The 57,671-nt window shown below is 60.3% G+C and carries 47 protein-coding genes (2 of these 47 cut by a window edge); 12 read left to right on the plus strand and 35 right to left on the minus strand.

Features of this window, described 5'->3' with window-relative positions; translation table 11 throughout:
* The 3 genes in view from Q390_RS17865 to Q390_RS0107105 are tightly spaced (at most 15 nt apart) and all read left to right on the plus strand, a layout consistent with a single transcriptional unit that may run on beyond the window.
* A protein-coding gene (locus Q390_RS17865; RefSeq protein ID WP_425423939.1) for an efflux RND transporter periplasmic adaptor subunit crosses the window boundary here: on the plus strand, positions 1-84 show its 3' end. The gene continues 1,296 nt to the left of window position 1, outside the view; only the last 84 of its 1,380 coding nucleotides appear in the window; its start codon lies off the left edge, out of view; it ends in the stop codon at positions 82-84.
* Between the two features lie 15 nt (positions 85-99).
* Entirely contained in the window at positions 100-3,315 is a 3,216-nt protein-coding gene (locus tag Q390_RS17870) for an efflux RND transporter permease subunit (protein WP_084153812.1), read from the plus strand.
* Complete coding sequence (locus Q390_RS0107105) at positions 3,312-4,733, plus strand: efflux transporter outer membrane subunit (protein ID WP_051603102.1); 1,422 nt, start codon at positions 3,312-3,314, stop codon at positions 4,731-4,733. The genes Q390_RS17870 and Q390_RS0107105 overlap by 4 nt, the downstream gene beginning before the upstream one ends.
* 70 nt (positions 4,734-4,803) lie before the next feature.
* Here Q390_RS0107105 and Q390_RS0107110 read toward each other — a convergent pair whose 3' ends face one another.
* Positions 4,804-5,514, minus strand: coding sequence for a DUF3334 family protein (locus Q390_RS0107110; protein WP_027995430.1), 711 nt, complete (start codon positions 5,512-5,514; stop codon positions 4,804-4,806).
* Positions 5,515-5,716: 202 nt separating this feature from the next.
* Positions 5,717-7,534 (minus strand): ABCB family ABC transporter ATP-binding protein/permease, encoded by a 1,818-nt coding sequence (locus Q390_RS0107115; RefSeq protein ID WP_027995431.1) that lies wholly within the window; start codon positions 7,532-7,534, stop codon positions 5,717-5,719.
* A gap of 43 nt (positions 7,535-7,577) precedes the next feature.
* On the opposite strand from Q390_RS0107115, the gene Q390_RS0107120 reads away from it, so the two are divergent.
* A complete protein-coding gene (locus tag Q390_RS0107120; RefSeq protein ID WP_027995432.1) occupies positions 7,578-8,009 on the plus strand; it encodes an acyl-CoA thioesterase in 432 nt (143 codons plus the stop codon).
* 18 nt (positions 8,010-8,027) lie between these two features.
* On the opposite strand, the gene Q390_RS0107125 is transcribed toward Q390_RS0107120, so the two are convergent.
* The 15 genes from Q390_RS0107125 to Q390_RS0107195 all read right to left on the minus strand — a co-directional run bounded on the left by Q390_RS0107125 (position 8,028) and on the right by Q390_RS0107195 (position 26,799).
* Positions 8,028-8,597, minus strand: a complete 570-nt coding sequence (locus Q390_RS0107125; RefSeq protein ID WP_027995433.1) for a bactofilin family protein — start codon at positions 8,595-8,597, stop codon at positions 8,028-8,030.
* A 156-nt stretch (positions 8,598-8,753) separates the two neighbouring features.
* A complete protein-coding gene (locus Q390_RS0107130) occupies positions 8,754-9,236 on the minus strand; it encodes a thioesterase family protein (protein WP_027995434.1) in 483 nt (160 codons plus the stop codon).
* Positions 9,237-9,312: 76 nt separating this feature from the next.
* The gene (locus tag Q390_RS0107135; RefSeq protein ID WP_027995435.1) at positions 9,313-12,672 is read right to left on the minus strand and encodes an ABC transporter substrate-binding protein; all 3,360 of its coding nucleotides are present in this window, start codon (positions 12,670-12,672) and stop codon (positions 9,313-9,315) included.
* 405 nt (positions 12,673-13,077) lie between these two features.
* Positions 13,078-13,857, minus strand: coding sequence for an enoyl-CoA hydratase (locus Q390_RS0107140; RefSeq protein WP_027995436.1), 780 nt, complete (start codon positions 13,855-13,857; stop codon positions 13,078-13,080).
* 34 nt (positions 13,858-13,891) lie between these two features.
* Positions 13,892-15,088 carry an acetyl-CoA C-acyltransferase gene (locus tag Q390_RS0107145; protein WP_027995437.1) on the minus strand — a complete coding sequence of 399 codons (1,197 nt, stop codon included), beginning with the start codon at positions 15,086-15,088 and terminating at the stop codon, positions 13,892-13,894.
* A 41-nt stretch (positions 15,089-15,129) separates the two neighbouring features.
* Positions 15,130-17,562, minus strand: a complete 2,433-nt coding sequence (locus tag Q390_RS0107150; protein ID WP_037472471.1) for a 3-hydroxyacyl-CoA dehydrogenase/enoyl-CoA hydratase family protein — start codon at positions 17,560-17,562, stop codon at positions 15,130-15,132.
* A 59-nt stretch (positions 17,563-17,621) separates the two neighbouring features.
* Positions 17,622-18,029 carry a DUF2147 domain-containing protein gene (locus tag Q390_RS0107155; RefSeq protein ID WP_245606876.1) on the minus strand — a complete coding sequence of 136 codons (408 nt, stop codon included), beginning with the start codon at positions 18,027-18,029 and terminating at the stop codon, positions 17,622-17,624.
* Positions 18,030-18,092: 63 nt separating this feature from the next.
* Entirely contained in the window at positions 18,093-19,898 is a 1,806-nt protein-coding gene (locus Q390_RS0107160) for an acyl-CoA dehydrogenase C-terminal domain-containing protein (RefSeq protein WP_027995440.1), read from the minus strand.
* A 3-nt stretch (positions 19,899-19,901) separates the two neighbouring features.
* The gene (locus tag Q390_RS0107165) at positions 19,902-20,636 is read right to left on the minus strand and encodes a TetR/AcrR family transcriptional regulator (protein ID WP_027995441.1); all 735 of its coding nucleotides are present in this window, start codon (positions 20,634-20,636) and stop codon (positions 19,902-19,904) included.
* Between the two features lie 274 nt (positions 20,637-20,910).
* Complete coding sequence (gene slmA / locus Q390_RS0107170) at positions 20,911-21,588, minus strand: nucleoid occlusion factor SlmA (protein ID WP_027995442.1); 678 nt, start codon at positions 21,586-21,588, stop codon at positions 20,911-20,913.
* A gap of 57 nt (positions 21,589-21,645) precedes the next feature.
* On the minus strand, positions 21,646-23,142 hold the full coding sequence (locus tag Q390_RS0107175) for a sensor histidine kinase (protein WP_027995443.1): 1,497 nt from the start codon (positions 23,140-23,142) through the stop codon (positions 21,646-21,648).
* Positions 23,143-23,205: 63 nt separating this feature from the next.
* The gene (locus tag Q390_RS0107180; protein WP_027995444.1) at positions 23,206-23,910 is read right to left on the minus strand and encodes a response regulator transcription factor; all 705 of its coding nucleotides are present in this window, start codon (positions 23,908-23,910) and stop codon (positions 23,206-23,208) included.
* 15 nt (positions 23,911-23,925) lie between these two features.
* A complete protein-coding gene (argB, locus tag Q390_RS0107185) occupies positions 23,926-24,834 on the minus strand; it encodes an acetylglutamate kinase (RefSeq protein ID WP_027995445.1) in 909 nt (302 codons plus the stop codon).
* 70 nt (positions 24,835-24,904) lie between these two features.
* Positions 24,905-26,008, minus strand: coding sequence for an MraY family glycosyltransferase (locus Q390_RS0107190; RefSeq protein WP_027995446.1), 1,104 nt, complete (start codon positions 26,006-26,008; stop codon positions 24,905-24,907).
* Complete coding sequence (locus Q390_RS0107195) at positions 26,005-26,799, minus strand: glycosyltransferase (protein ID WP_027995447.1); 795 nt, start codon at positions 26,797-26,799, stop codon at positions 26,005-26,007. Before Q390_RS0107195 ends, Q390_RS0107190 begins: the two co-directional genes overlap by 4 nt.
* A 76-nt stretch (positions 26,800-26,875) precedes the next feature.
* Here Q390_RS0107195 and Q390_RS0107200 point away from each other — a divergent pair, with 76 nt between their 5' ends.
* Entirely contained in the window at positions 26,876-30,718 is a 3,843-nt protein-coding gene (locus Q390_RS0107200; protein WP_027995448.1) for a methyltransferase domain-containing protein, read from the plus strand.
* Positions 30,719-30,838: 120 nt separating this feature from the next.
* Here the strand turns inward: Q390_RS0107200 and Q390_RS0107205 are convergent, their stop codons facing one another.
* On the minus strand, positions 30,839-32,017 hold the full coding sequence (locus Q390_RS0107205) for an acyltransferase family protein (protein ID WP_342666089.1): 1,179 nt from the start codon (positions 32,015-32,017) through the stop codon (positions 30,839-30,841).
* Between the two features lie 251 nt (positions 32,018-32,268).
* On the opposite strand from Q390_RS0107205, the gene Q390_RS0107210 reads away from it, so the two are divergent.
* From Q390_RS0107210 to Q390_RS17880, 5 genes are all read left to right on the plus strand, one after another.
* The gene (locus Q390_RS0107210) at positions 32,269-33,786 is read left to right on the plus strand and encodes a hypothetical protein (protein ID WP_027995450.1); all 1,518 of its coding nucleotides are present in this window, start codon (positions 32,269-32,271) and stop codon (positions 33,784-33,786) included.
* Between the two features lie 206 nt (positions 33,787-33,992).
* Positions 33,993-34,961: a peptidylprolyl isomerase gene (locus tag Q390_RS17875; RefSeq protein ID WP_211250427.1), complete on the plus strand. Its 969-nt coding sequence runs from the start codon at positions 33,993-33,995 to the stop codon at positions 34,959-34,961.
* Positions 34,962-35,012: 51 nt separating this feature from the next.
* Complete coding sequence (locus tag Q390_RS0107220; protein WP_027995451.1) at positions 35,013-35,813, plus strand: ABC transporter permease; 801 nt, start codon at positions 35,013-35,015, stop codon at positions 35,811-35,813.
* A 118-nt stretch (positions 35,814-35,931) separates the two neighbouring features.
* Positions 35,932-37,176, plus strand: coding sequence for an ABC transporter ATP-binding protein (locus tag Q390_RS0107225; protein ID WP_037472412.1), 1,245 nt, complete (start codon positions 35,932-35,934; stop codon positions 37,174-37,176).
* A gap of 5 nt (positions 37,177-37,181) precedes the next feature.
* Complete coding sequence (locus Q390_RS17880) at positions 37,182-38,090, plus strand: lysophospholipid acyltransferase family protein (protein WP_037472477.1); 909 nt, start codon at positions 37,182-37,184, stop codon at positions 38,088-38,090.
* Positions 38,091-38,133: 43 nt separating this feature from the next.
* On the opposite strand, the gene Q390_RS0107235 is transcribed toward Q390_RS17880, so the two are convergent.
* The 12 genes from Q390_RS0107235 to gspE form a co-directional block, all read right to left on the minus strand.
* A complete protein-coding gene (locus Q390_RS0107235; RefSeq protein ID WP_027995453.1) occupies positions 38,134-38,562 on the minus strand; it encodes a hypothetical protein in 429 nt (142 codons plus the stop codon).
* A gap of 24 nt (positions 38,563-38,586) precedes the next feature.
* On the minus strand, positions 38,587-40,767 hold the full coding sequence (gene gspD, locus Q390_RS0107240) for a type II secretion system secretin GspD (RefSeq protein WP_245606877.1): 2,181 nt from the start codon (positions 40,765-40,767) through the stop codon (positions 38,587-38,589).
* A gap of 183 nt (positions 40,768-40,950) precedes the next feature.
* Positions 40,951-41,601, minus strand: a complete 651-nt coding sequence (locus Q390_RS17885) for a hypothetical protein (protein WP_211250428.1) — start codon at positions 41,599-41,601, stop codon at positions 40,951-40,953.
* Positions 41,598-42,149, minus strand: coding sequence for a type II secretion system protein GspM (gspM, locus tag Q390_RS0107250; RefSeq protein WP_027995455.1), 552 nt, complete (start codon positions 42,147-42,149; stop codon positions 41,598-41,600). The genes Q390_RS17885 and gspM overlap by 4 nt, the downstream gene beginning before the upstream one ends.
* A complete protein-coding gene (locus tag Q390_RS17890) occupies positions 42,146-43,411 on the minus strand; it encodes a PilN domain-containing protein (protein ID WP_084153814.1) in 1,266 nt (421 codons plus the stop codon). Before Q390_RS17890 ends, gspM begins: the two co-directional genes overlap by 4 nt.
* Positions 43,412-43,420: 9 nt before the next feature.
* The gene (locus Q390_RS17895) at positions 43,421-44,227 is read right to left on the minus strand and encodes a type II secretion system protein GspK (protein WP_245606881.1); all 807 of its coding nucleotides are present in this window, start codon (positions 44,225-44,227) and stop codon (positions 43,421-43,423) included.
* 62 nt (positions 44,228-44,289) lie between these two features.
* Positions 44,290-44,967 (minus strand): prepilin-type N-terminal cleavage/methylation domain-containing protein, encoded by a 678-nt coding sequence (locus tag Q390_RS0107270; RefSeq protein WP_051603105.1) that lies wholly within the window; start codon positions 44,965-44,967, stop codon positions 44,290-44,292.
* The gene (locus Q390_RS0107275; protein WP_027995458.1) at positions 44,964-45,383 is read right to left on the minus strand and encodes a type IV pilus modification PilV family protein; all 420 of its coding nucleotides are present in this window, start codon (positions 45,381-45,383) and stop codon (positions 44,964-44,966) included. Before Q390_RS0107275 ends, Q390_RS0107270 begins: the two co-directional genes overlap by 4 nt.
* Positions 45,380-45,829: a pilus assembly FimT family protein gene (locus Q390_RS0107280; RefSeq protein WP_027995459.1), complete on the minus strand. Its 450-nt coding sequence runs from the start codon at positions 45,827-45,829 to the stop codon at positions 45,380-45,382. Before Q390_RS0107280 ends, Q390_RS0107275 begins: the two co-directional genes overlap by 4 nt.
* 26 nt (positions 45,830-45,855) lie before the next feature.
* Positions 45,856-46,311 (minus strand): type II secretion system major pseudopilin GspG, encoded by a 456-nt coding sequence (gspG, locus tag Q390_RS0107285; protein WP_027995460.1) that lies wholly within the window; start codon positions 46,309-46,311, stop codon positions 45,856-45,858.
* A gap of 28 nt (positions 46,312-46,339) precedes the next feature.
* Positions 46,340-47,596 carry a type II secretion system F family protein gene (locus Q390_RS0107290; protein ID WP_027995461.1) on the minus strand — a complete coding sequence of 419 codons (1,257 nt, stop codon included), beginning with the start codon at positions 47,594-47,596 and terminating at the stop codon, positions 46,340-46,342.
* Positions 47,589-49,331, minus strand: coding sequence for a type II secretion system ATPase GspE (gene gspE, locus Q390_RS0107295; RefSeq protein ID WP_037472417.1), 1,743 nt, complete (start codon positions 49,329-49,331; stop codon positions 47,589-47,591). The genes Q390_RS0107290 and gspE overlap by 8 nt, the downstream gene beginning before the upstream one ends.
* A gap of 241 nt (positions 49,332-49,572) precedes the next feature.
* On the opposite strand from gspE, the gene Q390_RS0107300 reads away from it, so the two are divergent.
* Positions 49,573-51,462 (plus strand): hypothetical protein, encoded by a 1,890-nt coding sequence (locus Q390_RS0107300; protein WP_051603106.1) that lies wholly within the window; start codon positions 49,573-49,575, stop codon positions 51,460-51,462.
* Between the two features lie 4 nt (positions 51,463-51,466).
* Here the strand turns inward: Q390_RS0107300 and rfbC are convergent, their stop codons facing one another.
* The 5 genes from rfbC to Q390_RS0107325 form a co-directional block, all read right to left on the minus strand.
* Positions 51,467-52,012 carry a dTDP-4-dehydrorhamnose 3,5-epimerase gene (gene rfbC / locus Q390_RS0107305; RefSeq protein ID WP_027995464.1) on the minus strand — a complete coding sequence of 182 codons (546 nt, stop codon included), beginning with the start codon at positions 52,010-52,012 and terminating at the stop codon, positions 51,467-51,469.
* A 20-nt stretch (positions 52,013-52,032) separates the two neighbouring features.
* Complete coding sequence (rfbA, locus tag Q390_RS0107310) at positions 52,033-52,929, minus strand: glucose-1-phosphate thymidylyltransferase RfbA (RefSeq protein ID WP_027995465.1); 897 nt, start codon at positions 52,927-52,929, stop codon at positions 52,033-52,035.
* 26 nt (positions 52,930-52,955) lie between these two features.
* Positions 52,956-53,846 carry a dTDP-4-dehydrorhamnose reductase gene (gene rfbD, locus Q390_RS0107315; protein WP_027995466.1) on the minus strand — a complete coding sequence of 297 codons (891 nt, stop codon included), beginning with the start codon at positions 53,844-53,846 and terminating at the stop codon, positions 52,956-52,958.
* Positions 53,843-54,922 carry a dTDP-glucose 4,6-dehydratase gene (rfbB, locus tag Q390_RS0107320; protein ID WP_027995467.1) on the minus strand — a complete coding sequence of 360 codons (1,080 nt, stop codon included), beginning with the start codon at positions 54,920-54,922 and terminating at the stop codon, positions 53,843-53,845. The genes rfbD and rfbB overlap by 4 nt, the downstream gene beginning before the upstream one ends.
* Before the next feature lie 110 nt (positions 54,923-55,032).
* Positions 55,033-57,018, minus strand: coding sequence for an SDR family oxidoreductase (locus Q390_RS0107325; RefSeq protein ID WP_027995468.1), 1,986 nt, complete (start codon positions 57,016-57,018; stop codon positions 55,033-55,035).
* Between the two features lie 215 nt (positions 57,019-57,233).
* On the opposite strand from Q390_RS0107325, the gene Q390_RS0107330 reads away from it, so the two are divergent.
* Positions 57,234-57,671, plus strand: the 5' portion of a protein-coding gene (locus tag Q390_RS0107330) for a phasin family protein (RefSeq protein ID WP_027995469.1). The gene runs 183 nt beyond the window's last position; only the first 438 of its 621 coding nucleotides appear in the window; the start codon lies at positions 57,234-57,236; its stop codon lies beyond the right edge, outside the window.

Raw genomic sequence — 57,671 nt, forward strand, 5'->3', positions numbered from 1 at the left:
CCTGCGCTTACACCAGTCGTCACGATCGCCGCAGCGCCCGTCTCGCCGCCCTCGTTCCCCTTTCCCACCAACGCAACGCGCTGAGAACAGCGCCCCTCCATGGCACAGTTTTTCATCAACCGGCCCATCTTTGCGTGGGTACTGGCCATCGTCATCATGCTGGCCGGCGGGCTATCGATCTTCACACTGCCGCTGGAGCAATATCCCGACATCGCACCGCCGCGCGTCAGCATCAGCGCCATCTACACCGGCGCCTCGGCCGAAACGGTAGAGAACTCGGTCACGCAGGTGATCGAGCAGCAGCTCAAGGGCATCGACAATCTGCTCTACATGGGTTCGAGCAGCGACGCCTCGGGCAGCTCGCGCACCACGCTCACCTTCCGCCCCGGCACCAACATCGACGTAGCCCAGGTGCAGGTGCAAAACAAGCTGCAGGCGGCCATGAGCCGCCTGCCCGATGCCGTGCAAAGCCGGGGTGTATTTGTCACCAAGGGCGGCAATGACTACTTGACCACCTATAGCTTCACTTCGCCCGACCCCAATGTCAGCCAAGTGGACATTGGCGACTACCTGTCCAGCAACCTGGTCGATGTGATTGGCCGCATTGACGGCGTCGGCGACGTGACGGTGTTTGGCACCGGCTACGCCATGCGGATCTGGATGAACCCAGCCCTGCTGGAGAAATTTGCGCTGATGCCGTCCGACATCGTGGCCGCCCTGAATGCACAAAACGCCCAGGTCTCGGCCGGACAACTGGGCGCACTGCCAGCCACTGCCGGCCAGCAGATCAACGCCAGCATCACTGCGCGCACCAAACTCAAGACAGTAGGAGAATTTAAAAACATCCTGCTCAAGGTGGCGCCCGACGGCGCAGCGGTGCTGCTGAAAGACGTGGCGCGCGTCGAGTTGGGCGCCGACAACCTGGGCATCACCTTGCGCCTGAACGGCAAGCCCGGCGCCGGCATGGGCATCGTGCTGGCCGACGGTGCCAACGCCACCGCCGTGTCGGACGCCGTGAATGCCAAGCTGGCCGAGATGCAACCGTTTTTCCCGAACGACCTCAAGCCCTTCATCAGTTCCGACTCGACACCGTTTGTCCGCGCCTCGATCAAGGAAGTGCTGTACGCACTGGCCGAAGCCATCTTGCTGGTGGTGCTGGTGATGTTTTTGTTTCTACAAAACTTCCGCGCCACGCTGATCCCGGCCATTGCCGTACCGGTCGTGCTGCTGGGCACCATGGGCGTGTTGTCGATAGCCGGCTATTCGATCAACACCCTGACCATGTTCGCCCTGGTGCTGGCGATTGGCCTGCTGGTGGACGACGCCATTGTGGTGGTGGAAAACGTCGAACGCGTCATGTCCGAGCAAGGCCTGTCGCCCAAAGAAGCCACGCGCAAATCGATGGCCGAAATCACCCCAGCGCTGATTGGTATTGCCCTGACCTTGTCGGCCGTGTTCATTCCGATGGCTTTTTTTGGTGGCTCGACCGGCGTCATTTACCGCCAGTTCTCCATCACCATCGTCTCGGCCATGGCTTTGTCGGTATTTATTGCGCTGACCCTGACGCCGGCACTGTGCGCCACCCTGCTCAAGCCGATTGCCAAAGGGGCCGGCCACCACAGCGCTACGCCCCGGCGCGGCATTTTCGGGGTTTCAGACCGCTTCTTCATCTGGTTCAACCACCATTTCGAGCGCAACGCCACACGCTACCAGAGCACCGTAGGCCGGCTGCTGCACGGCAGTAAACGCATGTTGCTGGTGTTCCTGCTGATTTGCGTGGGCACAGCGCTGATGTTCAACAAACTGCCGACCTCGTTCCTGCCGGTGGAAGACCAGGGCTACATGCAGATCCAGATCAGCCTGCCCCCCGGCGGCACCAATGCCCGACTGCAAGCGGTGATGAAAGAAGTGCAGGCCTACTTTGTCCAGCAGCCGGACATCGTCAGCTTCAACGCCATCACCGGCCTGAGTGGTGACCAGGCCTCGGCGCGGGGCTTTCTGCGCCTGAAAGACTGGAGCCAGCGCCCGCACCCCGAACAAGACGCCGCCGCCATTGCCCGCAAGGCCACGCAAGACTTGGCGGTGCTGCGCGATGCACGCATCTTCGTCATGCTGCCGCCCGCCGTGCGCGGACTGGGCTCGAACGCCGGCTTCAACTTCCAGCTGAAAGACTTGAACGGCCAGGGCCACGACGCCTTGGTGGCTGCACGCGACCGCGTACTCGAATTGGCCAAAGGCCATCCGATGCTGCGCAGCCTGCGCAGCACCAACCTGGACGACACCTCGGAACTGGGCGTGACCATTGACGACCGCAAAGCATCGGCGCTGGGCCTGTCCACCGCCAACATCAACAGCGTGCTTTCCAGCGCCATGGGCGGCAGTTATGTGAACGACTTTTTGAACAACGGCCGCGTCAAGCGCGTGTATGTGCAGGGCGACGCACCGTACCGCATGTTGCCGCAAGACATTGGCCAGTGGACGGTGCGTAACGACAAGGGCGAGATGGTGCCGTTCAGCGCGTTCTCCAGCACCCACTGGACCTATGGCTCGCCGCAGTTGCAACGCTACAACGGCAGCCCCAGCTACGAGTTTGTCGGCGATGCCGCGCCCGGGGTCAGTTCGGGCGCGGCCATGGACGCCATCGAAGCCATCCTGCGCCAGATGCCGCCCGGCATTGGCTACGAATGGACTGGCGCCTCGTTCCAGGAGCGCCTGTCGGGCGCGCAGGCGCCGCTGCTGTATGCCGTGTCGATCCTGTTCGTCTTCCTGTGTCTGGCCGCCCTGTACGAGAGCTGGACGGTGCCGATGGCCGTGATTCTGGCGGTGCCGCTGGGCGTGGTCGGGGCACTGGCCTTCACCGGCTTGCGCGGCCTGTCCAACGACGTTTACTTTCAGGTCGGCCTGCTGACCACCGTCGGGCTGGCGTCGAAAAACGCCATCCTGATCGTCGAATTTGCCACCCAATTGCAAGAGCAAGGGCGCAATGTGATGGATGCCACCTTAGAGGCGGTGCGCCTGCGCCTGCGGCCGATTTTGATGACCTCGCTGGCCTTTGGCTTTGGCGTGCTGCCGCTGGCGCTGGGCACCGGTGCCGGTGCCGGCGGACGCCACGCCATTGGCACGGCCGTGCTCGGCGGCGTGGTGTTCTCGACCACGCTGGGCATTTTCTTTGTGCCGATTTTCTTCCTGGTGGTACGCAGCTGGTTTGCCAGCCGCTCACGCAGCGACAGCCACGACAACGAGAACGCGGGAGCCACCACCGCTCCCGCCTTCCCTGACGACCCCGCAGCCCTGGCACCGAAAGGCTCTGCTTGAAACACCCTGCCCTTCCTTATCTCACCGCCCTGACCGCCAGCCTGGCGCTGGCCGGCTGCGTGAACCTGGCACCGACCTACACCACGCCGGTCGCACCAATTCCGGCCACCGTCGGCGCCGACGCGCCGGCAGACCCGGTACAGGCCACAGCGCCAGCACTGGAGCAAGCCCAGTCCCTCACCTGGGTGCAGACACCGGCGCTGCAACAGGTGCTGGCGCTGGCCCTGAGCCACAACCGCGACCTGAAAATCGCTTGGGCCAACATCGAAAAAGCCCGTGCGCAATACGGCGTGCAACGCGCCGACCTGCTGCCCACCATCACCGCCAGCGGCCAAGGCAGCCGCAACCGCACCAGTGCCGACCTGACCACCTCGGGCCGCGCCGCTACCACCAGCCAATTCAGCGCCCAAATCGGCTTTACCAGCTACGAACTGGACCTGTGGGGCCGGGTGCGCAACCTGAACGAAGTAGCGCTGGAGCAGTTCTGGCAAACCGCCGTGAACCAGCGCAGCGTCGAAATCACCCTGCTGGCTGATGTCGCCAACGCCTGGCTGACGCTGGCTGCCGACCAGGCGCGCCTGCAACTGGCGCAAGACACGCTGACGTCGCGGCGCAAGGCGTTTGAGCTGACGCAGCGCATACACGCGCTGGGCGCTACCTCCGGTCTGGTGCTGGCACAAAACCAGACCACGGTGGACAGCGCACGCGCCGACGTGGCCAGCTTTGCCAGCCAAGTGGAGCGGGACCGCAATGCGCTGCAACTGCTGGTCGGCGGTCCGCTGCCTGCGGCGCTGCTGCCGCAGGCACTGGACGGCACCCTGCCGCCCACCGCCGCCTTGCTGGATCTGCCTACGCCGCTGCCATCCAGTCTGCTGCTGGTACGCCCCGACATCGTGGCCGCCGAACACAGCCTGCGCGGCGCCACCGCTAACATCGGTGCCGCCCGCGCCGCGCTGTTCCCCAGCATCAGCCTGACGGCATCGGCGGGCAGCGCCAGCAGCGCCTTGTCGGGTTTGTTTGAGGGCGGCAATGGCACCTGGAGCTTTCTACCGCAGGTGCGCCTGCCGATTTTTGACGGTGGCCGCAACCAGGCCAACGTGCGCGTGGCCGAGGCCAACCAGCAACTGGCACTGGCGCAATACGAAAAAACCGTGCAAATCGCCTTCCGCGAAGTGGCTGATGCGCTGGCCGAGCGTGCCCACTGGGCCGAACGCCTGGACGCGCAAAGTTCACTGGTCGAAGCGACACAAAAAGCGTTGATGCTGTCGGAAGCGCGCTTTAAATCCGGCGTGGACAACTACCTCTCGGTGCTGGACGCCCAGCGCAGCCTCTATGCCGCGCAGCAAACCCAGATCTCCCTGTACCTGGCCGAGCAAGCCAACCGCATCACGCTATACAAGGTGCTGGGCGGCGGATAAAGAAAAAGCTGAACGGCTGCATGGCAACCGCGCAGGTCGGGTTAGCGCAGCGCAACCCGCCATCGCCCACTCACATCCCCAGCGACCGCAGCAAATCGTCGGTGTCGCTGTCTCCTGACAACGCAGGAGCTGGCGCAGGCGCAGGCGCAGCAGCGACAGCGGCGGCATCGCTGTGCGCCTGGGCGATCAGGGCGTCCGGGTCAGGCACTTCCTGCGGCTCAAAGTCGTACAGCTTGATGAACTCGGTGTGATCGACCGCCAACTCCAGATAAAAAATGTGGTTTGAGCCGGTATAGAAAGTCACGCGCCGGGCCTCGGGCTGATCGAGGTTGGCGTCCACGTTCAACATCACTTCCTTGTTCAGCACCAGCATCTTGGGCTGGTTTTGCGTGATGTGCGTTTGCAGTTCGCGCCGTACCTTGCCGGTGAAGTCACCCACCACCTGGTTCATCAGCTCCCCCATCACGTTGCCGACTTCGTCCGAGGTGTAGGAATTGGCCAAGTCGCTTTGCGCCATGCCCATGTTCAGCATGTAACTCTGGTACAGCTCCATGGCGGCAGCAGCAGAAAAATTGATGATGACTAAGCCAGAAAAGCCGCCATCAAACAGCACAAAACAGCCGATGTCGGGCTTCAGGCAGGTTTTGCTGATGCGCTGCACCATGCCCGAATAATGGATCTGGCTGGCCGTGGCCACGGTCAACACCCGGGTCACCGAGTTGCACAGGCTGACCAGCAGGTCTTCGGTACCGTAAACGACAGGGGGTTCTGATTTGCTCATAACGGGTGGTTGGGGGGATGGTTTCAGGATGTTAAAAATGCCGTTCTATATAACACAGCGCCCCTGCCTGCCGGCTTACACCATTTTCAGAAAAATTTATTTGATAGCTACTAGCGCACGTATTCATTGAATTTCAGATATAAAACATCCTGAAACCCAATAAACACCAGCGCTTACAGCTATTTTTTTTAACAGCGCCGCTTCACTCCGCTTCCCCGCTTTGCTGCAGCGCCCACATACTGGCGTAGCGCCCGCCGCGCGCCAGCAGCTCGGGGTGCGTACCGCGCTCGACGATCTCGCCGGCGTCCATCACCAGAATCTGGTGTGCCTCGACCACCGTGGACAGGCGGTGCGCGATCAGCAGCGTGGTCTTGTTCTGCGCAGCGTTTTGCAGTTCGGCCTGGATGGCGCGCTCGTTGGCACTGTCCAGCGCCGAGGTGGCCTCGTCAAAAATCAGGATCGGCGGGTTCTTCAGCAGCGTGCGGGCAATCGCCACGCGCTGCTTTTCGCCGCCGGAGAGTTTCAGACCGCGCTCGCCCACTTTGGTGGCGTAGCCCAGCGGTGTGGATGCAATGAAATCGTGGATGCGCGCGGCACGTGCCGCCTCTTCAATCTCAGCCTGGCTGGCCCCGGTGCGGCCATAGGCAATGTTGTAGGCCACGGTGTCATTGAACAGCACCGTGTCCTGCGGCACGATGCCAATCGCGCGGCGCACGCTGGCCTGCGTGACGCTGCGGATCTCTTGCCCGGCAATGCTGATGCAGCCCTGCTGGATGTCATAAAAGCGAAACAGCAGCCGCGCCAGCGTGGACTTGCCCGAGCCGGACGGCCCGACCACCGCCACCGTCTTGCCCGCCGGAATCTCAAAGCTGATGCCCTTGAGGATCGGCCGCGCCGGCTCGTAAGCAAACTCCACATTCTCGAAACGCACGGCGGGATGCGCCAGCCCGCTGAGCGGCTGCGCGCCGGGCGCGTCAGCCACCTCTCGCTCGCGATCCATGAGGGTGAACATCTTGTCCAGATCGACCAAGTTTTGCTTGATCTCGCGGTAGATCACGCCCAGAAAATTGAGCGGAATGTAGAGCTGGATCATGAAGGCGTTGACCATCACCAAGTCACCCAGCGTCATGCGGCCATCGACCACGCCTTGCGTCGCGCGCCACAGCATCGCCACCAAGCCAATGGCAATGATCAGCTGCTGGCCGGTGTTGAGCATCGACAGCGTGCTCTGGCTCTTCAGGCGCGCCTCGCGCAGGCGCTGCAGGCTCTCGTCGTAGCGCTGCGCTTCGAAGGCCTCGTTGTTGAAGTATTTGACGGTTTCGTAATTCAGCAGCGAATCGACCGCCTTGCTCTGCGCCAGCGAATCCGACTCGTTGGCGAGACGACGAAACTGCGTGCGCCACTCGGTCAGCAGCACCGTGAAGGTGATGTAGATCGCCAGCGCGGCCAGCGTGATCCAGGCAAACCAGGCGTCAAATTTGACCGCCAACACCGTCAGCACCAGCGCCACTTCGATCAGCGTGGCGCCGATGTTGAACAGCGTGAATGAGATCAAGGATTCGATGCCGCGCACGCCGCGATCGATGTCGCGTGTCATGCCGCCGGTCTGGCGCTCCAGATGAAAGCGCAAACTCAGGGCGTGCAGGTGCTCAAACGTCTGCAGCGCAATCGAGCGCGCCGCACCCTGCGTGGCTTTGGAGAACACCAATTCACGCAGCTCGGTGAACAGCGAGGTGGACAGGCGCAGCAGGCCATACGCCAGCAGCAATCCAGCCGGCACCACCAGCACCACGGCCGGATCGCCCAGCTTGATGTCCATGGTGTCGATCAGGTTCTTCAGCAGCACCGGCACGCCGACATTGGCCACCTTGGCGCCGACCATGAAGACGATGGCCACGATGACACGCCATTTGTACTGCCACAAATAGGGCAGCAGGCGCGCCAGCGTGCTCCAGTCAGAGCGCTTGTGCGCAGGGTTTTCAGGCGTGGGGGAGGGAGAGGACTCGCCGTGGTGGCGCATAAGGGACAATTCCAGAACTTGTTTTTACTTCTGGATTGTGCCCATGCCCGACGTACCCCACCTCCCCGCGCCCGCCTTGCCCTGCAGCCATGAGCTGGTACTCAAGGTGATCCCGATGCCGGCGGACTGCAATGCCAACGGCGATATTTTTGGCGGCTGGGTCATGGCCCAGGTGGATCTGGCCGGTTCGGTACTGCCAGCACGCTACATTCGCGGCCGCATGGCGACGGTGGCAGTGAACGAATTCATCTTCAAGCAGCCCGTCGGCGTTGGCGATCTGCTGTCGTTTTTTGCGCACATTACGCGCATCGGCAACACCTCACTCACAGTGGAAGTCGAGGTGTATGCAGAGCGCTTTGCCGATCAAGGGCGCCATTTCAAAGTCACCGAAGCACGCTTGACCTATGTTGCCCTCGACGCCGAAGGCCGGCCGCAGGCCATCCCACGCCACGCAGTAGTGGACGGGCCTATTTGACCGTTCGAGCGACTGGCGTCAGGCGGAATGCGCAGTGATGGCGTTGGTTGCGTTCGTAGTGTTCGCCGTGGCGCTGCTGGCAGACGGGCGCCCCTGGGTCGATGCGGCGCCCTTGGCCAAGCCTACGCCGACCTCAATCTCGCCCGAGAGCTGGCCGCCCTCTTCCACCACCAGCTTGCCGTAGCGGATCTTGCCGCTCACTTTGCCGGTGCCAAAAATCACCAGTTTTTCACGCACCGTGAGCGTGCCATTGAATTCCCCACGAATTTCGGCAATGTCGATCTCGGCTGAGCCCCGAAATGCCCCCTGTTCGGAGATCTGCATGACACGCGAATCCATGGTGGCTTCGACCGTGCCTTCCACCACCAACGTGTCGCAATCGGTGATTTCCACCCCCTTGAGCTTGATATTGGGGCCCACGGTGAGCTTGCTGCCCGCATTCTCCACTGGCGCATTGGGACTGGCAACGACGGGAGTGCTGGCGGCTGCGCTCGGTACAACGCTGCTCACAGAGGTGGGCATAGTGGGAACGCGGGGCTGCAAAGACTCAGGTTCACGCTTGCCAAAAAAGGGGTTTTGCACGGCCATCAGATCTCCTTGAAAAGCAGCGATCGTAAAAGCCCAGGCAGCCGAAAGATCAATGCACTACGCAAGATGAGTAACCAAAATCCTCAATGCTTGCATACGCTTGCAGGATTTTCATAGTCACACGTCTGGCAGCCAGGGGCTGTGCTGTGCACCGTCTCAGGACACGATGTAGGCCGCCGCCGCCGCCGACATGAGTACGCCGTCAGGCCCGAAAAACTCCATCCGCGTGCTGGCCACGCGCGAGCCCAGGCGCAGCACCTCGGCGCGCAGCGTGAAGTGGCTGCCAATGCCGGGGCGCAAATAATCCACGCGTAAATCGATGGTGCCCAATTTGCCAAAGCGGTGCAGACGCTGCTCGGGCGACTCGTCCATGTGGCGCGCACCAATCGCCGCCATCACCGCCAGACCGCCCATGGCGTCCAGCCCGGCGCTGATGACGCCGCCATGGAGGCGGTTGTAGGCGTAGTGGCCGACCAGATCGGGCTTCATGTCGATGCGCGCCTCGACGCACTCGGGGCGCAGCGCGGCGATCTTCAAACCGAGCAATTGATTGAAGACGATCTTTTCTTCGAAAATGATGCGCAGCCCCTCGATAAATTCAGGCTCGAAAACGACAACGGAAACTGGTTTTTTGGTCATGGTCTGGATTGTGCGGCACACTCCCTCAAGCCAAGACACTCTGGGTGGCCAAGTGGCGATGCATCAGCATGGCGCTTTATCGGCCATCCATGCCAAGAAGTGCGTAGCCGGTGATGAAAGCGTAGCTGGTGCGCGCATCCTCGCCAAGCTCATCCAGGTGGATCGTACGCCGCTGCCATGAGGAGAAGTCGGGCCCTTGGGGCGTGCCGGGGGCAAGTGGATGCGACGTCAGGTCGCGCACTTCCAAACCCCAGTTGGGGAAAATGCGCTGTCGTGCGGCACCCTCGATGACGATACGCAAGTTGCGGTGCCGTGGATCGCCTTTGATTTTGTTGAGGAGATTCGACAGGGTCTCCTGCGTGCCCTCCAGCATCTGCATGAAATAACCGTCCTGATAGATGAGGCAGCCCGTGAGGCCCGCCGCACGGTTGGCGCTACGGGCGTGCTGCTGCAAACTGTCGAGCGCTTTGGGAGACATGGCGGCTACCGCTTGACTGACGTAGATCAGGAAATGCAGGGGGGCAGTCATGCCAGCGCTGCCGCATTGGGCTTCGCGCTCGAAGGTTTCGACAAAGACGTCCTCTTCCAGCGGCCGATGGAAGTAGTAGCCCTGGATGAAATCGCAACCGAAGGCACACAGCTCGCGCTGCTGGGGGCCGTTTTCTACGCCCTCGGCCACCAGCTTGAGACCGAGCGCCCGTCCCAGGCCAATCACCGCACGAACGACGGCTCGGCTCTCCTGGCTCTTGTCGATGCCATCGACAAAGGCGCGATCGATCTTCAATACGTCCACCGGCAGTCGCGTCAGTTGCGCCAGCGAAGAATAGCCGGTGCCAAAGTCGTCCACGGCCACGCGCAGACCGAGATCGGCCAACCGACGCAGTACGCGCAGATTGGTTTCAACGTCCGCCATCAGCGAGGTCTCGGTGATTTCCAGCAGCAAGTTGACTGGATTGGCCCCGGTTTCCATCAGGATGGCGGTGAAATCATCGAGCAATGTGGCGTGGTTGAGCTGGCGCGCCGACACATTGACCGAAACATAGGGCGCCTGATCGCCCCAGCGCCGGCGCCAGTCGGCCTCGGCAAGGCAGGCTTGGCGAAACACCCAGGTGCCGATGGGCACGATGGAGCCGGTCATTTCGGCGATCGGGATAAATATCGCAGGCGACACCTCTCCGGTAAGCGGCTTCCAACGCAGCAGCAATTCAGCGCCGACGATACGGCCGCTTTCGGCAGCCACAATCGGCTGGTAACGCGGCGACAATTCCTGGCGTTCCATAGCGGTGCGCAGGCCGTTGGTGATGGCCAATCGCTGCCGTGCCTCTGCCTGAAGGCTCTCGCTGAAAAACTGCCAGCCATCGCGCCCCTTCTCCTTCACGGCGTACATGGCGGTATCGGCGCAGCGCAGCAGGTCGTCGGCTGAGTGGGTGCTGCCATTACCGATGGCCACACCGATGCTGGCGGTGGCGAACAGAGGCGTGCCGCTGTCGTCGGTCGGCTGACGCAACGCATCGTTGATGCGCTCGGCCAGCACCGACATCGCGACCGGCTGCTCGACCTGTTCGCACAGCACGACAAATTCATCCCCGGCCAGCCGCGCCACCGTATCGCCGGGGCGCACCTGCCGGATCAGTCGTTGGGTGACGCTCTTGAGCACCTGGTCGCCGGCGTCGTGGCCGTGGGTGTCGTTGATGAGTTTGAAACCGTCGAGGTCGATGAACAGCAACGCCACGCTGGTGCCGCTGCGCCGCGAACGCTGCAGCGCGGTGCTAAGGCGTTCGCGGATCAGCGCGCGGTTGGGCAGGCCGGTGAGCGGGTCGTGGGTGGCGCGCCGCGTCAGGTCTTCCTCGGCCTTTTTGCGCTCAGTGATGTCGCACATGGTGACGACCAGCAGCCAGTCGCCCCCCTGTTCGCCATTCCTGCACTTGGCGATGGCGGCCTCCAGCGGAAAGAAACTGCCGTCCTTGCGATAGCCGGCGATCTCAGCGCGGCCGGACATCCTGCGCTCGGTCTCCTCACCTTCGACGAAAGCGCGCAACAGTTCGACATGGCGTTGGCGAAAATGGGGCGGCAGCAGCAGGTGCACCGACATACCGATCAATTCATCCTCGGCGTAGCCAAACATCTGGCAAGCGCTGCGATTGGCTTCGGCAATGAGGCCGTTGGCGTCGGTGGCGAGGATCGCCATGTCGGCCACGGTCAGAATCTGCTGCGCTGTCCCGAGCTTGCGTCGGGCGGCCCCGACCTCGGCCGCCAGCCGCGCTGTCACCTCCGGCGTCAGCGGTGATTCGTGCAATTGGGCTGCCTGCATCTGTTTGCGGTAGCGCTCGGGGATCTGCGGCGGATGGCGGCCAAAGCGCTCGATGATGGTGAAAGTGCCGTCCGCATTGCAACGCGACAGGTAGGTGTTGACACTGGCGTGGTGGGTGGCGGCGTCCATCTCGACCGCCCCTTGCGGGCCGACGACGCGCACCCGCTCCAGCGCATTGATCAGCGCCTCAGCCTCGACCGTGCCAGCGGCTTGTGCGGCGTTGGCAAAGGCATGGACGCAGAGATAAGTGCCCTCGCCAAAATTTGTCAGCACGCCGTTGCCGTGCGGCCAGATGCCATCGACGCCAGGTTGGCGGGCCAGGCGCTGCAGGTACTGGTGGTTCTCCAGGGTGTCCAGCGACATGAAGTAGGTGTTGCTGGAATAGAACCCCTCGCGCACGTGCGGTGGCAGACGGCTCACCAGCATCTCGTCGTAATGGCCCATGACCACGGCCATGCGTTTCTTCAGTCCCATCTCGCTAAAACGGGTCAGCAACGTGATCTGGTCGTTGCCGGCGAAATAGGGCACGAACACATCGGCACCGGAGCGGGCGACCTGCTCCAACAAGCGGTCGATATTGGCCACCGCAGCGCCGATATCCAGATATTCCTCGCCGACGCAATTGCCATCGAGCTGCTGCAGGGTGCGCTTGGCCGCATCAATTGAGCCGCGCGGCCACTCGTAGTTGTTGCCAGCAAAGAACATTTTGAGTCCATAGCGCTGCGCTATAAACGGAATCATCTGATCAATCTGCTGGTTGGGCAGCGCCGCAAAATGAAAGAAATAGCGGCTGCTGATGCTGCCCTCAGAGAACGAGAAATTGAGCAGCGGAATCTGCTTGGGTTCGGCCACCTGCGCGGCGACGGCGATACGCGAATTGGACAGCAGGTTGCCGATGAGAGCGACGCAGCCGTGCTCATCGATCAGGCGCCGCGCCGCCGGTACCGCCGTGCCGGGCAGACTGCCGTCATCCTCGATGATCAGTTCCAGCGGCCGACCCAGCACGCCCCCGCGTTCATTGATTTCATCGCAGGCGATGCGCGCCGCCCAAATGATCTCGGGGCCATAAATTTCTACTAGCCCGGTCAGTGGGGGCATCAAGCCGATGCGAATGGTTTGGGTCATGGCGGTATCGGCAACAGGGAAGCAAATATGGGGCGGATTAAAAAATTTTTAGCAGTTTATCTCTAAACGTAACTGATCAAATCCGGCCACGAATCTTATTTCCATATATATCAATGACTTACATCAGTATTAGAGCGCTTTCACGCTAAGTAGCCATCACCGCAGCCTGCGGTGAAAATTTATGCTATTTTTGGCTTCTAGCCCTTTAAATACGTGCGCTATCAGCTATCAACTTTGACACGCCACATTCGTAGGTTGGGTTGTACTCAACCCAACATCAGGCTCTGTCAGCGCTATGGTTTTTGTATTCCAACCCCGTGATCTACCGCTGTGGTTTATCTGAAAAATAAAAAAGGCCGTATCAAACGGCCTTTTTTATTAGCGGGGCGCAACCAGCGCCTGCGTTCAACAGCCGCTGAAATCGGGCTTGCGCTTTTCCATGAAGGCGGTAAAGGCTTCTCGGGCGGCGGGTTCGGTCAGCATCCGAGCAAAGATGGCGCCTTCTTCGGCGATGCGCTCCAGCACCGGTTCGACCAGGCCTTGTTTCATCAGGCGCTTAGTTTCCAGCAGCGAGGCCAGCGGCTTGGCGGCCAGTTTGCGGGCTTGCATCTGGGCGATGGCGTTGCATTCGGTCGGCGGCACGATACGGTTGACCAAGCCCACTTCCAACGCTGCTTCGGCCATGAAGGGCTCGCCCAGCAGCAGTGCTTCCGCCGCGCGGTGGTAGCCCAGCAGGCGCGGCACCAGCAGGCTGGACGCGGCCTCGGGGCACAGGCCCAAGTTAACGAACGGCAGTGAGAACGCCGCGTTGTCACCGGCATAGACCAGGTCGCAGTGCAGCAGCATGGTGGTACCAATGCCGACGGCCGGGCCGCACACCGCCGCCACCAACGGTTTGGGGAAGGCAGCGATGGTGCGCAGAAAGCGGTACACCGGTGCGGACGGGTCGGTCGGCGGGCGCTCCAAAAAGTCGGCAATGTCATTGCCGGCACTGAACACCGCCACGTCGCCTTGCAGCAGCACGGCGCGTACGGCGCCATCAGCCTGGGCCTGCTCCAGCGCATCGGCCAAGGCGGCGTACATGGCGCGGGTGAGCGAGTTTTTCTTGTCTACCCGGTTCAGCGTCAGGGTGGTGACGCCAGCTTCGGTGTGCACCAGGATGTCTTGTGTGGGGGGGGCACTCATGCGCGCGATTCCTTGAAAAAAGAGACAGCCTGCATTACACCGCCTCAAAGATACCGGCAGCGCCTTGACCCATGCCAACACACATCGTCACCATGCCGTACTTGAGTTTATTGCGTTTGAGCGCGTGGATCACGGTGGCGGCGCGGATAGCGCCGGTCGCGCCCAGGGGATGGCCCAGCGCAATCGCGCCGCCCATCGGGTTGACCTTGGCCGGGTCCAGGCCCAGCTGGCCCATCACCGCCAACGACTGCGCGGCAAAGGCTTCGTTCAGCTCGAACCAGTCGATGTCGTTTTGCGTCAGACCGGCATTGCGCAGCGCCGCCGGAATGGCTTCGATCGGGCCGATGCCCATGATGTGCGGCGGCACGCCCTTGCTGGCAAAGCTGACGAAGCGCGCCAGCGGCGTCAGGCCAAAGCGCTGCACGGCGGCGCCGCTGGCCAAAATCAGCGCGCCAGCGCCGTCGCTGGTCTGCGAGCTGTTGCCGGCCGTGACCGAGCCGCGCGCAGCAAACACCGTGCGCAGCTTGCCCAAGCCTTCCAGCGTGGTGTCGGCGCGCGCGCCTTCGTCCACGCTGACGGTGCGAGTCTTGCTGATGGTTTCGCCAGTTTCCAAGTTGGCGCTGCGGTCGGTCACTGCAACCGGCGTGGTCTCGTCGGCAAAGTAGCCGGCCTGCTGCGCCGCCAGAGCGCGCTGGTGCGATTGCACGGCAAAAGCATCCTGCGCCTCGCGCGAGACTTTCCATTGCTGAGCCACTTTCTCGGCGGTCAGGCCCATGCCATAGGCAATGCCGACATCACCGTCGCGCTCGAACATGCTGGGCGAGAGGCTGGGGCTGTTGCCCATCATCGGCACCATGCTCATGCTCTCGACGCCGGCGGCAATCATCACCTCGGCCTCACCGACGCGGATGCGGTCAGCCGCCATTTGGATGGCCGACAGGCCCGAAGCGCAAAAGCGGTTGACGGTGATGCCGCCAACGCTGGTCGGCAAACCGGCCAACACCGCGCCAATGCGCGCCACGTTCAGGCCTTGCTGTGCTTCAGGGATGGCACAGCCGCAAATGATGTCTTCAATCGCTGCCGGGTCGAGATTAGGCACCTGGGCGATGGCGGCTTTCAGAATGGTGGACAGCAGGTCGTCCGGCCGGGTATTGCGGAAAAACCCGCGGTGCGAGCGCCCGATGGGCGTACGCGTGGCGGCAACGATGTAGGCGTCTTGAATTTGTTTCATGGGAAATCCTGTATTCGGGTGGGAGGCGGGCCAGCAGTGCGTCAGTTGCGCACCGGTTTACCCGTGGACAACATCCCCAAAATGCGCTCCTGCGTCTTGGGATGGACGATGAGCGCACAGAAGGCTTGGCGCTCCAGCGTCATCAGGTATTCCTCGCTGACCAGCGTGCCCGCGTCCACGTCACCGCCGCACACCACTTCGGCGATCAAGCTGGCGATGTGGAAGTCGTGCGCGCTGATGAAGCCGCCGTCGCGCATATTGACCAGCGAACCTTTCATGGTGGCGGTGCCGCTGCGCCCGGCGACCGGGAACAGGCGCTTATGCGGCGCGCGCCAGCCGCCAATCGCCATGGCCTTGGCCTCGTTGATTGCCACAAACAGCAGCTCGTCCTTGTGCGGCACGATGACGTCGGATTCCAGCAGAAAGCCCAACTGGCGCGATTCCAGCGCGCTCATGCCGACCTTGGCCATGGCTGCGGCAGTGAAGCCTTCGGTCAGGAACGGCAGCAGGTCTTTGCCGGTCGAGGTGGCAGCGTTTTCCGCCGCACGGCGGGCGATGTAGGTCAAGCCGCCGGCACCGGGCACCAGGCCCACGCCGACTTCGACCAAGCCAACATAGCTTTCCATGTGCGCCACGCGGCGGGCCGAATGCACCGCCAGCTCGCAGCCACCGCCCAACGCCAGCCCACGGATGGCGGACACCACCGGCACGCCGGCATAGCGGATGCGCAGCATGGCGTTTTGCAGTTCTTGCTCGGCCCCTTCGATGGCGCTAACGCCAGCCACCATAAACGCTGGCAGCATGGCTTGCAGGTCAGCACCGGCGCTGAACGGCTCGTCACCCGACCAAATCACCAAGGCGGCAAAGCGCTTCTCCGCCAGCTCTACGCCCATCACCAAACCGTCGGCCACATCGGGGCTGATGGCGTGCATTTTGGTCTTGATGCTGGCGATCAGCACGGCGCTGCTGGCGGGGCACGCAGGGCCGTCCAGCGTCCACAGGCGGATGGCGTCGTCTTCGTGCAGCGTGGTGCCCGCCGTCTTGAAGTCAGGCAAGGCCTCGCCCAGCAATTTTTCAGGAAAATACTGCTTTTCGTACACGGGTAGTGTGCGACGCGCTACAAATTTATTAGCAGAGGCACTCCACGAACCGGCGGCGGTGTGCACGCCACCGGCCTCGGCCACCGGGCCATTGAAGACCCAATCGGGCAGCGGTGCGTTGGACAAGGCTTTGCCGGCATCGATGTCTTCTTGGATCATCTTGGCGACATTCAACCAGCCGGCGTCTTGCCACAGCTCGAACGGGCCTTGCTGCATACCAAAGCCCCAGCGCATCGCCTGATCGACGTCGCGGGCGTTGTCGGCAATGGCGCCCAAGTGCAGCGCGGCGTAATGGAAGCTGTTGCGCAAGATGGCCCACAGAAACTGGCCCTGCGCGCCTTCAGCATTGCGCAGCAATTGCAGGCGCTCGGCGGCGGGCTTTTTCAGCATCCGGCCATAGACCTCATCGGCCTTTTGGCCGCCGGGCACGTAGTCTTGCGCTTCCAAGTCAAAGCGCAGCACATCGCGGCCGACTTTTTTGAAGAAACCAGCCTTGGTTTTTTGTCCCAACTGGCCCAGCTCCAACAGCTTTTGCACCACGGCGGGGGTGCCGTAGCTGCCGTAAAACGGATCGGTGGTGGCGTCGAGGTTGTCTTGCAGCGTCTTGATGACGTGCGCCATGGTGTCCAAGCCGACCACGTCGGCGGTGCGGAAGGTGCCGCTGCTGGCACGGCCCAGCTTTTTGCCGGTCAGGTCATCGACCACGTCGTAGGTCAGGCCAAAGTTGTCGGCCTCTTGCATAGTGGACAACATGCCGGCAATGCCGACGCGGTTGGCGACGAAGTTGGGCGTGTCGTGCGCGCGCACCACGCCCTTGCCCAGGCCGCTGGTGGCAAAGGCTTCGAGTTGGTCCAGCACTTCCGGCGTGGTGGTCGGGGTGTTGATCAACTCCACCAAGTGCATGTAGCGCGGTGGGTTGAAGAAGTGGATGCCGCAAAAACGCGGCTTGATGGCGTCGGGCAGGGCTTCAGACAGTTGGGTGATCGACAGGCCCGAGGTGTTGCTGGCGACGATGGCGTGCGCGCTGATGAACGGCGCGATTTGGTGGTACAGGTCGGTCTTCCAGTCCATGCGCTCGGCAATGGCCTCGATGATCAGGTCGCAGTCACGCAACTGCTCTAGGTGCTGTTCGTAGTTGGCTTGGCCGATGAGGGCTGCGTCTTGCGCCACGCCGAGCGGTGCCGGCTTGAGCTTTTTCAGGCCATCAATGGCGCGGCTGACGATGCCGTTTTTCGGGCCTTCTTTGGCTGGCAAATCAAACAACACCACCGGAATTTTGCAGTTGACGAGGTGGGCGGCAATTTGCGCACCCATCACGCCGGCGCCAAGCACGGCGACTTTTTTCACTTGGAATCTGGAGGGAGATTGGGACATGGATTTTTCCTGCGAAGGCAGCAGCACGCCCCGTGGGCGGCCACTGCGAGGGGAGAGAGTTACTGCACGCGCAGCCAGGTTTGCGTACGGCCAAAGGGACCAAAGGAGCCACGGACTTCGAGCTTTTTGCCCTCTTCGATCGGCGTCAGGCGCAGGCTGTATTCACGGCCGTTTTCCGGATCGAGAATCTTGCCGCCTTCCCAGACGTCTTTGTCCTGGGCTTTTTTCGCACCACGAATGACTTCCATGCCCAGCTTGGGCTGGTTCTTGCGCTCATCGCTGCACTGGATGCACAGCGGCTCATGGCTGGGTTGCAGCGAGCGTTCGATGGTGCCAACCAAGCCGGCAGGCTGGGCGGCAATACGGATTTCTGCCTTGGGCTGGCCCGACTTGTCGTCGATGCTGCGCCACAGCCCCTCGGGCGTCATCTGGGCCCACGCGGGGGCACCAGCCACAGCAAAAATCATAGCTAATAGCGCTTTATTCATAAGGCTTTCAGTGCAAAAAGGCTTGAAGATTACCGCCACTATTCAGACCAGCGCAGCGTCCGTGTCCATCAGCGTGCGGCTGCCGGCGCGGGCGGTGCGCATCAACGAGGCGGTCTCGGGGAACAGCTTGGCAAAGTAAAAGCGCGCGGTTTGCAGCTTGCCCAGGTAGAACGGATCGCTGTTGCCCGCGGCCACTTCGCGCAGCGCGACCTGGGCCATGCGGGCAAAGAAGTAGCCAAACACCAGGTGACCAGCGACGCGCAGGTAGTCCACCGAGGCGGCACCCACTTCATCGGGGTTTTGCAGGCCCCGGAAACCCAGCTCGGTGGTGAACTTGGTCATCTGGTCGGCCAAACCCGCCAGCGGGTTGATGAACTCGGCCATCTTCTCGTTCACGCCTTCTTGCTGCACCAATGCGCCGACCAGCTTGCCAAATTTCTTCAGCGAGGCGCCGTTGTTGCCCAGGATCTTGCGGCCCAGCAAGTCGAGTGCCTGAATACCGTTGGTGCCTTCATAAATCATGTTGATGCGCGCATCGCGCACAAACTGCTCCATGCCCCATTCCTTGATGTAGCCATGGCCGCCATAGACCTGCTGGCACAGGGTGGTGGCTTCCCAGCCGTTGTCGGTCAGGAAGGCTTTGACGATCGGTGTCAGCAGCGCCACCAGGTCGGCCGAGTCCTTACGCACTTTCTCGTCGGGGTGGTGCAGTTCTTTGTCAATCAGCACGGCGCAGAACGTCGCCAGCGCACGCCCGCCTTCGGCGTAGGCCTTGGCAGTCAGCAACATGCGGCGCACATCGGGGTGGACGATGATCGGATCGGCCGGCTTGTCTTTGGCCTTGGTGCCGGTCAGGCTGCGCATTTGCAGGCGGTCCTTGGCGTAAGCCAGCGCATTTTGGTAAGCCACTTCGGTCAGGCCCAGCGACTGGTTGCCCACACCCAGGCGGGCAGCGTTCATCATCACAAACATCGCCTGCAAGCCCTTGTGTGGCTGGCCGACCAGCGTGCCAATGGCGCCGTCGATGTTGATCTGCGCCGTGGCGTTGCCGTGGATACCCATCTTGTGCTCCAGCGCGCCGCAGAAAATCGGGTTGCGCTCGCCCAATGAACCGTCGGCGTTCACCTTGAACTTGGGCACGACAAACAGGCTGATGCCTTTGCTGCCGGCCGGCGCATCGGGCAGACGCCCCAGCACCAGGTGCAGGATATTGGCGGCCATGCTGTGCTCGCCGGCGCTGATAAAAATCTTGTTGCCGGTCAAGGCGTAGGTCCCTTCCGGGGCGCCGGCCACGGGCTCGGCCTTGGTGCGCAGCAGACCCAGGTCGGTGCCGCAGTGCGACTCGGTCAGGCACATGGTGCCGGTCCACTCGCCGCTGGTCAGCTTGGGCAGGTACAGACGTTTTTGCTCGTCGGTGCCGTGCGCATGCAGGGCCTCATAGGCGCCGTGCGACAGGCCGGGGTACATCGTCCAGGCCTGGTTGGCGCTGTTGAGCATTTCGTACAGACACTGGTTCAGCACAAACGGCAGGCCCTGGCCGCCGTATTCGGTCTCGCACGACAACGCTGCCCAGCCGCCTTCAACGTACTGCGCATAAGCCTCCTTGAAGCCCTTGGGCGTGGTGACTTCGTGCGTTTCGGTGTTCAGCTGGCAGCCTTCCTCGTCGCCGCTGATGTTCAGCGGAAATGCGACCCCGGTAGCAAATTTGCCGGCTTCTTCCAGCACCGCATTGACGGTATCTACATCCAAATCCGCATATTTGGGCAAGGCCTTGAGTTCTTCAGTGACGTTGAGAACCTCATGCATCACAAAGTGCATGTCGCGCAGGGGGGGCGTGTAAGTAGGCATGGATTACTCCTTGGAGGTAGAAAGGGAAGCGGGGTTGACAGGGGCAGAAACAGGGACAACGGGCACTGCGGCGTCCGCACTGAAGCGCGCCAGGATGTTGCTGAAGCCGGTGGTGGCGTGCTCCAGCGAGCCAGGATTTTTCAGAAAGCGAGCGGCGTAATGCAGCGCCAGAATCAGGCCATGGATCTCAAACAGCATCTGATCGGGATCGACATCGGCGCGCAATTCACCACGCTCTTTGGCCTGCACGATGGAGCGGCGCAGGGCGCTGTGCCAGACCATGACCGATTGCGCCAGCGCGTCGCGCACCGGGCCGGTACGCTCATCAAACTCGACAGCGCCACTGATGTAAATGCAGCCCGAGTCGATCTCCACCGAGCTGCGCTGCATCCAGTTGGCAAACAGCGCGCACAGCCGTGCCAAGCCGCGCTCGGCCGCTAGGGCCGGGTAAAACACCTCTTGCTCAAAGCGTGCGTGGTATTCGTGGATGACGGAAATCTGCAGCTCTTCACGCGAGCCAAAGTGGGCAAACACGCCCGACTTGCTCATGCCGGTGACATCGGCCAACACGCCGATGGACAGACCTTCCAGACCAATGTGCGTGGCCAGACCCAAGGCCGCATCAATGATGGCGGCCTTGGTTTGCTGGCCTTTTGGCAGGGAGCGCCCACTGCGCGGGCGCGGTGCGGCCAATGGAGGCAGCAGTGCAGCAACAGGAAAATCAGGGGCTGAAGACATTGCAAAGGCAAAAAGTGAACGATCGTTCTATTTTGCAGCAAATAGTCTGTACTGGGAACCCAAAAAAAGAAAATCACCGCACGCAGCCAACCCACCGGCGTGCCAGCGCAAGTGCTTTAAAAATGAAGAAAAACGCCTGTAACCATTGTTTTACAAGCGGATTAAGCTATATATTTAATAGCGATAAATCAGAGGAAATCGCAGCGCGTGTACGCTGCCAGCAGGGTAAACACGGGGGTCAGAGGCCCCCTCGGCGCGGGTGGACCGCGCGCGTTTACAACACCAACGCCAAGCTGGCGTCGAGGTGCTCGGTCGGCAGGCGGTGAAAACTCGAGCGGGCAAAACGCTGCAGCCGCCCGATGGCAAAAGCGGTCAACACGCTGGCCGCAACCTTGGCATCGACGCTGGGCGTGGCCGATCCAGCGGCACCCGCAGCGGGGCGCAAACATTGGCGCAGCACCGACTCGATGCGCTCAAAAAACTGGTTCATGCGCTGCTGCAGACGCTCGTGTTCCAGTACCAGCGCATCGCCCACCATGACGCGCACCATGCCGGGGTTGCGCTCACCAAACTGCAGCACTAGGGCCACCACACGCCGCGCCTGGTGCACGCCCATACCGGGCGCCAGTTCGGCGTCGGACTCGGGCAGCGCCGGACCGACGATCTGCGTCACCAAAGTGAAGATCGATTCCTCAATGAAATCAATCAGCGCTTCAAACATTTGCGCCTTGCTGGCAAAGTGCCGGTACAGCGCGGCTTCGCTTACCGACAGGCGTGCGGCCAACGCGGCGGTGGTGATGCGTTCGCCGCCGGGCTGTTCCAGCATGGTGGCCAGCGCCTGCAGGATTTGTGCGCGCCGCTCACCGGGTTTAGGGCGCTTGCGCGCCACCCGCGGTTCGACTGCAGAGGCGTCAATGCCATCAGATTCGGGAAAGAGAGCAAGTTCGGACATAGGTAAAAGATGTGTGCAATTGATTTTCGCACAGCAGCTGCAGCCTCCAGGCGACCGTCATGTGCGGACAAAAACCGTTGTCACGCGCAGTCCGTGCCCGGCTCCTTGTTCCTGTTCTAGTCCCTGTGCGGCAGTCGCGCTGTCCAGCACCAGGATCGCGCCGTGCACGCGGGCGATTTCATCGGCAATCGCCAAGCCCAGGCCGGTGCCTTCACCGGTGCTACCGGGCAAGCGGTAAAAACGCTGCAGCACCCGCGCCTGCTCAGACACGGGCACGCCCGGGCCGTCGTCCTCGACCTGCAAAAAGGCACCTCCCAGGCTGCCGGCAGTGCCAGCATTGCCTTGGATGCCACAGCGGATGGTCACGCTGCCACCCGCCGGCGTGTACTGGATGGCGTTATCGATCAAATTGGACAGCAACTCGCGCAGCAACCAGCCATGGCCGGTGACCTGGGCCGGCGCCACCTCCAGACCCAGATCAAGGCCTTTGCCAGTGGCCGCGTCCAGGAACTGCTCCAGCAAGTTTTCGCACAAGTCCTGCAAGTCCACCCGCTGGGGCGACTGCGCCTGCAGACTGCGCGCATCCGCGCGCGAGAGCGCCAGCAACTGGTGCGCCAACTGCGAGGTGCGGCGTGTCGCATCGCGCAGTTTTTCAATCTCATCAACTCCTAGAGTAATAGCTGCATGCGCTTTATCTACAGGCGCTACAGCCTGATTCGGCTGATATTTTTGCCCTTGCAGCGGAGATTGGCTAGCGGCCCGCGCAATCAGCGCCCAAGCCTCCACCTGCGCCTGCAGCCCCGCCAGAGGCGTGCGCAACTGGTGCGCGGCGTCGGCCACAAAACGGCGTTGGCTTTCGGCCTGCGCGTTCACCAGCCCAAACAGGCGATTGAGCGAGTGCACCAGTGGACGTACTTCCAGGGGCGAGGTGAGTTCGTCAATGGCGCTCAAGTCGCGCGGCGAGCGCCGTTCGACGGCTTCGGCCAGCTCCAGCAGCGGCTTGAAGGCGCGCCGCACTGCCCAGTGGATGGCCAGCGCCGCGCCCGCCACCAGCACTAGGTTGGGCAGCAGCACGCGCCACAGCAATTGCTGCGCCCACTGCTGGCGCGGATCAGACCCGTCGGCCAGTGCAACCACCAGTTCGCCCATGCCCGGGCTGGCCTGGCTGCGCTGCACGGCAATGCGGTAGGTGATACCGCCCTCTTCTTTGCTGAAAAATTCTGGCGCGTGCGTGCTTGGCAAGGCGCCACCGACCCAGGCGTCGCCGAGCAGCAGGCGCCCATCAACGTCGCGCACGCTGTAGCCGGCGTAGCCCGCGTTCTGGCGCAAAAATTCGCCCACGATGGGCGCCAGCAGCAGCAGTGGCGCCTCGCCCTCCTGGGGGGGTGCCAGCACCGAGTCGGCCAGCGCCGGCAGCAGGCGCTGCAGCCGCTGGTCATGCTGGGTGGCCGCCTCGGCTGCCGAACGCCAGTCCATCCAGGCACCTGCCAGCGCCAGCGCACACAGCGGCAGCACCAGCAGCAACAACAGCCGATTGCGCAGATTCGATGTCATGGCAGGGGGCTCCTCGATGCAATAGGGAAATGTGCCAACCCGAGGCCACGGGGCGCCGGGAAATCAGGACACCTGCAGCTCCAGCCGATAGCCAAAGCCGCGGATCGAGCGCAGCGCCACGCCGTGGGGTTCGAGCTTGCCGCGCAGGCGCGACACATAGACCTCGACCGCATTGGGCGTAATTTCCTTGTCCCAGCCGGTCAGCGCCTGTAACAGCTTGTCCTTGCTGGCCGGCTTGGGAGCATGGATGAGCAGGTATTCCAGCACCGTCCACTCACGCGGCCCCAGCTCGATCGGCTGCAGCCGGGCCTGAATTCCCTCACCACAGCGGATACCGGCGCAGTGGTTGGCCGTGTCCAGTTCCAGCGGACCAAACATCAGCACGGCCGTGGTGGCCGCCTGCGAGCGGCGGAGCAACGCACGCAAGCGCGCCAGCAGCTCGGGCAGCTGAAACGGCTTGAGCATGTAATCGTCTGCCCCCAGATCCAACCCCTGCACACGGTCTTGCAGGGCATCGCGCGCGGTCAGCATCAGCACCGGCATGGCCGCACAGTCCATGCCCGGGCGGCGCAGGCAACGCAGCAACTCCAGCCCGTCCATCCCCGGCAGACCAATATCAACCACGGCAATGTCAAACGACTCCTGTTGCAGCACTTCTAGCGCCCGCTCACCACTGCCGACCCAGTCGACTGCGTAGCCCGCTTCACTCAAGCCCAGCTTGATGCCACTGGCCACCATCACATCGTCTTCCACCAGCAGCAGGCGCATGGGATTCCTCCGTATTTAATGGCTGCGGATCATGGTGCCGTAGGCCTGATCGGTCAGGATCTCCAGCAGCATGGCGTGCGGCACCCGGCCGTCAATGATGTGCACAGCGTTCACGCCGGCCTTCGCCGCGTCGAGTGCGCCGGCGATTTTGGGCAACATGCCGCCTGAAATGGTGCCATCGGCAAACAGCTCTTCAATGCGCTGCGCCGTCAGGTCGGTGAGCAAATTACCGGCTTTGTCCAGCACACCGGGGGTGTTGGTCAGCAGCATGAGTTTTTCAGCGCGCAGCACCTCGGCCAGCTTACTGGCAACGACATCGGCGTTGATGTTGTAGCTCTCGTTGTTTTCGCCAAAGCCGATCGGGCTGACCACCGGAATGAAAGCGTCGTCCTGCAGCGCCTTGACCACGCTGGGATCGATGGCCACGATGTCGCCGACCTGGCCCACATCGTGCTCGATGCGGGGGTCTTTGTTGTCCAGTAACTTGAGTTTTTGCGCACGGATCAGGCCGCCATCGCGCCCGGTCAACCCCACCGCCTTGCCGCCGGCCTGATTGATCAGGCCAACGATGTCCTGCTGCACTTCGCCCGCCAGCACCCACTCGACCACTTCCATGGTCTCGGCATCGGTCACGCGCATCCCCTGGATGAAGGCGCCCTTCTTGCCCAGACGCCCCAGCGCGGCCTCAATCTGCGGGCCACCACCGTGCACCACCACCGGATTCATGCCCACCAGCTTGAGCAGCACCACATCTTCAGCAAAGTCGGCCTGCAAAGCCGGATCGGTCATGGCGTTACCGCCGTACTTGATGACGATGGTCTTGCCGTGAAATTGGCGGATGTAAGGCAGCGCCTGGGCCAGGATTTCAGCCTTGTCGCGTGGGCCGATGTGGGACAAATCAGGGTCGGGGGAAGAAGCAGTCATGAAAGGGCCGTGCAATGAAAACAAAGAGGCGCAAATTGTGCCCCATTCGTTCTCGTTCTGGTTCTCCAGCTCAGCGCCTGATCCAGCCTGGCACCTTGAAACGGATGATGGCCAGATAGGCCACCACGTAGCTGATGCCAAACAGTACGCAAAATGCCATCAGCACGCCCGTGTTGCGCCAAAACAGCACCGCTGGCACCACAGTCAGCAAGGTGAAGGCCCACAAATAGGGCGACGTGCGGTTGTTGCGCATCAGCATCCGCTGCGCCGCATCGTCGTCATGGAACACGCTGCGCACAATGCGCCGGTAAATGAGTTGGTGTAAATGCAGTGCATCAGCCATACCGGGCGACACCCCGCGGGCCAGCTTGCGGTAAATGGAAAACAACGTCTCCCACACCGGATAGATCAGCAGCAGCAGCGGAAACCAGGGCGAGACCTCGACATTGCGCTGCACCAGCGAGATGCTCGCCAGTGCAATCACTACGCCCCAGATATACGCGCCGCCATCGCCCGCAAACAACATGCCGCGCGGATAATTCCACACCAGAAATCCCCCGGTAGCGGCTGCCATGCACACCAGCAACGTGGCCAAAGATCGGTCACCGACCTGCAGCGCTACATGCGCCAATGCCAGGCAGACAATCAGCGCCACCATGCCGGCCAAGCCGTTGTAGCCGTCAATGATGTTGAAAGCATGGGGCAGGCCAGCGACTGCCAACAGCGCAATACCCCACCCTAGCCAAGGCGCCGCCAGCAGCAATGCGTCCAGCCACGGCAGGCCCAGACGCGGCACGGTCATGTCCAGCAGCGCCACCGCCAATACCCCGGACAAAGCTGTCAGCCCCAGGCGGTAATAGACCCGCAGACGCTGGGTCATGTCTTCGACAATGCCGCCCAAGGCGGCCGGGAGCAACACCACCAGCCAGCTACTGACCCAATTACCCAGATTCAAGGAGCCGGGATCACCCAGCGACGACTGAACCATACCCAGCAACCAGCTGCTGGCCAGCCCCAGCAGCAAGGCAGCACCGCCCAAGCGGGGAATATCACCGGCATGAAAGCGCTGTGGCATCCCATCGGCATACATGGCCGCGTGCCCGCGCATCCAGCGCACTACGCCCCCGGCAGCCAACGCCGCCACCACAAACGCCACCACAGACAACCACATCATGAGGCGCCGATGGTACCGGTGTGCTGCACCTCAGCACGTAACAATTGGCGCGCCTGGCGATACACTGGCGAGCGCCACAGGCGCAGCAAACTATACAGATGCCAGCGCAAATGTGCCCAACACCGATGGCTGGCGCGCTGCCCTCCATGCTCTATCTGCACTGGCGCGCGTACCAGCGTCAGCCCCGCCAAGCGCATGCGCAGGCACAGATCCACGTCCTCGCAGTACATGAAGTAAGACTCATCAAAACCGCCCAGCGCCTGCCACACTGGCTGGGGCAAGACCAAGCACGCAGCGTTGACCCAATCCACCCGCACCTCGCGCTGTCCCAAGGCACGGCGACGCCACAACGCCTTGGGCGTGGGCAATGCGCGCTCACTGTCCTGCAGTTGGCCTTGGGCATCGACCTGCACCGGATAAGCGCATCCGATACCCGGCGCTGCCGCCGCCTGCACTAGCGCAGCAAAAGGATCGCCATCGGCCAGCACCACATCCGGATTCAGGACACATACAAAAGGCTCAACTGCGCGGGCCAGCGCCCGGTTGTGGTTGGCACCAAAACCGGCCGGCCGGGCATTGTGGATGATTTGCAACACAAACGGCCACCCCTCCGGCGGCGGCACAGGCGCAGATTCCGGCAGATTCAAGGTCAGCACCACACGCTGCACAACGCTGGTGCCCGCCTGCACGCCAGCCACCAACGCATACAGCAAGGGCTGCACCGTCGGGCCATGCCCATGGCTGACCACGGAAACAACCACAGCGCCCGAAAAGGGATCAGGAAATGTCATAAAGAGGGCTATTGTCGCCGCTGACACAAGCTCCAAGGCTTACAGCCACGGCAAAGCGCCGGTCATAATTCAAGGGATGACGTATTCAATTGAGGATTTGCACGTATATCTGCGCAGCATCACACAGGATGAGCGCACGTCGCTATCGGTACTGGCCCATCTGATTCCTGCGCGCGCGCGCGTGCTCGACCTGGGTTGCGGCAGTGGCGCCCTAGGACAGCATCTGGTCCAAAACAAGGGCTGTAGCGTTGATGGTGTCACCCTGAACGAAGCCGAAGCCGCACACGCCCACCCGTACTACAGCCGCATCGTGGTCGACAATCTCGAAACCTGCGACCTGCTTGCCACCTTTGCCGGACAGCGCTATGACGCCATCGTCTGTGCTGACGTCCTGGAGCACCTCAGCCGCCCTGAACGCATCCTCGCCGCCTGCCGTGAATTGCTCAAACCCGATGGCCAACTACTGATATCGGTACCCAACGCCGGCTATTGCGGCCTGATTGCAGAGTTGTTGCAAGGCGAGTTTTGCTACCGCGAAGAAGGTCTGCTCGACCGCACCCACCTGCGATTTTTTACGCGCCGATCGCTCACCCGCTTTCTAGGCGAACAGCGTTGGGCTATCGACTCACTCGACACCATCTGTCGCGAACTGCCTGAATCTGAGTTTAAAGTGGCCTTTGACAGCCTGCCCCCTGCCGCTGCCCGGCACCTGCTGGGCATTCCGGATGCGCTAACTTACCAATTCATCACTGTCGCCCGCCCTGTCTCCGACATACCTGTTTTGGCGCTGACTCCTGCCACCGCCCCGAGTGCGCCAGCGCAGGCCCGCTTCACTGTGCAGCTCTATTTGGGTTATGAAGGCACATACGCGGAGGACAGCAAACTCACCACTACTGGTGTCATTGGCCAAGAACGCCAGACCCTGTGTTTTACACTGCCGCCGCACAGCACGCCCCTTACCCGTCTGCGCCTCGACCCGGCTGACCGGGCTGGTTTTTTGCACCTCTACCGCCTCACGCTGCGCACGCCAGACAGCGCACCAACATGGCAATGGTCATCTGATATCTACCCGCGCGCCTCGCTGGCGCAGACACCGCACAACCAAATTGTCTGGCAGACGCCGCTAGCATCTGCGTCGAGTGCAACCTTACTGCTGCTCACAGGCGACGACCCCTGGTTTGAGCTGCCGATCGCACCCGATACCCTGATGCGCAGCGTCCCCCACGGCGCCATCCTAGAGATAGAGCTAGGTTGGCCTATGTCCGCCGATTACTTAGCCTTATCCAATACCGTGCGCCCGCTACAAGAGCGCATCGAACAGATCGAAAGCAGCGCACAAACGCAATTGCAGCAAGCGCAAGAACAACTGCAACAGACACAAGGACAGCTGCGACAGCAGCTTCAGCAGGCCCAAACGCTACTGAGCGCCGTACAACATCGCAACATCGCTCTAGAAGAAAAGGCCGCCACACTCACGGTCCAACGTGCTGAGCTACAACGCAGCGCAATCCATCTTCAGCTCAACTTTGACCAACTGGCACAGTACCTGCGCACCATCGAAGCCTCCACCGTGTTCCGCGCCGCCCGCCCCCTGGTACACACCAAAATGGCTATCGACCGCCTATTAGGTAGGGGCACACGCCACAACACAGCTACTAGTGCTGTGCCTACTCCTATATCCATGGCGCCCACACCGCATCCGGTGGACATCATCGTACCCATCTACCGCGGCTTGGCTGACACCCAGTTGTGCATCAACTCGGTGTTGTCCAGCCCCTGCACCAAGTCCTACCGCCTGATCGCTATCAACGACGCCAGCCCCGAACCCGAAGTCACTGAATGGCTGCGCGCCCGCGCCGCACAAGACAGCCGCATCACTTTGCTGGAAAACACCAACAATCTGGGTTTTGTCGGTACTGTCAACCGTGGCATGGCGCTCTCCAATAGCAATGATGTGTTGCTACTCAACAGCGACACTGAAGTCGCCAACGACTGGCTCGACCGCATCCACCGCGCCGCCTATAGCAACAGCCGCATCGCCTCGGTCACACCGCTGTCCAACAACGCCACCATCTGCAGCTACCCGCAGTTTTGCAAAGACAACGAACTGCCTGCTGGCTACGACACCGCCCAGCTGGACGCTTTGTGCGCGCGCACCAACCCCGGCGCTGCTGTGGACGTGCCCACCGGTGTGGGCTTTTGCATGTACATCCGGCGTGACTGCCTGGCACAGGTGGGGCTGTTTGATACCGACAACTTCGGCAAAGGCTACGGCGAAGAAAACGACTTTTGCCAACGCGCCCTCCAAGCTGGCTGGCGCAACCTGCACCTACTGGACACCTTTGTGCTGCACACCGGCGGCGTCAGCTTTGGTGACAGCAAAAGCCCGCGCGAAAAAGCCGCCATGGAAACCCTGCGCCGCCTGCACCCGCTCTACGAGCGCGACGTCATGGCCTTTGTGCAACAAGACCCAGCCCGACCCTACCGATTGGCACTGGACTTGGCGCGTATCGCAGAGGCCCACCTGCCGGTGGTGCTGGCCGTACTGCATGACCGGGGCGGCGGCACTCTGCGCCACGTGCAAGAACTGGCACAGCATTTGGCCGCACACGCCACCGTACTGACCCTGACACCAGCCCCCGGCCACAGCGTCAGCCTGCGCATGGCCGGTACGCACGAAGGCTTTGAAGTGGTGTTTCGCTTGGCCGACCAATATGAAGACCTGCTGCAAGCACTGCGCCACATCGGCGTACGCCACCTGCACTACCACCACCTGCTAGGCCACGGCCCCCTCATCCTCGAACTGCCGCAGCAACTGGGCCTGGCCTACGACTTCACTGCGCACGACTTTTATAGCTACTGCACCCACATCTCCCTGACCGGTAACAACAACCGTTACGCCGACGAACCCGCCCCCGGCCAGTGCGGCTGCTGCCAGCCATACGACGCCGCACCCACGGGCAGCGGCACCGTGGCCGACTGGCGCCAACACAACCAGCGCTTTCTGACTGGCGCACGTCAAGTACTGACCCCCAGCCACGACACCGCCCAGCGCATCGCCGCTTTCGCCCCTGGCGCCCGCGTGCGCATGGCGACACACACCGACATCGCTGCTTACTTGGCCGAGCACCCGGCTCTGCACGGCGCTCTTCCTACACCCGCACCACAACCACACGGTGGCGCACTGAAAGTCGTCGTCTTGGGCGCCCTGAGCGCCATCAAAGGCGCCGACCTACTGGAAGCGGTGGCGCAAGAGGCGGCGCGGCGCGGCGCCCCGGTTGAATTCCATCTACTTGGCTATGGCTATCGCCACCTGCAAACGCAGCCCCGCGCCCAGCTCACCGTACACGGCGCCTATGAAGAAATTGACCTGCCCCGCCTGCTGCAATGGCTGCAGCCAGACTTGGTATGGTTTCCGGCGCAATGGCCTGAAACCTACAGTTACACCCTGAGCGCCTGCCTGCAAGCCGGACTGCCTGTACTCGCCCCCGACTTGGGCGCCTTCACCGAACGGCTGGCCGGACGCCCCTGGAGCTGGGTACAGCCCTGGGATTTATCAGCCAAAGAATGGCTGGACACCTTGCTCCATCTGCGCGATTCACACTTCACCACCGGGCAAGCACCCATACCCATTCCGACGCCTATTTACATCACCAGCGCAGCCGATGCGGAAAATCCGTCTTGGAGCTACCGTACCGACTATTTGCACCAGCTGCCGCCCGCCTGCGCAGAGGCTGCCACTCCTTTGGCGCTGGCATTTCTGACCACACATCAACCCGTAGCGCCCTACGCCACCGGCGCCAAATCTTTAATGCTGACTACTGTGCTACGCCTGCGCTCTTTGCCGCTGCTGCGCGGCGTGGCCCAGCGCATACCTCAACACTGGCAAACTCAGGTCAAAAACTGGCTCAGCGCCTGAATAGACACCAGGAAAAAATAAAAGAGTGAGCTACAACCGCTTATCAGCAGATACTTTGAAAGCAATTAACCCCTGATGATCTTATCAATCGTGCGATAGTTGCTCCTTTTTTATGACCCCCTACTTTGAATTAATTCTGTGCAGCCAGCGCTGGGCAGCACGCATACAGGGCTGCTCCACGCCAAACCACGACAGCCAGGCCAGCAACACAATCGGAACCAGAGATACCAGCAGACACACCGCGAAAGACCAGCCCCGTGCCAAGCACAGTGCAGTGACAGCCTGCTGAACGGGAAAAGCGTAGATGTACACGCCGTAAGACAAATCAACGCGCCCATGGCCAGCACTGGCTGCACTGGCCACACTGGAATAGCGAACGTGCGCCAGATAAAACGTGCCGCACACCATCAGCACCCACACCGCCATTTGGCGCAGCAACGCAGACTCGGCGTACAGCCCTCCCACCACCGCCAACAGCGCCACCACCGCCATCCACTGACGCGGACGAACGGCATAAACAGCAAAAGTACTGCCAGCAAAAAATGGCACGCCAAAACCACAAAAATCGCTCCAACGGAACAACTCCGCCATAGGCCCACCAGTTGCCTCCAGCGCTGCATCCCAGGCACCCATGCGCGCCAGTTGCCATAAGCAGGCCAGCACCAAGGCCGTCGCCGGATACACCCAGCGGCGCCCGCGCATTCCCCACGACAGCGCAGACAAAACGCCATACATGGCCAATTCATAGCGAATCGTCCACAGTGAACCATTCACCGCGCGTGCGAACGGATTGGACTCAAACACTCCCGGCAAAGTCTGCACCGTAGCCAGCCCTACCGCGTTATTGACAAAATTAAGCCAAGTACTCGATGCTTGCCAATATGCTGCAGATGGCAACGTTGTCACCGCCCAGCCCAGCACAAAGACGGAAAATGCCACCGCTACCACCAAGCCCGGAAAGACCCGCGTCAGACGCTTGACCCAAAAAACCCGCCAAGTCGGTTTCCGGATCCAACTTTGGCACACCAAATAGCCGCTGATAAAGAAAAATACAGATACCGCCAAAGAGCCCAGGCTGTGTCCCGGAAATGGCACCGGCAAATGCAAACGGTACAGAAAATCACCATGTGCAAAAAACACAGCTAGCGCAGCAGCCAAGCGCAGCAAGTCAAAACTATTTCCCATGTTTGATGAAATTCTTATCGAAATGCTCGCACGCAGACTGAAACAATGCCGGCAGCGGCAGCCACCAACCCCCACGCCGTAGGAAGTGTGCAAAAACCACAAATTGCACCCCATACGTCCGCACACCTTCAGCAAACTAAGCTCTCTCCACAGCAATTCGATTAAACTTTACCGACCCGCCCCGGAGCACTGGCTTTCGCCGTGTGACTGCCCTTGTCAGGGCTTTCAACATAGAATGTTGTTTTTTCGAAACAGCGTCTTTGTTGGGAGAGAACGGGCCTTGTTGCCTCTAGGGGCTGTGCTAACATTCAAAAGCGTAATCAATCTTGGTAGTTGCGCTTTCAACTTTTTACTGGAGTTCATAAATGCGAAAAAATCTTCTCGCCCTGAGCATTGCTGCCATGGTTGGTGGCCTGTCTGGCGCGGCTAACGCAGCTGTTTTTGTCAACACCGTTGGCGCTGCTGCCAACGGCTTGCCAGCAATCAGCGCTGCTGCACCTTTGGCAACCCAGCTGACGTCAACGACGACTGGCATCGGTCACATCCTGGTGGTGCCTTACTTCAGCACGCAACAAAACAATAACACCCTGTTGAACCTGGTCAACACCGATACCGTCAACGGTAAGGCGGTCAAACTGCGCTTCCGTGGCGCAGCCAACTCTGACGACGTGTTTGACATCTCGATTTTCCTCTCGCCTGGCGACATGTGGACAGCAAACGTCTCTGCCGATGGCGATCTCTCGCGTCTCGCGACCAGCGACACCAGCTGCACATTGCCTAGCGCACAAGACATCAAAGACTTGGGCGGCAAGTTCAAGACCAACCGCGTGCGCAATGCTGACCCACTGCAAACACGCGAAGGCTATGTTGAAATCCTGAACATGGCTGACGTTCCTCCTGGAACAGGTACTGCTGGTGCCAACAGCGCCCTGTACACTGCCATCAAGCACGTCAACGGCGTGGCTCCTTGCACGCAAGCCTTGATGGATCTGCAAGAGAACGATCTGGTTGCTATTGATGGCGACGTCAATTCGCCTGTACGTCGCGGTTACTCGTGGCCCACCGGCGGCCTGATGGCCAACTGGGTGATCGTGAACGTCGGTGACAGCGCTTCGTTCTCCGGCGAAGCAGTGGCATTGCGCGCAACGCCTAGCGGTACGATTGACACCAGTGGTTCGGGCAACCTGGTGTGGTTCCCACAGACCACTGCAACTCCTACAATGGCTGCAAACCTCCTGACAGCAGATCCATTGTTGTCAAGCGGTGCTGTGATTGCAGCCAGCTACGACTTCCCCGATCTGTCGACGCCTTACGTCAGCGGAGCATTGGGCGCTTCTCCAGCCGCACAAGCGAGTGAGCTTGCTAGCACCTTGGCAGTCCGCTCAGTCACCAACGAATACCTGACCAACAAGTCGGTGAACTTCGCTACCGACTGGGTGTTCTCCATGCCTACGCGCCGTTACGCTGCGGCCTACAACTACGGCGCTACCGGTTCAGCTCAGCGCGTGCTGAATCCTCTGGTTTCCGCTCACTTTAACAGCGACAACGTCACCCTGGATGCAGCCAAGGGCCAGCTGTGCATTAGCACAGGCACCATGCGCGCCTTTGACCGTGAAGAAAACACCCGCACTACGTTCGTGATCTCGCCTGCCTCGGCAGTGAGCTTCTGCGGCGAAACCAGCGTGTTGAGCTTCAACAGCGCAGCGTACTCGGTGCTGGGCGCCAAGATCGCTCAGCAAAACATCGAAACGAAGTTTGCTGACGGCTGGTTCTCTATCAACACCCCTGGCGTTGGTAACGGTCTGCCTGTGATCGGCTTCGCAGCTGCCAAGACCCGTGGTACCAACCTGGGTGGCACCTGGAAGCACCGCTACAGCCGTTAATCGGCACTAGTTGCTGTAATGCAGTAAAAGGCGGGGAACCTTCCCCGCCTTTTTTACGTCTCTACTTTGCTGCATCTTTTGGGTGGCCAATATATCCACGGATCTTCCTATTTTGGATGATCATCGTGCACCCCAACGATGCGCCATTGCGCCGGGTGACCACACACTATTTTTAATTTACTTTCCCTGAGATCTGAGACTGCATGATGCTTTCGCTTTGTTCCCCTCTTGTTTCCCGCTCTCTGTCCTCGCTGCACCGCAACGCCCTGGTGTGTGCCGCCCTGCCTGTGCTGCTGACCCTGGGATCTGTCAACAGCTACGCGGCAGACACGCCGTTGATGCAAGGGGCCCATGTGGCCATCACCAGCGACGACGTGGTGAAAAACATCGAGAACATGCCCACGCAAGTGCGCCAGGACATCCTTTCTGACCCCGCAAAGCTGCGCCAGCTGGTCGGCAACCTGTATCTGCGCCGCGCCTTGGCCACACAAGCCGAGCACGATGGCCTGACAAAAAACCGCGAAGTACAGTTCAAGCTCGATACCGCACGCGAAAGCGTACTGGCAGAAGCCCAGGTGGAGCGTATTGCCAACGCCGCCACACCCAACGCCGCTGCCGTGGACAAACTGGTGCAAAGCATCTACAAGGCAGAGCCAGAGCGCTTCAGCACCCCCACACAAACCCAGGCGCGCCACATTCTGATCAAAGGCACGGACGCCAGCTCCCGCGCGCAGGCAGAAAAATTGCTAGCCGAACTGAAAACTGGAGCCAATTTTGAAGACTTGGCACGTCAATATTCTGCCGATCCTGGCAGTGCCGCCAAAGGCGGAGATTTGGGGTTCTTTCCCAAGGGCCGTATGGTTCAACCCTTCGAAAAAGCCCTTGATGCCCTGGTAAATCCAGGCGATCTGAGTCCTGTCGTGGAAAGCAGTTTTGGCTTCCATATCATCCGTCTGGAAGCCCGCAAGTCCGCCACTCTCCAGCCATTTGAAGAAGTGCAAGCACAATTGCACGCTGAAATTGTGGCCAAAATTCAGCAAGATGCACGCCTGAAAGAAGTCAAGCGTCTGCAAGACCAAGCCACGGGGGATCACGATGCACTAGAGGCCTTCATGGCAGCACAAAAGCAAGCCACGTCCTCTACAACCCCTGCTCCCACCGCTGCTGTCAAGTAAATTTTCCATGCCTTTCATTTTTGCAAATGCATTGGCAACAACACTCTGTCAATGAGCACACTCGTCAGTGAAGCCGCGGCCTTGTGGCACGCTCGCAGTTTATGCTGGGTACTGACCCAACGCGAGGTTGCAGCCCGCTATGCCGGCACCGCCTTGGGCATTGCCTGGGCCTATGTGCAGCCCTTACTAACAATTGCGGCCTACTACTTGGTGTTTGATGTGGTGTTTGCCATGCGCTTGGGCGATGGCGCACCCACGCGGGCTGTGGGCGCTTATCTGATCGTTGGAATGCTTCCGTGGATGGCGTTTTGCGATGCGGTCACGCGTGGCATGGGCAGTCTGGTGGAGGCGGGCGGTGTACTGCAAAAAAATGCCTTACCACCCATGCTATTTCCAGTGCGCGCAGTGCTGGCCAGCGGCGTGGTGTTTGCGCCACTATTGCTGCTATTAGTTTTCGCCTACATACCGCAACACCATTTTTCTCTGGCGTTGCTGTCTTTGCCGCTGCTGCTGCTGCTGCAGTGGTTACTCTGTACTGTGTGGGGCGCTGCCTTGGCAGTTTTAGCCGCTGCGCTGCGCGACACCATTCAGGTGGTGGGCTTTTCCTTGTCGATTGGCATTTTTCTCTCACCGGTGCTGTTTCCCGTCCACCTATTTCCTGCCGACTGGCGCTGGGTGCTGTGGCTCAACCCGATGACGGCTTGGGTCAGTGGTTATCAGGCGGTATTGTTGCAAGGCGCCTGGCCAACTTGGTCAGTATGGCTAGGTTGTGTGGTTTGGCTAGCACTGGGTGCTGGTTTACTAGAACTGGTGCTGCAGCGCAGCCGCGATCAGCTGGTGGATTGGCTTTAAACCTGCATTTAATTGGCTCCAATTCACTATTAAAATAATAGCTGCTACCGCATACATCTAGAGCGTTAGAGCCACATTTCATACTAATTCTGTGCCAGATATACCTTCTCCTGACCTGATGGCGGCGCAGCCTGTGACCTTGCAGGTACAACACTTGGGCAAGGAATACCGCTTGTACGATTCGCCACGCCAGCGGCTCAAAGCGTTGCTCACCGGTCGCCACCTGCACCACAGCCACTGGGCTTTGCAAGATGTGTCTTTCACACTGTACCGAGGCCAGTGCCTAGGGGTGATTGGCGACAACGGTGCAGGCAAAAGTTCGCTCCTTAAGCTGCTGGCCGCTACGTTGCAGCCCAGCACTGGATCCATCACGCGGGCAGGCCGTTTGACGGCTATTTTGGAGCTGGGTGCAGGTTTTCACCCCGACTTCACGGGGCGGCAAAACCTGTATTTTGGCGGTAGTCTGATTGGTATTTCAGCCTCTGAAATGACCCGACTCGAGCCGGAGATCATTGAATTTTGCGAGCTCGGCGCGGCCATGGACAGGCCGGTAAAAACCTATTCTTCCGGCATGACGGTGCGACTGGCATTTGCCTTGATCACCGCTGTGGAGCCGCAGTTGCTCATCATTGATGAGGCGCTGGCAGTGGGAGATCAGCACTTTCAGAAAAAATGCGTGGAGCGTATTGAGCAATTTCGCAACAATGGCTGCACCATTTTGTTTTGTTCACACAGTCTCTACCACGTGCAACAGTTATGCGATACGTCACTGTGGCTCAAGGGCGGCAAGATGCAGGCTTATGGCCCCACACCCGAGGTGTTGGCTGGCTACGAAGCCCATGTGCGTGCACAAGAAGCATCGGCCCCTAGCGGCTCAATATCAATTGCGCCCACGGCACACATAGTGTCCACAATATTAACGGATGCTGCAGTTGATTTATCCACTGCACCTACGCTGGCACGATTCGAATCAGTAGATCTACCTGATCTGCTCCCCCCGGTGGGCCACTCACCACCCCGGTTGGGATCACCGCATTTGCGTGTGATGCTGCGCGCGCACTTGCCACAGGGCCAACAGCCACACTTTGGCGTCATGCTAGAGCAGGCGCATGGTGTTGGCATCACTTCAGCAGGCACTCATACCGATGGTGTCACACCAGTGCAAGACGCCAGCGGTATCTGGTGTGCCACACTGACATTCACCGATTTGCCATTACACACGGGGGAGTACAGCCTAAGCGTATTTTTATTCGACTCACAGGGGCTGGTAGTGTATGAGGAGCGCAAAAATTGCGCATATTTTCAACACATTTTTATCCATTCCACGCCGGGATTAGTGCGTCTGCCGCACGTTTGGAGTTGATCTACATGAGGCAATGGCTGCCCCCGCGTCTACGCCGCGAGGGACGTGATCTGATTGAGCTGGTGCTGGTACCAGGGCTGGCAGCGGTAATGCCCTGGCGTTGGTGTTTTGCTATTTTCAAGCGTTTGGCGCAAGTGCAGTGGTTGTATAGTGCTGCCTGCTCGCAGGCGCTGGCGCAAGCGCAAGAACACGGCCAAGTGACTCCGGCAGATGCCGTCCGCTGGTTGGCAACGCGTCGATTGGTGACGCTGGTAGACCATGCCGACCATTACTTGGCCGTAACGCGCTCAGACGTCTGGATGCAGCGCCATCTTCAGGTGCAGGGGCACTGGCCCAAAATCGATTCAGCAGGTATTTTTTGCACTTTTCATTGGGGAGCTGGCATGTGGGGCTTGCGCCATGCCCACAGCGTAGGACTACAAGGCCATGCGTTGGTGGCGGCTATGGAGGGCAATCCTTTCGCCGGTCGCCGAGTGCTGCACTGGTATGTGCGTGCCCGCACCCGCAGCGTGGGGCGTGCACTAGGGCGCGCACCGCTAGTGGTATCAGGCAGTCTGCGCCCGGTGATTCAAGCACTACGCCGCAATGAGCAGGTGCTAGCAGCAGTAGATGTTCCTTCAGACCAAGTTGATTCAAGTGTCGAAGTGCGTCTACTGGGAATGCCTGTACGCATGCCTAAGGGTTTGCTGCGCCTAGCAGTTACACATGGAATACCAGTCGCGGTGTATGTGACAGGGTTGGATATACACACTGGTCAGCGTTATCTGCGCATTACCCCGTTGGGCGTGTGGCAAGACTTAGATGCTTTGGCTGCAGCTGTCTTTAGCCATTTAGAAGCCGCACTGCGACAAGATGCCGCCGCTTGGCATTTTTGGGCTGAGGCACCGCGTTTTTTCAGCGCCCCACCACCTTAAATTTTCAGCCTGCTTCCAGACAACTCCATACTAGGCTTGTCAGTTAGTACTGGTAATACCACCACTGTCCATCTTCCTTAAGCCAAGTTTCGCTCATATTCGAATCAATAGGTTTGCCAAAACCGCGCGCCACTACCAAAACCTTCAATTTCACCTTGACGACGCAGCGATCTTCAGTTGGGCATTCGACATTAGCCACTTTTGGGTCTATCCATTTGGCACCGTCACCAAACCTGCCACGATAGCTCTCGACACTGTTCAGTGCGCGGTAAGAAGGGGCGAGATATTCATAGGCTTGATCATATTTACGATCCAATAGCAAATCGACACGTTGCTGCGCACGCTGGCTGACCAGATCTTCTGCCGCGACTGGGGCAAAAGTGTTAGCACAACCTGTCAGCAAGCTTATGGCAAGTGCCATAGAAGTAATCAGGCTGTATTTTTTGGTCAGCTTTTGCAGAGAATTTTGCATAGATTATAAATCTCCTTGACTAGATTATTGAGGGGGAAGCGGTTGTAGCAGCGCAGGTGCCATGGGAAGAGCTACATCTTTGACATCAAAGCGTGGCAAGCCTTTCATTCGGTCGCGCAACTCTTCACTCACGCTGCGAATATCAATATCAGAGCGCACCACACGGGGAGTGATAACGACCAATAGTTCGGTGCGTCCGCCATTGCTGGTATTGGTGCCAAATAGATTACCCACCACCGGCATGTCCTGCAAATACGGGATACCAGACTTGCCGGTGGTTTTGCCATCCTTGATCAGCCCCCCCAACACGATGGTCTCGCCCGATCGGACAGCCACTTTACTGCTGATCTGACGTTGCAAAAAGGAGGGCTGCCCACCTGCAGTCTCTTGGGGCGGGCCGACGTCGGTGACGGTTTGATCCACTTGCATGGTGACAATGTTACCGGCATTGACCGAGGGCGTAACTACAAGGTGCACCCCGGTATCCTTGTATTGAATAGTGCTGGTGCTGGCATCCAGGTTGTTGGAAAAATTGGTGATACTGGTCTGGATAGGTTGCTGGTTGCCCACGTTGATGGTGGCGGTGTGGTTGTCCAGCACCATCAGGGAGGGACTGGAGATCACATTGATCAAGGACTTGGTGGCCAACGCACTGAGGACTGCGCGCACCTTCCCCAAGGGGTTGCTCAAGGTGTAGGTAAAGCCTTGGGTGATAGCGCTTCCCAGAATGCCGCCTGATACTTTGTCACCGCTGATCTGTCCTTGGCCGGTATAACCGGTGTTGGCACGACTGTCACTGAAGGCCCATTGCAGACCATACTTCAAGTCGTCATTCAGGGTAACTTCCACAATGGTGGCTTCGATCAACACTTGCGTCAGTGGCAAATCGAGCCGTTTGAGGGTAGATTCAATTTTGGAATATTCGGCTTTGGTGCTCCAAATGAGCACGGAGTTGTTGAGCGCGTCTGCCATAACACGCACGCCCCCCAAGTTAGCCACCACCGGAGCTTGTGTGCCTCCCGCCTGCGGATTGGTATTGGCGCCAGCCGTTTGTCCACCAGCTCGCATTCCCAGCCCCCCAGTGCTGGCGCCAAATGGGTTGTTACTGCCAAAACCGCTAGTGTTACCAAATGGGCTGCCCGTGCCGCTTTGCCCGAAGGACGCACCTGTGGCGCTGTTCAGACCCGGCGCAACACCACTGCTGGCGCTGGTTACGCCAGTCGTTGGGCCACCAAAAATACCGCTGAGCACACTGGCCAAGTGCTGGGCATTGACGTTTTGCACCTGATAGATGAACAGTTGCGCTTCACCGGCGTTATCGCTGGGGCGATCCAGGCGCTCGATCCAGCGACGCGCCTCATCCAGATAGGAAGCGCGCGGCGTAACCACCAGCACGCTGTTGATACGCTCAATGGGCATGATGCGCAGAGCGCCAAACAACGGGTTGCCCTCACCCAATACTACTGGCGCTGCTGTGCCGCCAACCGGCGCGCGAGCAACCCCTGCGGCTACAGGCGCAGAGGCGCTATTACCACCTGTGCTCATGAGTTGCAAGGCATTTTCAACTTCTTTGACGGATGCGTACTTCAGCGGAAATACACCGACCGACATGCCTTTGAGCAGATCCACGTCAAAAGTATCGATCAAATCCTGCCAACCTTCGGCCTGGGTGCGGGTCCCGGTCAGCACAAGCAGGTTGCGCACGGTATCTACACGCACCAAACCATCGGGGGGCAGCAAGGGGCGCAAGATGGACGCCATCTCTGCCGCGCCAATGTATTGCAACGGCACCACGATCACACCTGAGCCCGGCTGTAAAGGCGCTTTGCCTACTTGGCGCACGACAGAACCGATACCTTTCAAAGCATCAGGGCGGCCGACGTGGTAATTACCTCGGGCATCGCGCACCAATGCCAAGCCGTTGGCATAGAGGGCGCTTTCGAGCAAAAACACGGCCTGATCGGGCGACACAGGTGCCCGCGTGACCAAGGTAACAGTGCCTGCCAGCGGCGGATGCAAAACGTAACTGGTCTTGAGAATATCTCCCAAAATGGTACGCACCACTTCAGCAATGGGGGCTTCTTCAAAATTCAACGTGACTGGTGCACCATCGAGACCAAGCGCGAATTTGGCGGGAGCAATAACTTGGTCGTTACCACGAATGATGCGCGGCTCGTTGACACTGGCATCAGGCGTTGGCCCCATTACAGCAGCGCTGTTGAGCACAGCCGCGTCAACGCCGACTGAGGAAGCAACGGGAGGCGCAGACCCATGATCGAGGCTCTGGGCTGTAGCAATTTGGCATATCGCCAAGGCAAATGCAGTGAGCGCGTAAGAATGAATTTTCATGGCGACGAATAAAGAGGCAATGGGGAACCAGACACGTACTTATGGTCCAAAGCGCGGTCGGCGAGGTGGCTTTGGCGCAGCAAGCGCAGCGTCCGGGGCTGTAAGTACGGCAGCCTGTGCAGGTGGTGCAGACGCCGGTGATGCAACCTTTGCAGACGGTGCAGGCGGTGCAGGCATAGTCAGGGCTGCACCAGAAAAAGTAGCCACAGCAGCGCGCGTTAGTTGCAGCACCCGGGTTTGTCCACCGCCGGCAAAGGTCACGCTGCGCCCTTGAATACTTTGCAGCGTCCAGCCATCCAGGGATTCGTTCAAGCGTAGACGTCGGGCTTTGCCAGCCACAGTAATGATGATGCTGGCGGTATGCTCGCCAGTGACCACACCAGAGAGCTGAGCCGTGCTCAAGGTATCCACAGGCGCTTCAACCACGGCACTGGGGGGCGGTGGAGGCGGTGGGGGGCGACGTGTGGGCTGAAACAGTGGACGTTCCAATAAAGCAAGAAAGCGATTGGTATCGACCGGCTTGCGTTCAGGTAATGCCGGCAGCATTTGCAAATAGTCGTTTTTAATCGCTGCCGGCGCTATCCAGTGCACGTTGCGCAGGCTACCGTTCGAGTTGAACCACAAAGCAGCCAACACCGCAATCAGTGCCACATTGATCAACGCCAGAGCGGTCAATACATGGCGCTTCATGAGTGTCTCCGCAACACTACCAGACTCAGTTGTACTGATAAACGCTGAACACCGCCTTTGGTGGGTGCGCCGTAGCCTTGCACCAGAACAGTATCGATAAGGATCGCTGGCGCTTCTGCAACCAGTCCTGCCAGTGCCGCTTGTAAAGCGACCATTTCACCTTCCGCGCGCACCGACAAAGGGATGCGATCAAAGCCTTTGTCTTCTTTGACAGGCAGCACTTGGCTGCTAGCAATATCCAGGCCTGCCGCCACCAAAATGCTGCGTATACGCTGCTGCGCGTCATTACCTGTCTGATTGATATCCTGCCCTTGCGGGTACACATATTGGGCTAGAGAAGCCTGTCCCTGGGCATTGGCTTGAACCAGGGTCTCACGACTGTCTTCTAATCCCAATAGACGGGCATAGCGTGGCTCCAATTCATCGAGACGCTTTTCCGCCCATTGATGCTTTTGGTAGATATAAATGCCTGCAGCCATAAAAGGCAAGGCAAGCAGCGCCAACATGATGACTACGATGGCACTTTCACGGCGAACGATGGATTTCATGGTACTGCCTTGCGCCCGGCCAGCGGAGCGCTAAGCACAGGAGGGGGGGGTGTACTCTCGGGTCCTGAAGAAAAACGGCTCTTTTTTCGGGGTGGCGCGGCGCTGGCTGCATTGGCTGCAGGAGGCGCTGGCATGGTAGCTATAGATGTTGCGGCACCAACCGAAGCAGCAGCATTGGGTGCAAGCTGCTTCACAGACGGGATAGTCGTATCCACGGGTGCAGACGCAGTAATGGAAAACACGGCAGGGTCCAATTGAAATTCAATAATGAAATTTTCAGCTGTGGCACCAGGATTACGGGTTGCCGCTGAAGGCGCACGAACGTCTTTAAAGCCATTTTTGGTCCCCAGCAGTTGCATAAGCGTGGCAGCGTTCGAAGTCAGACCATTGATCGTGACTTTCAAACCCTGGATCTGCAGACTTTGCAATGAAGTGTCGTCTGGCAGCACCTGGGTGATAGCTTCAAGCAGCGGCAGAAAATCGACGCGCTCGGCCAAGAGACTGCGAAGGTTTTCCATTTCTCCAGTGGTGCGTACAAAAGCTTCGCGTTGGCCTAACAGGGGGGCAGTGCGCACCTGCACAGCATCGTAGGCATGAACCGCCTCTATGGCACGCAATCGCAATTGCATGGTTGGCGTAATAGCCATGGCGCCCGCAACACATAACGCGCTACCTAGCATTCCGTAAGCCATGTGGCGACGTCTGGCGCCAGACTGTGCTCGCCGCGCCTCACCCCAACCGGCCAGGAGAATGGGAGTGCCATTGGGCGTGAAGGACCACACTTCTGGATCTGCCGCGGTGGCCAGACGATGCTGCTGGGTGCTGATGTATTGCACAGCTTGTTTGCGCGAGATCAGAACAGCATCTATTTGCAGCCCACCCGCTTCCACCAACTGCGCACTGTAGCCCCACACCATATCGGCAGCAGCAAACGGACTGACACTGCGCAGATCAAGCTCTACTGCCTGGGCTATTTGTGTCTGCGACATGGCGGGCACGTGCAAGGTGCGGCGCAAAAGTATGTCTTCGGGCAGCTCGATGGCCTCAAAACGCTCGGTACTACTCCCTTCTCCCTTGGCCCGTTGCCCACCCAGCCAAGTAGTTTCACGCCCATCGGCGTGCAAGACGCGCACAGGAAAGTCTGGCGTCAGCCAAGCTAACGCCGGAGTCCGATGCAGTCCCTGCCAAGAGCGGCGTATTTCTGGCCAAAGCGTACCGAGGTCTAACCCGAAGAAGCGTGAAGGAGATGCAGCTGTGGACATGTTGTATGGTCAAACGCCAGCCATCGGCACGGCTTGTGTCCAATATTCGGCGTTAAAAATCCGCCAAGGCAGGCCGGAGCGGGAGTCGGGACGAACATCAACACTGCGCGACACGACCACTTGCATGCCATCGGCAAGCGCGACGCGGGCGTGTAGTTTGTAGCGTGAAGATGCAAAGCTTCCGATGAATGGAGCGTTCAGGCCAGTGGTATCCATGGCAGCAGCCCCGTTTGCGCGCTGCGCGGCCAAATCGGCGGCCAAGGCAAGATTGCCCTGGGCAAGAACTGCAAGCACTTCTTTCGAAGCAGCTTGGGGATTTACTCGGCCCCCTGCCCCCTGCGCCTCGGCGGTAATAAGCGGAGAAAGTCTAGCATAGAGGTCAAAGTCAAACCCCGGCACACGCAGTAGATCTTGCGTGGCTTCAAAGCCTTTTTCACGGCCCCGTGTGTCACGCTCGCTGCGCACCTGCACCGTGGCCTCTGCCAACGCTGCAGCGGCAGCAGCGTCCTTGGCACCGGCAACGGTGTACAAGCTTGTCAATAGGGGCCCTGGCGCGGTATTGATGTCAATCAGGCCCGTCAAAGGCATGATTTCTACCTGCATCGCATGACCCAAATACACCACATCGATTTTCATCAGCTGCAGGGGCCGCTCTGGGCGTACGCTGATGTCCTGCAATGCCAGAGCAATCGCCGCCTCGCCCAAGGCCATGCCTTCGACGGCTTGTCTGGTGTGGTTAATCAAACGGACTTCACTGCGGACAGAATGCACTACGCCGGTCACGATGATGCTCAGCGCGGCGACAATCCACAACACAGCGATCAAGGCAATACCTTGATCACTGTGTCGGTAGCACTGAGGGTGTAAATATCTCTTTTTCACTCTGGCCCCGCAGAAAAACGCCCGGAGCCACGCTCGCTGGCAGGCAGGCTGCGCATGGCGGCCACCCACAGCGGCCACGGTCCGGTGTCTGTTTGCAGTTCGATGCGCACGCGCTCGGGCAGACTGTCGGTGCGCTTCCATGCATTGACCCATAGCGGTTGTGTCTGGCGCGCATCTTCATAGGCCAGCGCAAAAGAAGTCACCCCATGCACAAGCACGCGGCTTTCGGCCAGCCCCCAGTCGGGAAATTCGGCGCTGTCTGTCCATGGCAAAAACCGGATCACTAGGGCTGGCGCTCCCTGCACAGGTTCCACTGCCAAATGAAAGAAATTGCGCCCCCCCGCGCCGTAGCGGGCCGGCATAATACCGACCCAGGAGAGGGCTGTTGGCGTGCCCATGAATAGATAGGGGCTGGCGCCTTGTGTGATGGGTGCAGGGTTCTTGCGGGCAGAAATGCGCCCCACAATAGAGCGTAAAAAACCTGTCGCAATACGAAATTCATCTGCCTTGGCGAGACGGGCATCGACCCGCTCTTCAGTTTGTGCCATGGTGCGCAGCGCCGAAGCCATGCCCAGCATCAGCAAGGACAGCAAAGCCATGGTGACCAAAAGTTCAACCAAGGTAAAACCCCGTGGCAAGCTGCGCACAGATCTTTGCGGACTGCGCACACTCATGGCCGCACTCCGGTTCCTGCGGGAAGATTGCGCTGGGGCCGCAATGTGTGCAGCTCAATGTAGCGCCGGCGATCGCTCTCACTCCACTCCACCACCATATCCACAGCCTGCAGCAAGGGCGCTGCCGTGTTGCCTTGGCTGGCAGGTGTGGTGTAGGGCTGAGAATTCACTTTCCAGGAAAACTGGGCCGACTGGCCCGTCTCATTCCAGCCTTCAGCCGGCACCGCATCGCGCATAGCCAACAAAGATTCAGCCAGCGACATGGCGCGCTGGTAACTGGCGACCTCCCCAACGCTGCGCGCACTACTGCCGCTGGCTTTATAAAGCATCCCCAGAGCAATGGCCATGATGACGAAAGCCACCAAGAGCTCCAGCAATGACAGACCGCGCTGCCGCAAGCGCCGAGGGCGGATCATGGGGACAGAGCTTCCTGACTCACTTGCCCGGACAACCAGTCCACGCGCAGACGGGTACCCACACCGGAGGGGCGCAAGATATCCACGCTGCCGCCGGTCGCACCGCCACTGGACAAAAATCGGATCGATGCCACACCTTGGCCCTGCATTTCTGTGCCAGCTACGGTAGCACGTATTTCCAGGGGAGCCGGAATCAGTTTGGCCGAATGCCCGTCGGACTGGTAGAGCCGATTGCCCAAATTGACTGAGAAACGCACCTCTGTGTGTCCAAGCAACGCCTGCTGTCTGGCAAAACGAATCTCAGAGATCATGCCGCGCAGCACATCGCGGTATTGCGCTGCGTCGCGCATCTTGTCAAAGGCCATCGGAACCAAACCCATCAGCAGCGCCATGATGGCAAATACTACCAACAATTCGATGAGCGTAAAGCCGCGCTCACGCTGCATGGTGCATGTGCCAAAGGGAGCTGCGTTCAGGGCGTATTGCGGACGTCTGCGTTTTCACCGTCGCCGCCAGGGGCGCCGTCGGCACCCAGAGACAAGATTTCGATACCGCCATTCGGGCCGGGATTGGCATAGCGGTAGGGATGGCCCCATGGATCGGTGGGCACACCGCCCTTGAGGTAAGGGCCGGTCCAGCCGTTCACCGAGCCGGGCTTGGCGACCAGTGCGTTGAGGCCTTCTTCAGTGGTCGGGTAACGGCCCACATCGAGCTTGAAGAGTTCCAGCGATTTATCAAGATCAGCGATCTGCACACCGGCGGTTTTCGACTTGGCACCGCCCAACTGGTTGAGTACGCGCGGGCCGACCAAGCCGGCCAGCAGCGTCAGGATGGCCAGCACCACCAGCAATTCGATCAAGGTAAAGCCACGCGCAGAGGAGCGGGCAGAGGAGGCGGCGCAGGCGCGGCGGGCACGAATACTCACCATGGGAGACGGTTCCTTGGGCAAACAAAAATTATACGGCGAGGTCATTGATAGACAGAATTCCCAGCAGGATGGAGACGATGATGGAGGCAATCAGCATGCCCAGCACCAAGATGAGCACTGGCTCGACCAGCGTCAAAAGGCGTTTGATGCCGGTTTCGACCTCGCGGTTCAATATATTCGCCAGTTCCAGCATCATCGGGCCGATGCGGCCGGTTTCTTCGCCGACGCGAATCAGGTTGATCGCCAACGGTTCAAAGATGCCGGTGGCCGACAAGGCCTGCACTACCCGGCCACCCTCTTTGACAATCGGCGCAACGCGTGCCAGCGCTTGCTGCAATACGGTATTGCCGACGGTTTCGGTGGCAATGTGCAGCGCGGTCAGCATGGGCACACCATTGCCGAGCAAGGTACCCATCGAACGCGAAAACAGCGTCAACTGATACTTGAGTGCCAGCGGCCCCATCAGCGGCAGACGCAGTACCAAGGTCTGCCACCAGCGCCGCCCTGCGGACGACTTGAACCAGCGCATCAGCAACATGCTGCCGCCCACTGCAATCACGCCGATGAACAGGCCATAGCGCGTAAACGCCTGCCCTAGTCCCATCACCAAGCGTGTTGGCAAAGGCAGCGCATCGCCCATATCGGTAAACAGTTTTTCAAACTGCGGCACAACAAAACCGAGCATGGCAATCAAGGACAGCACCGCCACCGCCAACAAAATGGCTGGGTAAATGGTGGCAGAAATGACGTTGTCGCGCAGCGCCCGCTGGCGCTCCATGTGCTCAACCAAGCGATCCAGCACGGCAGACATCTGCCCGCTGGCCTCGCCTGAGCGAATCATGTTGATATAGAAATCACCAAATAACTCACGGTGCACAACCAATGCGCGACTGAGCGGCGTGCCACCTTTGACGGCGTCCAAAATACCTTGCATCAGCGTAGCGATGCTGGGTTTATGGCTCATGTCGATCAGTACGCGCAAGGCGTTGTCCAGCGCCAAACCGGCGCGCAGCATGATAGCCAGCTCGGAGGTGATGGCCAGCACATCCGGCGCCGTCACCGGACCCTTGGCTTGGCGCACTTTGGGCTGGGCAAAGCCGCCGAGGCTCGGGGCGGCACCAGCGCCTGTCGCCGCAGCGCCAGCCGCCCCCGCCTCTTCCAAACTGAGCGGCGTCAAACCTTGGCTGCGCAACTGTTTCATTGCCGCACCGATGCTGACCGCCGTGATCCGCCCCTCTTCGACCTTGCCGGAAGCAGCGGCAGCGCGCCAGATGAACTCAGGCATCGGACTGATCCTGCGTGACGCGCGCCAGCTCGTCCAGCGTAGTGTGGCCAGCCGCTACTTTGCGCAGGCCATCGTCGTGCAAGCTCAACATGCCGCTTTGTGTGGCGATGGCGTTGAGCGTGCCAGCATCGCGCCCGTCAATGATGGCGCGGCGCATCGGCTCATCCAGCACCAGCAATTCGTGGATACCGGTGCGGCCCCGGTAGCCCGACTGGCGGCAGTGCTCGCAGCCCACCGCGCGGTAGATCAGCTGGGTCGGCGCACAAAAACGCGACAGCCCGGTGCTCTCGCGCACTTCAGGCCCCAGTTCGTAGGCTTCTTTGCAATGCCCGCACAGCGTGCGTACCAAGCGCTGCGCCAACACGCCGTTGACGGCAGAGGTAATCAAATACGGCTCGACGCCCATGTCCTGCATCCGAATCACCGCGCCGGCAGCGGTGTTGGTATGCAAAGTTGATAGCACCAAGTGCCCGGTTAATGCCGACTGCACGGCGATTTGTGCTGTTTCGCCGTCGCGCATCTCACCAATCATGATGATGTCCGGGTCTTGGCGCAGGATGGAGCGCAGCGCATTGGCAAAGGTCAGGTTGATTTGCGCGTGCACCTGAATTTGGTTGATGCCTTCGAGCTGGTATTCCACCGGGTCTTCGACGGTAATGATTTTTTGCGCTGAAGCATCGATTTTGGCCAGCGCGGCATACAGCGTAGTGGTTTTGCCCGAGCCAGTCGGCCCGGTGACCAACAAGATCCCATGCGGACGCGCCAGCAGGCTGTTAAAGCGCGCTAGCGTATCTTTCTCAAACCCCATTTTTTCTAATTCCAGCCGCACGCTGGCACGATCCAGTACGCGCATCACCACGCTTTCGCCATGCACTGTCGGCACGGTCGAAACGCGCAAATCCAGCTCGCGCCCTTTGACGCGGGTCTTGATGCGCCCGTCTTGTGGCAACCGCCGCTCGGCAATATCGAGGTGCGCCAGCAGCTTGACGCGCGAATTAACGGCAGCGCTCAAACGCGGCGGCACCAGTTCGCCGGGATGGATCACGCCATCAACGCGGTAGCGTACGTGCAGGCCGTCGTCGAAGGGTTCGAGGTGGATATCCGAGGCGCGCAAGTCGATCACGCGGCCAATGATGGTGTTGACCAAGCGGATCACCGGTGCCTCGCTGGCCAAGTCTTTCAGGTGCTCGACAAAATCGCCGCCATCCGAGCCGTCGCCAAAGCCATCGTCGGACTCGTCCTGCGCTTCTTCTTCGGGCTCGGCCAAGGCTTTTTCAATATCGCTTTCTAGCGCCAAGTGGGGCCGAATGGTGCAGCCGGTCGCCAAGCGCAAGGCTTTGACGACAAAGGCGTCTTGCGGCACCGCCATCGCCATGTGCAACTCGTTGCCATCCAGGCGCAGCGGATACAGGTTGTTAGCGTGTAAAAACTCGGGCAACAGCCCTTCGACTTCGGGCATCAGCTCAGGAAAGCCCTGTGCCGTCACCAGTGGAATACCCAGCTGCAGCGACAGCGCCTGCGCCACATCGGCATCCGACACCAGCCCCAAGCGCACCAGCACGCGGCCAATCATGCTGCCCATTTCCTGTTGGGCCGACAGGGCTCGCTCCAAGTCGCGGGCGCTGAGCTTGCCGGCTTGCACCAGCAAGTCGCCCAAGCGCGGGCGCTGCGCGGCAACGTCGGCCAGCAGCTCGCCAGTGGGCTCGATCAGGGCGGAAAATGTGTGTGTCGTCATGGAGGGGGGGAGGAGGCGGGCGGCGGCGAAAAATGGAAAGCAGTGTAGCCGGGGGCCAATTGTCACTACTGCCCTTTGACTGATACATCGCTTTTTTACTATCATTTTAATAGCTTAAGACGCTTATAATACGCCGGCTCAAGCCCTATTTGATGCAAAAATGGGCTTTCCTTTACATTTTTGGCGGCTGCTGCGCTGTTTTTCGTCCCCGGTGTTCCCCCCACACGCCCTCCTATTTGCTATGCCTTCTTCTACCGCCCCCCGTCCCGCCACGCTGATGGCTACTTTGGCGGCCTGCGCCGTGCTGGCCGCTGGCGCGGGCGGGCTGGCGCTGTGGCACAGCCAGTTTCCCGCCACTGCGCGAACCACCGGCCCGCTGCTGCTGGCGCCGATGATCGGCGTGATTGACAGCTGTGTGCTGGAGCCCAGCGCTACCGCCGCCCCCAGCCCGTCCGATTTGCGCGCTAGCTGCTCCGGGCCCGAGGGCTCCGCCGCAGCGCTACTCAAAGCCACCCTGTCACCGCTACAGCCACAGGGCCGCGCGGCAGCCGCTTACACCTTGGGCTACACCCTGCCAGTGCCGCTGCTACAGCTATTTCGCCACAGTCCTGAGGGCTGGGTCATTGATCAAGACACCGTTGGGCGATTGGTACGCACCGTGCGCGATAACTCTCGTCCCTTGATTCTGTATTTGTTCTCCACGCACTTCGCCACCGATGCCCCGTTAGAAAAAGAGCTGGCACTTAATCCCGCTAATCTGGCGCAGACCCGTGATGGCCCGCTGGCGCAAAGTCGCTATTACGACTCAGCTATCAACAATTGGTCGCTGGCCAGCACCCAGACCGAGCTGACTGCCCGCCGCGTACAGGCGGCGCAAGCCGTACTAGAGGCTATATGCCGCTTGCCAGCGCCAGACATCGCCAAAATTAAAGGCGTAACGCTGCTGGGCGAGCTGCACCATTTGTTTCCCAATTTTGAGGCTGGTATGGGTTTTGATGCGCCCTACCGCGTGACCGATTACAGTCCTGCCTCCGTAGCGGGGTTTCAGCAGTTTTTGCGCCAGCAATTTGCGGGCATTGAGCAACTCAACCGCGTGCTGGGTGCTGATTACGCAGCATTTGACGCGGTACAGCCACCGTCACGTGATATTCGCACCGAGCCTTTGCAGCGCTTTACCGAACACATCGACTCCTTCGCCCACGGCAGCTTGCCCATCAGCGGCTGGGCCTATGTCAAGCCAACGCGAGGCGCAGCGCCGGCGTGGGTGCATATCTACCGCAATGGCGTATTCGTCGGCAAAACCCCAGTCAACCAAGGCCGCCAAGATGTATTGGCCGCCAAGCCTGAGTTGGGTGATGCCAACACCGGCTGGCGACTGGACATGGATTTTCGGCACCTGCCGGTGGGCCAGTACCGCATCGATGCCTTTTTGGAAGCCACACCGGGCCGCTTGACGCATCTGGGCACGCGTCATATTGCCCTGATGGGCCGAGATCAAAGCGCGCCGCCGCTCCTGCCACAACAAGCGCTGCCCGCCAGCGCGGCAGCAGATGCGGCGCAGCAGGCCCACATCGACCTGCCCGCCGAGCAGTCTTCGTATTACTACAACCCACTGGTGCCGCTGTGGCACCGCTTTCGCCAGCAGCAGGTGGTGGACTATCTACAGTTCTTTAATGGCGTGGTGAACCAGTCGTGTCTGGCCGACACGCCGCACTACACGCACCAGATCATCCCGTTCAGCAACCCCAGTTGGGATGCCAACAAATACGCTATTCAGGCATCGCTGCAGCCGATGAAAAATATCCGGCTGGGCGTCAGCCTGTATGGCAATGCCGCTTATGGCGAGGTGTTTTCGCGCTGGTATGGCGGCAGCGGCCACGCGGGCTATGGCGTGACGGAATTCCATCCGCTCAAAGCCATGGACGCCCCGGCGGTGCAGCACATGCTGGGCCAGCACGCGCAGCGGGGCGCGCAATTTGTCTCGTTCTTTCTGGAGCCGCGCTGGCAAGGCGCGCTGGTGCAGCGTGGCCACAACACGTTCTCGCTTGACCCAGAGAACGCGCAGTTTGGTGCAGCCGCGCTATATCAATCGGTGCAGCAGGTGCTGACGGCGCCTGCCACCGCACCGTAAAACTTCAGGCAAACACCTCGGCCTGCGCCAAAGGCCGGCCTTGCGCGTCTTTGGCGGACAAGTTGGGCGCCCCCTGAAAATGCCAGTCAATCGCCAGCGTGGCGTCGTTCCAAGCAATACAGCGCTCATATTCGGGCGCGTAGTAATCGGTGGTTTTGTATAAAAACTCTGCCGTCTCACTGAGCACCACAAAGCCATGCGCAAAACCGGGCGGCACCCACAGTTGGCGGTGATTGTCGGCGCTCAGTTCCGCGCCGACCCATTGGCAAAACGTCGGCGAACTTTTGCGGATGTCCACCGCCACATCAAACACCGCCCCCTGCACCACGCGCACTAGCTTGCCTTGGGGTTGCTGGATTTGGTAGTGCAAGCCGCGCAGCACGCCTTTGCTACTGCGGCTGTGGTTGTCTTGCACAAACGCGTAATCCGTGCCAGTGGCGGCGTTGAAGGCGCGTTGGTTGAAGCTCTCAAAAAAGAAACCGCGTGCGTCGCCAAACACTTTGGGCTCGATCAGCACGACGTCAGGAATGGCAAGGCGGGTGGTTTGCATGGCAGCGCTTTCGTCGATTTTCAGTAGATTTTTTCGTTCAGCACGCGCAGCAGATATTGGCCGTAACCATTCTTGGCCAGTGGCTGGGCCAGTTGCTTTAGCTGCGCGGCGTCGATCCAGTGCTGACGCCAGGCGATTTCTTCCGGGCAGGCAATTTTCAGGCCTTGGCGGCGCTCCAGCGTGGCGATGAACTGGCCGGCGTCGAGCAGGCTGTCGTGCGTGCCGGTGTCCAGCCAAGCGTAGCCACGGCCCATGATTTCGACGTTGAGCTGGCCTTGCTCCAAATACAGGCGATTGAGGTCGGTGATTTCCAGCTCACCACGCGGTGAGGGCTGGAGATTTTTGGCCAGCTCGACCACGCTGGCATCGTAAAAATACAGGCCGGTGACGGCGTAGTTGCTTTTAGGCTGGCTGGGTTTTTCTTCGAGTGACAGCACTTTGCCGGTCGCATCAAACTCGGCCACACCATAGCGCTCAGGGTCTTGCACGTGGTAGGCAAACACCGTGGCACCGCTGCGCCGTTGGTCGGCTTGGGCCAGCAGTTCGTGGATGTCGTGGCCGTAAAAGATGTTGTCGCCCAGCACTAAGGCGCTCGGGCTGCCAGCCAAAAATTCTTCGCCAATCACAAACGCCTGCGCCAGTCCGTCCGGGCTGGGCTGCACTGCGTATTGCAGGCGGATGCCCCACTGGCTGCCGTCGCCAAGCAGTTGCTCAAAACGCGGCGTGTCTTGCGGCGTGCTGATGATGAGAATGTCGCGAATACCCGCCAGCATCAAAGCGCTGAGCGGGTAATAAATCATCGGCTTGTCGTACACCGGCAGCAGTTGCTTGCTGATGGCGAGCGTGGCCGGGTGCAGGCGGGTGCCGGAGCCGCCGGCGAGGATGATGCCTTTGCGGGCGCTGTCGGGTGCGGTCATAAAGCGGTGGGTCACAAGGTCACAGGTCAGAGAATTTCAGCCACCATGCGTGCCACGCCTTGCTGCCATGGCGGCAGGGTCAGGCCAAAGGTGGTTTGCAGTTGGCGTGTATCGAGGCGCGAATTGTGCGGGCGCACGGCGGGCGTGGGGAAATCGCTGGTCGGTACAGCCGCCACTTCAGTTGCTTTTATTTTGATAGCTGCTTGCGCTTGCTGCGCTTGGGCTAGAACGTATTTTGCATACAAATTCCAATTTGTCTCCCCCCCAGCGGCCATGTGGTACAGGCCAGCGTCTTGCGGACGTGCTTGCAAGTGGCGAATGGCATGGGCGGTGACGTCGGCCAGCAGATCGGCACCAGTGGGCGCGCCCCATTGGTCGTCAATCACCGTCAGGCGTTCGCGCTCTTGCGCTAGGCGCAGCATGGTCTTGGCAAAGTTGCCGCCGCGCGAGGCATAGACCCAGCTGGTGCGCAAAATCAAATGCTGGACGCCGCTTTCTTGGATCAGGCGCTCCCCCTCCCACTTAGTGTGGCCATAGACGCTGAGTGGTGCCGGCGCATCCGTCTCTGACCACGGGCGGCTGCCGCTGCCGTCAAAGACGTAGTCGGTGCTGTAGTGGATGAGCCAAGCGCCCATTTTTGCCGCCTCTTGGGCCAGCGCGCCGGGCGTGGTGGCGTTGAGCAGGCGGGCCAAGTCCGGCTCGCTCTCGGCCTTGTCCACGCCGGTGTGTGCTGCGGCATTGACGATGACGTCCGGACGCAGCGCGCGCACGGTGTCGGCAATGCCCGCCGGGTTGCTGAAGTCACCGCAGTGGGTGGTGCTGTCAAAGTCCAGCGCGGTGACTTGGCCCAACACCGCCAAGCTGCGTTGCAGCTCCCAGCCGACTTGGCCGTTTTTGCCAAACAACAGGATGTTCATGCTTTGATCTCTGCACCGGTATCGGCATATTGCGTCTGCAACCATTCCCGGTAGGCGCCGCTTTGCACGTTGGCCGCCCATTCGGCGTTATCCAAGTACCACTGCACGGTTTTGCGGATGCCAGTGTCGAAGGTTTCTGCCGGCGTCCAACCCAGCTCGCGTTCGATTTTGCGGGCGTCGATGGCGTAGCGGCGGTCGTGGCCGGGGCGGTCTTTGACGTAGGTGATTTGCGCGGCATAGCCTTGACCGTCAGCGCGCGGGCGCAACTCATCCAGTAGGCGGCAGACGGTGTGGACGATATCGATGTTGGGTTTTTCGTTCCAGCCGCCAATGTTGTAGGTCTCGCCCAAGCGTCCGGCGTCGAGCACACGGCGGATGGCGCTGCAGTGGTCGCCCACATACAGCCAGTCGCGCACCTGCATTCCGTCGCCATAAATCGGCAGTGGCTTGCCAGCCAGGGCGTTAACGATGATCAGCGGAATCAGCTTTTCAGGAAAATGCAGCGGGCCGTAGTTGTTGCTGCAATTGGTGGTCAGCACCGGCAGGCCGTAGGTGTGGTGCCAAGCGCGCACCAAGTGATCACTGGCGGCTTTGCTGGCCGAGTACGGGCTATTCGGTTCGTAGACATGGTCTTCGGTGAACGCTGGCGCATCGGCGGACAGCGTGCCGTAGACCTCATCGGTACTGACGTGCAAGAAGCGAAACGCTTCTTTTTTGATAGCTGGTAGCGCTTGCCAGTAGTGCCTTACAGCCTCTAAAAGCCTAAAACTGCCGACCACATTGGTCTGGATGAAGTCTTCTGGGCCGTGGATGGAGCGATCGACGTGCGACTCAGCCGCAAAGTTGACGACGGCGCGCGGCTGGTGCTGGGCCAGCAGGCGCGCCACCAAGGCGCTATCACCTATGTCGCCCTGCACAAAAACGTGGCGCGCATCGCCTTGCAGGCTGGCCAGGTTGTGCAGGTTGCCGGCGTAGGTGAGTTTGTCGAGGTTGAGCACGCTCTCGGAATGGGCGCGCAGCCAGTCGAGAACAAAATTGGCACCAATGAAGCCAGCGCCGCCGGTGACAAGAATCATGGGAAAGTCCGTAAAAGCTGCCTGCAGGCAAAGCCGACGATTATCCCATTCCCCTGGGGCGCAGGCCCTTACGCTCTACTGCAAGCCGCCCAGCGAAGCCGCAGCAAGATTCAGAAATGAATGCCGCGCAGCATCTGCTGTAAAGCCAGCGCTTCTGCCGACAGCTGCGGTTTATCGCTCTGGCCGCCTTGTGCGGCGCTGGAGTCGGGAAACATGCGAAAACTGGTGTTCATGCCAATCTGCGCCACACGCGGCAGCAGCGCGTGCAGTATTTGGCCCAGGATGCCCAGCCGTGTGGCAATGCGCACCGGTTTGAAGATGCAAGCCTGCGCGACCATATCGGCGGCTTCGTCAGGGCTCAGTGTGGGCACGTTTTTATAGAGGTGCGTCGGCGCAATCATCGGCGTGCGCACCAGCGGCATGTTGATGGTGGTGAAGGTCACACCCTGGTCGGCGTATTCGCTGGCTGCGCATTGCGTCCAGGCGTCCAGCGCCGCCTTGCTGGCGACATAGGCAGAAAAGCGCGGCGCGTTGGTCAGCACCCCAATCGAGCTGATGTTGACAACGTGCCCTGCGCGCCGGGACACCATGCCGGGCAGCAGCCCCATGGTGACGCGCAAGGCGGCAAAGTAGTTCAGCTGCATGGTGCGCTCGTAGTCGTGCAGGCGCTCGTAGCTGGCCTCGATGGCGCGGCGAATGGAGCGGCCGGCGTTGTTGATGAGAAAGTCCACCCCGCCGTGCTCGGCCAGCACCTGTTGCACAAAACGCTCGCACTCTGCCGCGTCGGCCAGATCCACGGCGTAGGCGTGCAGCGCATGGCCTTGCGCCTGCGCCTCGGCACAGGCGGCATCGAGCTTGCCCTGGTCACGCCCGCAAATCAGCGTGGTGGCACCGGCCTGGGCCAATTTGTGCGCAGTCGCTAGGCCAATGCCCGAGCTGCCGCCAGTGACCAGCACCACCTTGCCGGCCACGGTGCCGCGCAGGCTGCGATCAAGGTGCAGTGCCGGGTCAAGGTGGCGCTCCCAATAGTCCCACAGGCGCCAAGCGTAGTCCTTGAGATTCGGGCATTGCACGCCCGAGCCTTCGAGTGCGGCCAGAGTCTGGCGGCAGTCAAAGCGCGTCGGGTAGTTGATGAAGCTGAACAGGTCTTCGGGCAGACCCAGGTCTTTCATGACGGCGCTGCGCACGCGGCGCACCGGCGCCAGCGCCAGCAGGCCTTTTTTGACGCTCTTGGGAATAAAACCCAGCAGCGCTGCATTGACAAACAGCCCCATGCGCGGTGCATGGGCGGCGCGGCTGAAGATGTCCAGCACATCACCGACGCGGTAGCCGACCGGGTCTACCAAGTGGTAGCACTTTTGCGCAATGCCGCTTTGGTGGCTGAGGGTGTGCAGCGCCTGGACGACAAAATCGACCGGCACGATGTTGATGCGCCCACCCTCCAGGCCAATGCTGGGCATCCAGGGCGGCAGCAGCTGGCGCAGTCGCTGGATCAGCTTGAAAAAGTAGTACGGGCCGTCGATCTTGTCCATCTCCCCGCTCTGGCTGTCGCCCACCACCATGGCCGGGCGGTACACCGTCCAGGGGAGTTTGCTGTCCTGGCGGACGATTCTTTCGCTCTCATGCTTGGTCTGGAAGTACGGGTGCTCCAGCCCCTCGGCCTCCTCGAACATGTCTTCCCGAAACACCCCCTCGTACAAGCCGGCCGCCGCAATCGACGACATGTGGTGAAAGTGTCCGGCGGCGATGGCATGGGCCAGCTCCAGCGTATGGCGCGTGCCATCGACGTTGACAGCCACCTGGGTGGCCGCGTCGGCCGCCAGGTCGTACACGGCAGCGAGGTGATAAAAATGATCGATCTGGCCCTTGAGTTTCTTCAGCGCGACCGGGGCCACGCCGAGTTCTTTGTGCAGCAGATCGCCCCACACCGGCAGCGCACGCGTGGCACTCACACCCCAATAACGGCGCAGCTCAGCGAGCTTGGCAGCACTGTCGGGACGAATGAGAAAGTGCACCACTGTGCCTTTGCGCTGCAGGAGTTTTTTGACCAGTCGCTTGCCAATGAACCCCGTCGCCCCTGTCACAAAATACTGCATGAAAACTCCCGTGGAATGCACTCATTCTTGTCCATATCGGCCACAGACAGATTGCGCAAAAACCCGTGCCAAGACAGGTTTGGTGATAGGGCCTGCGCTCTGTTTTTTGGAACCGCACACCTACACACTGCGCGGCCTACGGCGTAAAGTGCATCCCTATGCCAAGGATTTTTCAGCATGGCATTTTTATCCACCATCCCTGATTGGAGGCTCCCATGGTCAAGAAGCTGCAAAAACTCAGTCCCGACAAAAATAAAACCGGCACCCTGTTGTCTGGCGCCGTGAAGGACTCGGCACAGCAAATCTGGCTGGCTGGCCTGGGCGCCTTCTCCCGAGCGCAGGAAGAAGGTAGCAAAGTATTCGAGTCCCTGGTCAAGGAGGGCATGGCAGTGCAACGCAAAACGCAGACGGCAGCCGAAGAAAAAATGACCGAGGCCACCAGTCGCATGACCAGTATGGCCAGCGACATCGGCGCACGGGCGGCGGGCAAATGGGACAAACTGGAAAGCATTTTTGAAGACCGCGTCGCCAAGGCCATGGCCACGTTGGGCGTGCCCTCGGCGCACGACCTGCAGGCCTTGACTGACCGCTTGGACGCGCTGGAAAAAAGCCTGAACCTGGTGCCTGCCACCGACTACACGCGCGCCAAGCCA

It is taken from the genome of Simplicispira psychrophila DSM 11588 (assembly GCF_000688255.1).
GTDB lineage: Bacteria > Pseudomonadota > Gammaproteobacteria > Burkholderiales > Burkholderiaceae_C > Simplicispira > Simplicispira psychrophila.

What these genes read in the sequence shown, in the direction of transcription:
- Q390_RS17870 (WP_084153812.1), top strand. Translation starts at nt 100, where the DNA reads ATGGCACAGTTTTTCATCAACCGGCCCATCTTTGCGTGGGTACTGGCC.
- Q390_RS0107110 (WP_027995430.1), bottom strand. Translation starts at nt 5,514, where the DNA reads ATGAGCAAATCAGAACCCCCTGTCGTTTACGGTACCGAAGACCTGCTG.
- Q390_RS0107115 (WP_027995431.1), bottom strand. Translation starts at nt 7,534, where the DNA reads ATGCGCCACCACGGCGAGTCCTCTCCCTCCCCCACGCCTGAAAACCCT.
- Q390_RS0107120 (WP_027995432.1), top strand. Translation starts at nt 7,578, where the DNA reads ATGCCCGACGTACCCCACCTCCCCGCGCCCGCCTTGCCCTGCAGCCAT.
- Q390_RS0107125 (WP_027995433.1), bottom strand. Translation starts at nt 8,597, where the DNA reads ATGGCCGTGCAAAACCCCTTTTTTGGCAAGCGTGAACCTGAGTCTTTG.
- Q390_RS0107130 (WP_027995434.1), bottom strand. Translation starts at nt 9,236, where the DNA reads ATGACCAAAAAACCAGTTTCCGTTGTCGTTTTCGAGCCTGAATTTATC.
- Q390_RS0107135 (WP_027995435.1), bottom strand. Translation starts at nt 12,672, where the DNA reads ATGACCCAAACCATTCGCATCGGCTTGATGCCCCCACTGACCGGGCTA.
- Q390_RS0107140 (WP_027995436.1), bottom strand. Translation starts at nt 13,857, where the DNA reads ATGAGTGCCCCCCCCACACAAGACATCCTGGTGCACACCGAAGCTGGC.
- Q390_RS0107145 (WP_027995437.1), bottom strand. Translation starts at nt 15,088, where the DNA reads ATGAAACAAATTCAAGACGCCTACATCGTTGCCGCCACGCGTACGCCC.
- Q390_RS0107150 (WP_037472471.1), bottom strand. Translation starts at nt 17,562, where the DNA reads ATGTCCCAATCTCCCTCCAGATTCCAAGTGAAAAAAGTCGCCGTGCTT.
- Q390_RS0107155 (WP_245606876.1), bottom strand. Translation starts at nt 18,029, where the DNA reads ATGATTTTTGCTGTGGCTGGTGCCCCCGCGTGGGCCCAGATGACGCCC.
- Q390_RS0107160 (WP_027995440.1), bottom strand. Translation starts at nt 19,898, where the DNA reads ATGCCTACTTACACGCCCCCCCTGCGCGACATGCACTTTGTGATGCAT.
- Q390_RS0107165 (WP_027995441.1), bottom strand. Translation starts at nt 20,636, where the DNA reads ATGTCTTCAGCCCCTGATTTTCCTGTTGCTGCACTGCTGCCTCCATTG.
- slmA (WP_027995442.1), bottom strand. Translation starts at nt 21,588, where the DNA reads ATGTCCGAACTTGCTCTCTTTCCCGAATCTGATGGCATTGACGCCTCT.
- Q390_RS0107175 (WP_027995443.1), bottom strand. Translation starts at nt 23,142, where the DNA reads ATGACATCGAATCTGCGCAATCGGCTGTTGTTGCTGCTGGTGCTGCCG.
- Q390_RS0107180 (WP_027995444.1), bottom strand. Translation starts at nt 23,910, where the DNA reads ATGCGCCTGCTGCTGGTGGAAGACGATGTGATGGTGGCCAGTGGCATC.
- argB (WP_027995445.1), bottom strand. Translation starts at nt 24,834, where the DNA reads ATGACTGCTTCTTCCCCCGACCCTGATTTGTCCCACATCGGCCCACGC.
- Q390_RS0107190 (WP_027995446.1), bottom strand. Translation starts at nt 26,008, where the DNA reads ATGATGTGGTTGTCTGTGGTGGCGTTTGTGGTGGCGGCGTTGGCTGCC.
- Q390_RS0107195 (WP_027995447.1), bottom strand. Translation starts at nt 26,799, where the DNA reads ATGACATTTCCTGATCCCTTTTCGGGCGCTGTGGTTGTTTCCGTGGTC.
- Q390_RS0107200 (WP_027995448.1), top strand. Translation starts at nt 26,876, where the DNA reads ATGACGTATTCAATTGAGGATTTGCACGTATATCTGCGCAGCATCACA.
- Q390_RS0107205 (WP_342666089.1), bottom strand. Translation starts at nt 32,017, where the DNA reads ATGGGGTGCAATTTGTGGTTTTTGCACACTTCCTACGGCGTGGGGGTT.
- Q390_RS0107210 (WP_027995450.1), top strand. Translation starts at nt 32,269, where the DNA reads ATGCGAAAAAATCTTCTCGCCCTGAGCATTGCTGCCATGGTTGGTGGC.
- Q390_RS17875 (WP_211250427.1), top strand. Translation starts at nt 33,993, where the DNA reads ATGCTTTCGCTTTGTTCCCCTCTTGTTTCCCGCTCTCTGTCCTCGCTG.
- Q390_RS0107220 (WP_027995451.1), top strand. Translation starts at nt 35,013, where the DNA reads ATGAGCACACTCGTCAGTGAAGCCGCGGCCTTGTGGCACGCTCGCAGT.
- Q390_RS0107225 (WP_037472412.1), top strand. Translation starts at nt 35,932, where the DNA reads ATGGCGGCGCAGCCTGTGACCTTGCAGGTACAACACTTGGGCAAGGAA.
- Q390_RS17880 (WP_037472477.1), top strand. Translation starts at nt 37,182, where the DNA reads ATGAGGCAATGGCTGCCCCCGCGTCTACGCCGCGAGGGACGTGATCTG.
- Q390_RS0107235 (WP_027995453.1), bottom strand. Translation starts at nt 38,562, where the DNA reads ATGCAAAATTCTCTGCAAAAGCTGACCAAAAAATACAGCCTGATTACT.
- gspD (WP_245606877.1), bottom strand. Translation starts at nt 40,767, where the DNA reads ATGGGGCCAACGCCTGATGCCAGTGTCAACGAGCCGCGCATCATTCGT.
- Q390_RS17885 (WP_211250428.1), bottom strand. Translation starts at nt 41,601, where the DNA reads ATGAAGCGCCATGTATTGACCGCTCTGGCGTTGATCAATGTGGCACTG.
- gspM (WP_027995455.1), bottom strand. Translation starts at nt 42,149, where the DNA reads ATGAAATCCATCGTTCGCCGTGAAAGTGCCATCGTAGTCATCATGTTG.
- Q390_RS17890 (WP_084153814.1), bottom strand. Translation starts at nt 43,411, where the DNA reads ATGTCCACAGCTGCATCTCCTTCACGCTTCTTCGGGTTAGACCTCGGT.
- Q390_RS0107270 (WP_051603105.1), bottom strand. Translation starts at nt 44,967, where the DNA reads ATGAGTGTGCGCAGTCCGCAAAGATCTGTGCGCAGCTTGCCACGGGGT.
- Q390_RS0107275 (WP_027995458.1), bottom strand. Translation starts at nt 45,383, where the DNA reads ATGATCCGCCCTCGGCGCTTGCGGCAGCGCGGTCTGTCATTGCTGGAG.
- Q390_RS0107280 (WP_027995459.1), bottom strand. Translation starts at nt 45,829, where the DNA reads ATGCAGCGTGAGCGCGGCTTTACGCTCATCGAATTGTTGGTAGTATTT.
- gspG (WP_027995460.1), bottom strand. Translation starts at nt 46,311, where the DNA reads ATGGTGAGTATTCGTGCCCGCCGCGCCTGCGCCGCCTCCTCTGCCCGC.
- Q390_RS0107290 (WP_027995461.1), bottom strand. Translation starts at nt 47,596, where the DNA reads ATGCCTGAGTTCATCTGGCGCGCTGCCGCTGCTTCCGGCAAGGTCGAA.
- gspE (WP_037472417.1), bottom strand. Translation starts at nt 49,331, where the DNA reads ATGACGACACACACATTTTCCGCCCTGATCGAGCCCACTGGCGAGCTG.
- Q390_RS0107300 (WP_051603106.1), top strand. Translation starts at nt 49,573, where the DNA reads ATGCCTTCTTCTACCGCCCCCCGTCCCGCCACGCTGATGGCTACTTTG.
- rfbC (WP_027995464.1), bottom strand. Translation starts at nt 52,012, where the DNA reads ATGCAAACCACCCGCCTTGCCATTCCTGACGTCGTGCTGATCGAGCCC.
- rfbA (WP_027995465.1), bottom strand. Translation starts at nt 52,929, where the DNA reads ATGACCGCACCCGACAGCGCCCGCAAAGGCATCATCCTCGCCGGCGGC.
- rfbD (WP_027995466.1), bottom strand. Translation starts at nt 53,846, where the DNA reads ATGAACATCCTGTTGTTTGGCAAAAACGGCCAAGTCGGCTGGGAGCTG.
- rfbB (WP_027995467.1), bottom strand. Translation starts at nt 54,922, where the DNA reads ATGATTCTTGTCACCGGCGGCGCTGGCTTCATTGGTGCCAATTTTGTT.
- Q390_RS0107325 (WP_027995468.1), bottom strand. Translation starts at nt 57,018, where the DNA reads ATGCAGTATTTTGTGACAGGGGCGACGGGGTTCATTGGCAAGCGACTG.